The organism is Clostridium sp. CM038 (assembly GCF_055081105.1).
Map to the genome: position 1 here is coordinate 408,700 of NZ_CM143651.1, position 57,671 is coordinate 466,370.

The following is a 57,671-nucleotide window of genomic DNA, read 5'->3' on the forward strand; positions in this document are numbered from 1 at the left end:
TTACAAATTTATCTCATGATTTAAGGACTCCGCTTACTTCTGTTATTGGGTTTTTACAGTTGATTGAAAAGAAAAATTATAAAAATGATAATGAGTTGCATCATTATTGCGAAGTTTCATTAAGTAAAGCAAAGGAATTAAAGAGTTCAGTGGAACAACTTTTTGAGTTTACAAAGATATGTAATGGAGATGTAAATTTAAATAAATCTAATATATATTTACACCAATTAATAGAACAAGTTACCATTGGTTTTATACCGGCTTTTGAAAATAGTGGTATGGAATATAGAATATCTTCAAAAGATGCAGGTTTAATAATAGATGGAGATGCTATTTTATTAGTTAGAGCCTTTGAAAATATAATATCTAATGCAATTAAGTATGGTAGTAAGGGGAAATATTTAGATATAAATATAGGGAAAGAAAATAATATGGCTGTAGTTAGCTTTGTAAATTATGGAGATATAATAGAAGAAGAGAATTTGAAGAATTTATTCCAAAGGTTATACAGGGTAGAAAAAGCTTGTAATAAAAAAGATGGAACTGGACTTGGGCTTGCAATTGTAAAGACAATAGTAGAATTACATAATGGTAATATAGAGGTTGCAAGCTCTAAGGAAAAAACAGAATTTAAAACAAAATTACCACTTGATCAATAGGAACAGAAAATAGTAACTAATTCCTTTTTTAACCTAGTTCTTGTTTCACTATATATTATTTTTTTATAGGAAGTTATGCCTTAAATTTAAAGGATTAAACAATAAAATTAAATGCATAATTTTAATATGGTTAGTCTCTATGTTAGGTTTATCTCCATTAACTTTATTAATGATAAAGTATTGTAATTTAATGATAAATGGATACTACGCAGCAGTTAATCACCTTAGGGGAGCCTTGGACTTTTTCCAAGGCTCTTATTTTTTTAAAAATATTATATGAGGTAACGAACCTAATATAATAACTTCTTTAAGATAGGTTAATATTAATTCCTTGACCGTTGTTTCTAAAGCATCGATATCCTTTTTTACGGGCCTCTAAGTGTTCTTTATGAGTAAACATTGTAATATATTTAAATATAGAAAGAATCTGCTGGTTTAGAGGGGGATAAAATGAATACATTAAAACATCTATCTAAAGTTTTTGAGTCATCGGAGGAAATTATTTTTGACGATTCCTCCAAGATTGTTTTAATGAGTGATTGCCATAGAGGAGATGGAAACTGGTCAGATGATTTTTCGAAGAATCAAAATATTTATTTTGCGGCCTTAACTCATTACTATGACGAACACTATACTTACATAGAGATTGGTGATGGAGATGAACTTTGGGAGAATAAAAGACTTTCTGACATTAAGAGGGTACATAGCGATGTTTTCTGGTTGCTATCTAAATTTTATAATGAAGATAGGCTTAATTTTATTTTTGGAAACCATGATATAGTAAAAAGAAACGATAAATTTGTAAAAAATAATTTATATAAATACTTTGATGAACTCAAGAAAAGGTATATTCCTTTATTCGATAATATTAGGATCCATGAGGGGATAGTATTGAGGCATAAAGTTACTAATGACAAAATCTTTCTAATACACGGGCATCAAGTGGACTGTCTAAATGATAAAATGTGGAGATTGACCAGATTTTTAGTAAGGTATTTATGGAGACCTCTTAACTTCTTTGGAGTAAATGATCCAACTAGAACAGCACAGAATTACCATAAGAAACAAGTAGTAGAAAAAAAGCTTATTGAATGGGTAATAAAAGAAAAACAGATGATGGTCGCAGGACATACACATAGGCCTATGTTTCCTGAAGTAGGTGATCCTCCATATTTCAATGATGGAAGCTGTGTTCATCCTCGATGCATAACAGCAATGGAAATTGATTTTGGTAATATCAAACTTGTAAAGTGGTATGTTAACACAAAGAAGGACGGAACTTTATTCGTAGACAGCGAAGTACTTGCAGGACCAAGAAAATTAAAGGATTACTTTGATACTTAAATAGTATAAAAATATGACGTGACATTATGGGTCTATAATTTATGTTAAGAAAATATCCATTATCAAGCCCATTTAGATGAAAAATTAGGTGGGGGTTCTAGCCTTAGGTGTAATTTTAACAGCAAGTTTACTTGCAACACCAATAAAAAATGTATATGCTGATTCATATAAGAGTGTTACTATAGGGTATGATTTGACGAATCAAGAGAAAGAAAACATGCTAAAGTATTTTGATGTAGATAGGAATAGTGCGAGTGTTGTTGAAGTTACAGCTAGTGAGGAGAAGAAATATCTGGGAGATACAGTATCTAGAGCTCAATTAGGTAATAAGGCGATATCATGTTCTTATATTGAGCCAACAAGTACTGGTACCCCCTACTGAGACACAAGAGTTCACTGGTTATTAGAGATGTCTTCTGTATTTAAGGAAGGCACATTTATATAGTGGATTTAACCTATCATGATTCGGATCCACCAGTAAACCTTCGACTAATTAATAAATTAGTTGGGGGTTTTCTTATGATTTAATTATATATAGAATCTAGCATCAGATTTGATTTTAGTAGGAAGACTTTTGTGTTTGTAAAAAATAAGCTAATTATTAAGTTAAAAAAATAAATTACATATAATTATATGAATAGAATCAAAATAACAAGACAATAGTTTATTAATTTAACATATTGGTATATAATAGTTTGAATTGGAGGTATTAGATATGGAAAATGAAAATAATGAAATATATGATATTTTTTTGAACTTCACTTATAGTCAATTAAAAAATTTATTTAAGAAGGCAAAGAGTAAAGAAGAGCAGGATTTTTATATTATGTTATCTAATATGGTTCTACAAAAGGAACAAGAAAAGGTCATAGGTAAATAATTATGCCAACGTACACAATATTTGCAGGCGAGGATACCATTGAAAGAAGGTACCATTCCTCATTAAAGAATTTAAAATATGCCAAGTTGGATAAATAATATATTAAGTAAGTAGCTAGAAAAACTTAGTGCGTTTACTAGCTACTTATTTAACGTAATAGGAGTTTTTAAACCTCTTTATAATCAACAGATTTTGCAGACAATGTCTGCAAAATTGTTTGCTATGTTTTGCCTTTGGTTACTGGAAAGAAAATATAATTAATTAATATTAAGTAGTTAAGAAAAAAGAATGCTGATATAATGTTTTTTAGAATAGTTATAAAGGGGTTATTAAATGAAATATTATTTAGCACCAATGGAAGGAATTACGGGATACATATATAGAAATTCTTATGAAAAATTTTTTAATAATATTGATAAATACTTTACACCTTTTATTGTTACAAATAAAAGTAGAAGTCTTAAGTCTAAAGAATTAAGAGATGTTTTGCCTGAAAATAATAAAGGGATGAATATAGTTCCGCAAATACTTACTAACGATTCAGAAGGGTTTATTATTACTTCTAGAAAATTACAACAATTAGGTTATAAGGAGGTTAATTTAAATTTAGGATGTCCTGCTGGAACGGTTGTTTCAAAAAATAGAGGCTCGGGATTTCTAGCCAAAAGGGAAGAACTTGATATGTTTTTAGATGAAATATTTAAAATAGATGATATGAAGATTTCTATAAAAACTAGAATAGGAAAAGATAGTTCAGAGGAATTTTATGAGCTAATAAAAATTTACAATAAATATCCTTTAGAAGAATTAATTATCCATCCGAGAATACAAAAAGATTTTTATGGAAATAAACCTAATTTACAGGTATTTAAAGATGCATTATCTTTAAGCACCAATCCAGTATGTTATAATGGGGATATTTTCACTATTGATGATCATAATAAGCTAATGAAAGCTTTTCCAGAGGTAAAAGCAGTAATGCTAGGAAGAGGGATACTAGCTAATCCAAGGTTAATAAATGAGATTAAAAATAATACTAATACTAATATAGATAAACAAGTACTAAAAGATTTTCATGATGAAATTTTAAATAAATATATAGAATTATTTGATGAAGATAGAAATGCAATATTTAGAATGAAAGAGCTATGGGGGTATATGATTTATATGTTTTCAGATAATAAAAAATATGCTAAGAAAATAAAGAAGTCACAAAATTTAAGTGATTATAATGAAGCTGTCTTAAGTTTATTTACGGAGCAGGAAATCATAGAAGGGGCTGGATTATTTAATAATCAATATTAAATATGGATGTCTTCTATTAAATAAGTATGATTAAGAAGAGCAAGAGGATATAATAAAATAATTTTATATTATTGGTGGGTTTTAAAGGTTAAGCATCGCCTCCATCAGTAAAACCCTCGACTAATTAATTTTAGTCGGGGGTTTTCTTATAGTCCACTATAAATTTTGTATTTAAATTCTTTTCACTGCAAAATGCACTTGGTGTTATACATCAGGTGTTTTATATTTTTTTGAAAAATTATTCTATGTATATTTAATGGTAATTAAGTACATCATTATCTATAGGAACTACATTATGTTAAATTTATTTCCTGTAAAAATTATCTGATAGTAATAGTAATAATTTAATTAATGTTGCAGCTTGAGGAAGATGAACAGTTACGAAGGTGATGATTTAAGCTGAAAATGGGTTAAATGGTTGGAGAGTAAATAAATGTTTAAATACATTATAAAATAAATGATTAATGAAAGGACATAATATGAGAGAAATAATATTGCACTGTTTTCAATGGAAAATCTCAGATATAACTAGAATTTTAGATAAAGTAAAAGAGTGTGGCTATACATCCATACAGGTTACTCCCGTGCAACCTTGCAAAAAAGGAGATGAATGGTGGACATACTATCAACCGCTATCATTTAAAATAGGTAATAGAAGTGGAACAAAGGAGGATTTAACAGAATTATGTTATAAAGCTAATAAAATAGGAATTAAAATCATCGTTGACGTAGTGTTACGACATTTAGCGGGTGATGAGAGTGGAAAGCTAATACCAAGTCAAACCGTAGATCAAAACCTACTAGATAACCCCAAATTTTGGACTAACGCAAAAAATACAGTGGATTATGGCAATAGAAATGCAATTGTTAATGGTGCTTTTGGATTACCAATGCTCAATTACAATGATGTAGAATTACAAAAAATTTATATAAATTTTTTAAAAGAACTAAGGAATTGTGGAGTGGGTGGGTTCAGAATCGACATGGGTAAGCATTTTGCATTAGAAAGTGAAGGAAGTTACTTTTGGACAAGGGTATTTGGTGAATTTAAAGATATGTTCAACTATGCTGAATGTATTGAATCCAGTAAAGAACTATTAAACAAGTATACACCTTTTATCAATGTGTTAACTGATGGTGATGCAACCGACCAGAGCAAGATGGTTATTTATGTAATGTCCCATGACACCGAGGAAAGCTGGGGATTTACTAAAAGCATGGATGATAATGTGATAACATCAAAATGGGGTTTACTATTAAAAAATCATAAAGAAAGTAATGTATTATTTTATATTAGGGCATATTCAGATTTATGGAAAATGGAAAATATTAAAAATATTAATTTGGCAAGATAAATGACTGCTATGGTTATTTTTGAAATTAGACTTGCTTTTAAAAAACTTGTATGTAAAAAATGATTAATAGAAAAAAGGGACTTTAAGGAGAGGGCGGAGGAAGGTTTGTCAATATGAGGAGACTATGATAGTATATAAGCATATAAGGAACTCCCTATATTTTTTTTTGTGAATTTTAACTTTGTAATTTCTATTCTTATGAAGTTGTAAAAAGAAAATTGACAATAATTCTTATATATTAGAGTTAACAATAACGAATGGAGGAAATGAAATTATGGCTGATTTGCCAAATTGCCCAAAATGTAATTCAGAATACACTTACGAAGATAGAAGTATTTTTGTTTGCCCTGAATGTGCTCATGAATGGACTTTAGAATTAGAAACAGAAAGTAGTGAAGAGAAAAGGATTATCAAAGATGCAAATGGAAATGTATTAAACGATGGTGATTCTGTAACAATAATCAAAGACCTTAAAGTAAAAGGAAGTCCATTAGCCATAAAAAAAGGTACAAAAGTAAAAAATATACGGTTGGTTGATGGAGATCATAATATTGATTGCAAAATTGATGGGTTTGGAGCTATGGAATTAAAATCTGAATTTGTTAAAAAGGTATAAATCAAGGTTTAATGTAATAGAACCGAAGTAGTGAACTTCACCCCATTGAATGATTATAACTAAAAAAGTTGTAAAATTCATCTGATGGGGTGTTTTTATATATAAATACTAAAAGGAGAATAAGTTTAATAAAATGATTCCATCCTTATTATACTTTCTATTTTGTTGACGTTTTCTAGTTCTTTTATTTTTTCTAATGAAATTCTTATGTTTTTTTCTGAACTTTTATGTGTAATAAATCCTAGTGGTCCATGATCATCGTGCCTTACATCTCCAGTAACGGACATAATGCTGACATTGTTTTTCCCAAATATTTTCGCTGTATCTCCTAAAACTTCTACTGTATCTTTAACATTAAGTCTAATATAGAATTCTGATTCATTTTCTTCTGATTTTTTCACTTCTTTAAAATCAGTCTTGTCACTTAGGTCTAATAAGTCATAAGGATTTACATTATTTCTTAATATGGATATTATATCACCTACAACTGCACTTCCAGTTGGAAAAGCTCCAGCGCCTTTTCCATATAGCATTAACTCTCCAACTGCATTTCCTTTTATCATAATAGCATTAAATGCATCGGCTACATTTGCCATTGGGTGGCTCGAAGGTATTAGGGTTGGATGTACTCTTAGCTCTAATTTGTTATTTACTTCTTTAGCTATTGCTAAAAGTTTTATTGAATAACCAAGTTTTTTAGCATATTCTATATCTATGTCACTAATTCTTCTTATTCCTTCTCTATAAATACAATCATGATCTACCTTAGTTCCAAATGCTAGAGAAGACATTATCGCAAGCTTATATACAGCGTCAAAGCCATCAACATCAGAGGTTGGGTCCGCTTCAGCATAACCCTTTTCTTGCGCCTCTTTTAGCGCTTCATCAAAGCTAATCCCATCCATTGTCATTTTGCTTAATATGTAATTAGTTGTTCCATTTATAATTCCAATTATCTGCTCAATCCTATTGGCTGTAAGGCTCTCATTAATCTCGCGTATTATTGGAATTCCACCAGCCACACTTGCTTCATAATAAAACAATACGTTTTCTTTCTCCGCTGTTTTAAATAACTCTTCGCCCCAGTTCGCGATAACTAATTTATTAGCAGTTACAATATGTTTTTTAGATTTCATTGCGCGTATCATATACTCTTTAGATTTATCGCATCCACCAATAAGTTCAACCACAATTTTTATACTTTCATCATTTATAATATCATCAATGTTATCTGTTAATAGGCCATTAGGTGCTTTGACATCTCTTTTTTTATTTATATCTTTTACAAGTATTTTAGCAACTTCTATTTCATAATTTGAACGTTTCATTATTTCTTTTTTATTTTCCTGAAGTATTTTCCATACACCTGTCCCAACATTTCCAAAACCTAAAATCGCTATTTTTACCTTTTTCATATTAGTTTTCCTTTCTAAACTTTAAAGTTATTCCTCCGTCATCTAAGGTGATGGAGGAATATAGTTAGGAACAAGACCTTATTTTGAAACCAACTGCCAAAGAATTATTAACTTTTTATTGAATAGATTTTTCTAGAGCTTGCGTCAAATCGTATATAATGTCATCGATACCCTCAACACCAATTGAAAGTCTTATCAAATCTGAAGTAACTCCAGCAGATTTTTGCTCCTCTGCGTTAAGCTCTGCATGAGTTGTGCTTGAGGGGTGAATTACTAGAGATTTTGCATCTGCAACATTTGCAAGCAGCGAAAATAATTCTACACTATTAATAAATTTCTTTCCAGATTCAAGGCCACCTTTTATTCCAAAAGTGAATATTGATCCTGCGCCCTTTGGTAGGTATTTTTTAGCTAATTCTTTATATTTGCTCCCTTCAAGTTCAGGATAATTTACCCATGAAACATTTGGATGCTTACTCAAAAATTTAACAACTTGCCTAGCGTTTGCTACATGTCTCTCAACTCTTAATGATAATGACTCCAAACCTTGAAGAAATAAAAATGCACTTTGAGGGCTAAGCGTAGCACCGGTGTTTCTTAAAAGTTGAACTCTAGCTTTCAAAGCAAATGCTGGAGCACCTAAATTAGCATATACTATTCCATTATAACTTTTATCCGGAGTTGTAAAATCAGGGAATTTACCGCTTGCTGCCCAATCAAATTTACCAGCATCAACTATAATTCCACCAATAGTAGTTCCATGTCCTCCAATGAACTTTGTTGCTGAATGAATAATTACATCTGCACCATACTCAATTGGACGACAAAGGAATGGAGTTGCAAAGGTATTGTCAATAATAAGGGGTATTTTATTTTCATGAGCAATATTCGCTACTGCCTCTATATCTAGAACGTTTATTTTTGGGTTTCCCATTGTTTCAGCATAAAGTGCTTTTGTTTTATTCGAGATAGCTTTTCTAAAATTTTCAGGATCATCTGGATCAACAAATGTTACGTTAATTCCAAGTTTTCTAAGAGTAACATTAAATAGTTCATAAGTACCACCATATAGAGTGCTTGCAGCTACTATTTCATCACCTGAATTTGCTACATTAAGTATTGCATAGAATGTTGCAGCTATTCCTGAAGCTGTAGCAAGTCCTGCTACTCCGCCTTCAAGAGCGGCTACTCTTTTTTCAAAAACGTCTGTAGTTGGGTTCATTATTCTTGAATATATATTTCCTTCTTCTTTTAATTGAAATAAATTTGCTGCATGATCTGCATTTTTAAAAACATAAGATGATGTTTGATAAATTGGAACTGCTCTTGATCCTGTAGTAGGATCTGGAACCTGCCCTGCATGTACCTGTAATGTTTCAAAACTTAATTTTCGCTCACTCATATTAATTTCTCCTTTTATAATTATTTTTCAAAAAAAAGCTGCTCTCCTATAAGGAAAGCAGCATGATTAATTTTATTAAACAATAAAATTGTATCATAAAATTTGCTATCGTCCTTATCTTTCAGATTTTACAATCTGATGGAATTGACACCATTGCACTTCTTTTAAAAATGCTGGTTGTCGGGCATCATCGGGCCAGTCCCTCTGCCGCTCTGGATAAGTTATATTTAGTTGTTAGTATTTAGTACATTATTTATTTAGATTTTTGGGGAAGAAAAAAAGCTACTTTCCTATAAGGAAAGTAGCAATAGTTAACTTTAATAAACAATAAAATTGTATCATAAAATTTGCTAACATCCTTATCTTTCAGATTTTACAATCTGCAGGAATTGACACCACTACATTCGAATAAGAATGCTGGTTGTCGGGCTTCATCGGACCAGTTCCTCTGCCACTCTGGATAAGTTGTATTCAGTTATTAGTATTTAGTATATTACTCATAAAAACAATTGTCAATACTTTTTTAAAAGATAAAATTATTTTAATTATGCCCTTTTATAATACTATATGCTGCACTGAACATACCAAATAAAATGCCAACGATAGGGAATATAATCCAATTAATGTGCCATAGATTAAAAACTAATCCACTGACAAGGAAGATACAGATTGCTAATGGCCATACGATAGCAGCAACTGCACCAATAAGTTTATTATCTTCAGTTTTTTCTTTTGAAAAGTCACCAATCTGTAAAAGAATACTAAAACTCTGCTTAATATTTCCAAAATATATAAAGAGGAAAACGGCAATAGCAATCATCACAAGTAAAACAACTACTCCGTAGCTAGATGCATTGTCGCCAAAAGCAGATGATACAAAAAGTGCAACTGGTGATATGACACATATGCACACACCTGTTATTACAGATATCATATGGGTTGATGCAAAAGCATTATTTTTTTGATTTACAATTACTTTTACATGAGGAGGCAAATCAAAACCGCTTTGTAGATACTTGTATTTTTCTAGCTTTATACCGGAATAAATGAATAAAGCTATAGCAGGTACAAGTAGAATAAATAGTGGAATAATACCAAACATATCGCTGAAATTTTTTGAAATACCTTTACCGAGAATGCCATTATCTACGAGAGTGGTAATTAATATTAATATAGCCGTTGCTACAATACATAAAGAAACACCAATACCCAACAATAAGCCAGATCTCTTTTTTTCAGCCATAAAATTATCTGCATCTTCCTGTGTAATGGTTTTAAGTATAACATCATCTTTCATATGTTCGATGCCGAGTTCATCAATTAATTCGTCAATATTGCCAAATTCTGAAATTACAATACCAATGGCCTCATTTTCTGATTTTCCATCATTCTTATTCTCGTTATATTTTTCTTCCATATTCCATAATAAATCGTTTTTTAATTTGACCGTCTGATTTGTTCTTGGTAGGACTTTAAACATATTATCTAAATAATTTTTTATAGTTTCCATTTTAATCCCTCTCCTTAATAAATTTATTAATAACTTCTTTTGTTAAGCTCCATTCTTCACATTTTTCTTTATAGTAGGTTAAACCTACGGGGGTGATTTTATAATATGTGCGTCTTTTACCAAAGGTTTCGTCTTTATAGAAAGATTCGATATATCCATTCTTCTCAAGACGGTTGAATGCTGAATAGAGTGTGGTCTCTTTCATAACATACTTCTCCTCTGATAATTTTCTGATGTTTTTTGATATTTCATACCCGTAGGATTCGCCATCTTGAAGCATAAAAAGAATAATCGTATCATTATATCCTCGAATTACATCGCTGCTTATCAAATTATATCCTCCTTTAATTTTACTGCATCTGTAGTACTTTGTCTGTCGTAGTAATTTAAGAATAACACAATTACTACGACAGGTAAAGCATTTTTTAAAACTTGCATAGATGTCATATTACAGTAAGTTTTGAAGATGGTACCTTATAGATTATTATGATAAACTATATACAGTAATAATTAAATTGTAAGGAATGGTGAGTTATGGACATAATATTTTTATTAAAAGCAATTATAATAGCAATAGTAGAAGGGGTAACTGAATTTATCCCAGTATCGTCTACAGGACATATGATATTGATTGGATGGGCAATTGGGTTTGAGGGAGAATTTGCAAAGATGTTTCAAGTTGTAATCCAACTTGGAGCAATAATGGCAGTTGTTGTTTTGTATTGGGAGAAGATTAGCGAAAGTATAATAGAATTTTTTAAGTTTATATTTAGTAAAGGAAAAAAGGGAAAGAAAGGATTCAGATTTGGTATAAATGTTATTACGGCATCTATTCCAATGGGAATTGCAGTAGTAGTATTATACGACAAAATAAAACTACTGTTTACACCAGAGGCTGTTATAGTAGGATTCATAGTTGGTGGATTATTGTTACTAATAATCGAGAAGAGAGTTAGAAATAGGGATCATAAAGTAGAAAGTATAGATAGCATAACGCCTATACAATCATTTAAGATCGGTTTATTACAACTTTTTTGTGTGTGGCCAGGAATGTCAAGAAGTGCTTCTACAATTATGGGTGGATGGATTGCAGGATTATCAACACCAATAGCAGCAGAATTTTCATTTTTCATAGCGATTCCAGCTATGATAGGGGCGACAGGTAAGGACTTATTTGAATTTGATTATTCTATAATGACGAAAACATTATGGATTTCATTAATAGTAGGATTTGTTGTAGCCTTCATAGTATCTTTGATAGTTATGAAAAAATTTGTGGATTATTTGAAAAAGAAACCAATGAAAGTCTTTGCAATATATAGAATAGTAGTAGGTATTTTACTTGGAATATTAGTATTAACTAAGGTTATTGTTTTAATATAATCATAGAGAGTAAATAGCAAGTGGCATTCTTTCTTTATGAAACGGCAAAGGGAAAAAAATACATATGTATTAAGTGATATGAAGACGGTAGTAAATGTTTAGAACATAAATAAATAGTATTAAAATAGTGAGACCCTACTAGAATCATTGATTCTAGTAGGGTCTCTAATTACAAAGCAATAGTTATTCTGTAAGCTTAATTATTATATCCTTATATTGAGAGTACTTGTTTAAAAGAACATCTCTTTTTAATATTTCAAAATCTTTAAAGTCAAAGCCAGGGGATACCATACAGCCAACAAGAGAGTAACCTGAACTATTCATAGCAGAACCAAAGATATAATTCTTAGGTACTAGGAATTGTGGGGTTTCTCCATTTTTTATATTAAGACCTAGTTGCTTAGTAGTAAGTTCTCCCTCTGGGCTTATCATATATATTGTAAGAGGGGAACCTGCATGATAGTACCACATTTCATCTGATTTCAATCTATGGAAACTTGAAATTTCTCCATCTCTTAATAAAAAATAAATACTAGTCCAAAGTATTCTTTCACCTTCAAAGCTAGTTTTTAAATCATTGGAGCTAATATTTTCACAAGAGTCAAAGCTGCTTTTGTAGAAACCACCTTCAGGATGAGGTTCCATATTTAATGTGTCAATAAAGTATTGTGATGAGTGCATAATTTATCTCCTTTGTAAAAAAATGATTACACTTAATTATAATCAAATAGATCAGTAGTGACAAGGGTAGTTTCATTTAGATTATAACTATAGCAGCGTCAATACAAAAACTGTATTAGAAAATTCCAATACAGCTTTTGTATTTGTTTACTCAATTAATCCCAAAAACCATCATGAACATTTACGACATCTTGCTCAATTTCTTCAAAAGGGCCTTCAACATTAATATTCTTTTGTCCTTTTGCAAAGACATATCTGCAAGATAAATCAAAGGTTGGATTTATATCATTATTACCAGTAAGCTCTAGTAATCTTTTCTCGCTTATACCATATACTACTTCCCCCACATTACCCCAATATATTGCACCAGAACACATTACACATGGCTCGGCAGTTGTATATAAAGTACAATTCCATAAAAAGTCTTTTGTTTATTTGCAAAACATTTTTAACTAGTTAAATAAAATCCCTTTTCTATCTTATTTTTAAAATATAAAATATTTGTAAGGTTTATTTAAGGTTAATGTTATCAAGAGATAAGATTAACCTTATATAATGTACCTATAGCAAGATTCACTTCATAATTATTATCTTACCGAAAAAATAATTACTGAAGAGGAATACAAGGAGGCACAATATGATATATTGGGAACTTAAAAAAATATTAAAATCAAAAACTGGAATAATTGTAGCGGCGATATTTATTTTACTTTGCGGAGTAATGGCTTTTATAAAACCAGAAATGGAAACACAGAACTCACATAGAAATGAGCAATATGAGTTAATTAAAGACACAAGAAAAGCAGAGGTAATTGCACAGGGGAAATTAGATGCAAAAATAGGAACAATAAAAGAAATGGCAAATAGTCAGGAGAAGGATGACTTTAGTAAAGGTATAAAAGAAATATCCAGTAAAAAGTTAAAAAGTATGGAAGATACAAAATATAAGGATGTTAGCTTCTGGAAGGTATACGATTATAGAGCAACCAATACTTTTATGGCATTCTGTATGGTGGTAATTCTAATTATAGTTTGTTGTAATACATATACAGATGAGATTGTTTCTACGGTAGAAAATTTGATTCTTACATCAAAAAATAAAAATAGGGCTTTATATTCAAAACTAGGACTTGGAATATTAATACCAACAGTTTTATATGGAGGGTATCTAGCAATTCAATTCATAGTGACAGCGATTCAATATGGCATGCCCACCAATGGGAAACTACAAGCAATAAGAATAATAGATAATCCTATTTTAGTAAGGGATGCATATACCATAATTCAATTTATAATATTTAAGATAGGAATAATGATATTAATACTAGCTACTTTAGGTGTAATTGCATGTTTATTCTCATTTATAACAACAAGTTCAATAGCATCAACAAGTGGATTTTTGATTTTTATTATTACTCCAAAATTATTAACAGTGGTAAAAATAATTCCGAGTAATGTTAAAATGGTGCTCGCGAATGTTAATTTTATAAATTTATTATTTTATTTTAATCAGTTTGCTGGCATATATTTTGGAAATGTGAAATTCTTTGGGATGAACTTTGACTTAATAAATCTTTGCCTTGGAATACTGGCAGTAACTATAGTGGCAGGAATTACACTCAGCGTAGTATCATTTAAAAAAATATTAGTAAGATAATTAATGGATTTTAAAATTAGAGGAGGAACGATTATGAACAAGCTTGAAATAAGAAATTTAACAAAAAGCTTTGGAAAAAAGAATGCAAATAATAATATAACACTCACTTTAGAAAATGGTGTATATGGACTACTCGGACCAAATGGAGCGGGTAAAACTACACTAATGAAACAAATAGTAACATTAACAAAACCTACCAGTGGAGAAATTATTTATAATGGAAAAAGTATTTATGATAAAGAAGATGAGTACCGAAATATTATTGGATACCTTCCGCAAGAATTTGGTGCATATAAGAATTTCACAGCAAAACAATTTTTGAAATATGTGGCTGCATTAAAGGGAATAGACAAAAATAAAGCCTCTGAAAAAATTGATGAACTACTAAATCTTGTTGGATTATATGAGGTTAGAAACAAGGCAGTTGGCAAATTTTCAGGTGGTATGAAAAGAAGAGTTGGAATTGCACAAGTATTATTAAATGATCCTAAAATAGTTGTACTTGATGAACCAACAGCGGGTCTTGATCCACAAGAAAGAGCAAGATTTAGAAATCTTATAGCTGATATATCTAAGGAAAAAATAATAATACTTTCAACTCATATTATTTCGGATATAGAAGCAGTAGCAAGAGAAACCATAATGATTAAAAATGGTAGCGTTATAATAAAAGGAAGTCATAAAGATTGACCTGGTCAAGCAAAATTGTAACACTTGTGTGTAATTAATTATTTAGAATATCTTTTCTCAAAAGAAGTTAACCCTCCCAGAGAACTATGAGGCCTTTTATGATGATAATATCTAAAAATATAGTCATTTATTAGCTCTTCTAAATGCAGAGCATCCTTAATACTGTAATGCTTAATATGTTCATTCTTAAGTTTTCCAAAGAAAGACTCCATAGGAGCGTTATCATATGGACAACCTGCTTTGCTCATAGATTGTTGCATTTTTTTATTCTCACAAAAAGAAGTGAATGCCTTTGAGGTATAATCGTCTAAAGAAAAGGGATTGCTCCCTTCCCCTCGTCTAAGAACCGTACGTGAGAGTTTCCCGCTCATACGGCTCAAGCATTTCTTCACCTTTTCAGGCGGCATTCAGTGATTGTAGTTTCATTCTTCTTATAACAAAATATTCCTTATGTAAAAAAGGATTTTGAGAGATTTGCAAATTTGGGTGTCGGACTATTTTGATTCGCCTTAAATTAATAAGAGAATAGTCTTCTGTCATAAAAACCCATATTTTGTATCCCTTCTGATGCCAATACTTATTAATTCGCCACCGTTTATTTTTATTTGGGTGTCGATGCTTTGCCCAATAATGTAATAAGTAATAAAGTGTGTTGTTAATGTAAGAAAAAACTTGACTGGCTACCGTGTGTTTATGATAGTTAGTCCAACCTCTTATTACAGAATTGAGTCTACGAATTATATCCGATTGAGTGCATGCTTTCCCTTCTTTAAGAATAATAGTGGAACATTTCCTTATCAAGCTTTTTATTGAACCTTTTGAAGGTTTAACAATAAGTTTTTCTTTGAATTTCCGAAATGTCCAACCTAGAAAGTCAAAACCTTCATTTATATGGGTAATTCTAGTCTTTTCTTCAGATAACACTAGTCCTCGAGTTTCAAGAAACTGACTAACAACTTCTTTAAGTTCTATTGCAACTTCTTTAGTATTTGCAGTTATTATAAAGTCATCAGCATATCGTACTAGATTTACTTTGGTTTTTGCACGATAGTGATTTTCGATATTCCCTTTTGTGTTACGATGGTATTTATCTTGAATCACCTTTTCAAGACCATCAAGTGCCATGTTTGCATAAAGACTTGATATGGCACCTCCTTGCGGAGAACCTGTGTCCGTCGGAAATAACTTACCCTCGTATATAAACCCTGATTTCAGAAACTGTTTCATGATTCTTTTATCCATTGGAATGTTTTCTTGTAACCAACTATGGTTGATGTTATGTCGGGTAAGAGTGGAGCATTACTGCTCCCTACTCCCCTTGGAACCGTACTTATATGTTTCCATATATACGGCTCGAGCATGCTTTCATCCGAGACTTCTGTTCAAATTATTCCTGCAAGTTTCTTATTCAGTATACTTTTGTGGCAGTCAAATATTTGCTTTTTATTTGGTTCTGTTAATGTGCTAGAAAAGTAATTACTATACTCTTCATCACAGCTTTTGTGTACCAGTTGTATATTTTTATATTCATTAGTACCACCAAATATTTTAGGTATTTTATAGTGAGTTACCAGGATTTCTTTTCCATTTGTAATATCTTTTTTACATAAAGGGCATAAGTATTTCTGTTTTTTAGCTAATTTTTGTCTCGATTTAATATTATTTTTATCGAATTCTTTAGTCTTTCTCTTTTGAAAATAATCATTAAGTCTTTCATCAAAAGGAGTAAAGTCATGCTTTATAAGTACATGTCTGACAATCGGCGTCCACTTCATTTTAGTTAACTGTCTGCCTGTAATCGGGTCTGTAAGTATCCATTTATCCTTACTTTGTCCTGCTATATCCGGTTTGAAATATTGACTCTTTTTCCATTTATTACTTTTCTTTGGATGCAACCTATTAAGGAATCGTCTGGTTTTTATCCATAGATAATTATCTATATCGCCAAAGATTTCTTTAGCTACTTGTGTATTCCAATAATTGGCTGTTCCTATAACAACAGGATTAAGCTTTCTAATTAAATCTCCTACATTATTTCCAGTACACTCTTTAAATTTATCTGATATTTTACTTTTTAGAGTTTTAATACTCTTTTGGGATGGTTTAATTAGGAGTTTGGTTTTATTTCCGTTTTTATATGTTCTAATATTAAAGCCTAAAAAGTCAAATCCCTCTGCCACATTTGTTATTTTCGTTTTTTCTTCTGCAAGTTCTAAACCTCTTGCATTTAAGTAACCGGATAATGAATTATATACATTTTCTGCATCTTCTTTTGTATAGCACATAATTACAAAATCATCAGCATAAACAGATAGTGTATATTTCCCTCTATTTTCATACTTAATAACGCCGGTAGCAGTCTGTGTTGTTTTGTACTTGACGCCAAGAGCCTTTCCCATTCCATTAAGTGCAATATTAGCAAGTAACGGTGACGCAATCGAGCCTTGAGGTGTTCCATTATCTGTTTCATTGAAAATATTGTTATCAACATAGCCTGCTTTCAGCCAGTTATAAATGATTTCATTAGCTGGAAATGTTCCTATTTGTTCCATGATGTAGTCATGATTTAACGTTCCAAAACAGTTCTTAAAATCACCCTCAAATATCCATTGTCTCTTTTTCCTCGCCAAGGAAAGATAAATTCTCAGGATGGCGTCTTGACAACTTCTTTGAGGTCTAAATCCATACATAGTGGGTTCAAAACGAACTTCCCATTGAGGTTCTAATGATATTTTAACAATATTTTGATATACTCTATCAATGATTGTGGGAATACCTAAAGGTCGTAACTTGCCATTTTTTTTCTTTATGTAAACTCGATATGCTGGTTTAGGTTTGTGTAAATATATACTCATTTTTTGCATTTTTACATAGAGGTTATATCTTGCTTTTGAATTCAATGCTACAAATCCATCCACACCAGCTGTTTTTTTTCCTTTATTAGATTGAGTAACTCGTTTAATTGATAGTAACAAAGCACCTTGACTGTGAATAAGTAACCTTTGTAAGTCTCTTACTTTTCTTTTTTGTCCAAGTTTTTCGGCATGATATATTCGTTGTTGTAATTTCCCTACATATTTTTCAATGGATTTCCAGTCAAACTGTTGCCATTGATTATTAGTGTTAGATAATGCGGACTTCTGTTTAGAAGCATTCATCGACTGTTACCTCCCTTTTGGACATTACTTTACGCTTTATATCATGTTGCATACCTGTTTAGAAATTCAGCTCTCTTTCGAGTGTGAAAAAAAAATCACTATCCCTCCAGTTATTTCCTTTCCTGTTGTCTTTCGACTTAAGGGCATTTGCTTATTTCAACATCCTTTACCCACTGTGGAAATTAGGCTTTCCTTGCGGAAGGCTTACCATTTTTATGGACCACATTGGGCTTACCAAGTTTGACTTCTGTCAGACACGAATGGGTTAGGTCTTCCTTATATGCCGGTAGATATATGGGTTGATGTCTATATGCACTTCGATACATATTTTCCTATCTACATCAATAGCAAATATATCCCAACTATTGTCAAAGGTTTCGACACTTTATACAGAATTCATTTGCATTAACCATACCATTCTTCCCTTAACCAACTTTGTCTCGGATACTAGACATTGATTAGGTATTTCCTCATGCAACCCACAAAGGAATTACTTCCCTTGCAGTTTCAGATAGGGATATCCTTTCAACTAGGATAGGATATAGGATTAACTATATCCACTGACAATTGCGGAAGAAGTCACTTCTTGTCGCACCAAAGCATCCCTTTATGTCTCCTTCTAATATCCATGTAGGAGAGCATTTTCTTGCTAGTACATTAAATATTTGTTCACATGCATCTTTGGCACTTCTTCCCTGACGAAACCCAAACGAGATGTTATCACCTTTGGTTTCAGCAATCGGTTCGAGTGCTAATGCATATAAAGTCTGCATTGCTCTATCATACATTGTCGGGATTCCTAAAGGTCGCTTCTTATTCTTGCCTTTTTTTGCAATATAAACTCTTTTGAGTGGTTTTGATTTGTAATGTTTACCATTAAGTTTAAGTACCGCTTTCATTTTTGAGGCAGAAGTGGACCATAGTTTTTTATCAACACCTGATGTCTTCTTTCCTTTGTTGGTGGTTACCTTTTTCACTGCATAGGCTTTTGCCGAAAAAGAATGTGCCAGTAAATATTGTAGCTGTTTTGCTTTGTTTTTATCACCTTTCACTGTTGCCTTAGCGATACGGGACTGTAGCCTATTAACATCATTTTGTACTTGTATCCAATCAATGGAATCCCATTTGTCTGCAAGTGTTTTAGTGTCTTTTAGACTCTCGGTTTTATCCGTCGTTGAGTTATTAAAATTCATAAGTTTACCGTCCTTTCCTGCCAAGAAATACCATAGGACAAGTCAGCACCCTTTCAGGTTAGAGCAAAGTTTGAACTCTTATCTGTTTTCATTACAAAAACGGCTTTCGCTTTTTATCCTTTTCTTCTGCCCTCTATATCATTTCTTCACCTTGCGGGTAGATACCTTATGTTTAAGGAATATATAGGGTTTACCAAGTTCCACGTAATATATAATTATGAATGCCTTAAGAGCCACCTTTAAACCGGGAGTGCTTCATCCAATCGCATTGGTTTAACAGTTGGCCTTTGCTTGACTCCGTACCTTTTGGGCAAAGCGTTTCAGCCTATTTCGCTTTCTCCAGCGTAACGATTCCTACAGTGATTCACTTTACGTTCTCCATAGCATTCTTACCCTAGCAGTTGTTCCAGATTAGGCTTCTCGAACTTCCACATCGTCTCATGAGCTTTCTAACCCAGACGTTACCATCCACGCTAGTCATGATAGGGTTACCCCGAATGGATAGGGTAGTCTTTCGACAATATATTACGCGACTTCTTGTCGCACTTGTGAGCCTTGATCACTATGAATTATTAATCCCGTAGGGGGCTTATGATTAGATATGGCTTCACTGAGTGTATCAATAGCTAGCTCCGCCGTTATATTACTAGATGTCTTAGTTGCTACAATACTTCTATCATATAGATCTAAAATAGAACAATTGTACATTATCTTACCGCTGGAAAGATGTATATAGGTGAAATCTGTACACCATTTTAAATTTTTAGCTACAGCTGTAAAATCTCTATTTAGAATATTAGAAAATACTTTATGTGAAGTTACTTTTACATAATTAGGTCTTTTTCTAAATGAAACGGACTTAATATTTAATTCTTTCATATATTTATGCACAGTTAACAAGCTCAAATTAGTTCCTTGTTTTTCTAATGAGCGTTTTACCATTCTATATCCCATTTTCCCATTTTCACTGTGAAAAATTTTCTCTATATGTTTCAAAATTAATTTTTTTTGTTCATTATAGATACTTTTGCTGAATTTCAAATAATTATAATATGCATTGGGTGATAGCTCAAAACGGCGTAATAACCATCTGACACCAAATTCCTTATTGTTGGTAGATATAAACTGGTAGATTAATTGTCTATTTCCTTGGCGAAGAATGCCGCAGCTTTTTTTAAGAAAGCATTTTCCTTTTCTAATTCAATAGTTCTTTTTTTTAGTAATTTATTTTCCTCATAAACACTAGGAGATATTTTTTCTTCTGCTTCTTTGCATTCTTCGCAATAGCTTTTAATCCACACATTAAGGGTTGATCTAGATACACCATATTCTTTAATTAGACTTGGGATAGTTCTACTATTTTCTAGATTTAATTTTACTAGTTTTTCTCTAAAAATTTGATCATACATTTTTTTTGCCATTTGTAACACTACTCTCCTAATTTTATTATACTATTTTATTAGTACTAAGTGTTACAACTTTAGTATATCAGGTCATAATGACCATAATATCTTTTTCCGTTTCTGTAATTGGAACTGAACTTTCTATAAGACAATACTTAGCGAGGAACAATAAAATATTTAATATAATGGGTTCATATAATCAAAATAATATAGATAATATAAATAAAAATATTAGTACAGTATTTAATAAATCTAAAAGAAAAATTACAGATGTAACAATGTATCGTGTGCCAAGTGGTGAAGATGTATGGTACAAGGATTTAAAGGATTTAAAATATTCTTATCCAAAAGATATTCAATATAAACATAAGGATACCTTTAATTATATTGGAAAACAGATTACCACTGAAAAAGGTATTAAATATAATGTTAGGATAGGTCTGGTTCCTAATACTCATATCCCTACGTACATACAAAATTTACGCAGAGTGTCTATTACATGTCTTTGTTGTTTCATAATATCGGTTATTGCTTGGATTTTAGTAAAACTTGATGTTCGTGTTCATTATAGACATTAATAGAGCGATTCCGGTAGGAAGCGCATCTACTAATAAAACAGTCATCAAATCATCTCCTGCGCGGCTACACAGCTTCTAGATGAATTGGCAACTTCAAAATAGAGAAGAGTTTTTACTTTTTTATAAAAATAGATTATGACAAAGTTATACTAATATATAGAAAACGAGTTTAACGACATTTCAGAAAGAAAGTTGGGAGGGCAGCAATAAAGAGTGGTTTATTAATATGTGGGTGTAGTTTGTGGGGATTGGTACAAAAACATAAAATAAAATACTGCAAATCCATTTCTGAATAATACAGTATTTTATAGATTATTATCCGTTTATATAGTTGAAATGAATTCAAACAGTTACTTAATTCGTTTCAAAATCGGATGATCTTCTTTCATCTCAAGCAGATCCCACAGGTTCCCATATAAATCCTTAAATACTGCAACCATTCCATAAGATTGGTCTTTTGGTTCTCTCACAAATTCTATTCCTCTTGAAATCATTTCATTATAATCTCTCCAAAAATCATCAGTGTTTAAAAAAAGAAAAACTCTACCACCTGTCTGGTTACCTACAAATGAATCTTGCTCAGATTTAGATGCTTTTGCAAGTAATATTGTAGTACCGATCGATCCAGGTGGAGATACTACTACCCAACGTTTATCTTGTTCTGGCTGATAGGTATCTTCAATTAATGTAAAATTAAGTTTCTTCGTATAAAAGTCTATCGCCTCATCATAATCCTTCACAACTAGAGCTATGTAGATAATCGATTGAACCATTTTCTCAACTCCTAACTTCTCCTAATATTTTTATAATCATTTTATAATTAAAGTAATTATATCATGTTTACCAACATTTAAGTCATTAGAACTGTTTTTAGTTCCATTCCTACCTGTACCCCGGTAGCTTCATCAATTATATATTTGCAATAAAATTATGGGTGATGCCTCGGAAAAACTTGACTGAAATACATATAATATTTAGTATAGTAAATTAATGGATAAATAATCTTTTCAAGGACAAGTAAGCATTTTAGAAAGTGATGGAGCTGTTCTTAATTTAGGAGAGCTGACTTTTACATATAAAAATCATAAGTTGGATTTAAGTAAAAATGAGTTCAAGATATTACAGATTCTTTTAGAAAACAAAAACAAGGTTGTTTCCCGTGATGAGATTATGAGGAAGCTGTGGGAAAGTGATAGTTTTATTGATGATAATACTACTTTAACGGTTAATGTCACTAGATTTCGAAAAAGGCTAGAGGATATAGGGCTTAAAGATATTCTTAGTGGGATACAATTTAAACTGGATAAGCTACCAAAGGCTAAGACCTTAATAGAAAAAGACTACCAGAGTATTATTACAACTATATATAAGGAAAAATCAGAAGTATTATATAACTCTGATAATAAATTAAGTGAGATGGTTGATTATTATACAATGTGGACACATCAAATATACCGTAGACAAACGCCAACTAATTCTTTAACAATTTCAAAATATACTTAATATAACTATATTTTTCAAACAATTACATAAATAATATATACTTGTATATAAATTTGTATCATTGTATAATTAAAATTGACCTTTTAGGTAGTTTATAATAAAAATTTGAAAATATTATAGAGAGCAACTATAAAATATAAGGTAAAGGATGGAAAACATGACAAAAAAATTAAATCTAATTAAAAGACTAATCCTATTTTTTATAGGAATGAGTATAATACAGATCGGGGTAGCTTTGTTTTTAAAAACTAATATTGGTTCTGATCCGTTTACTTTATTCACTCAAGGATTAGCATTTTTATTAAAGAAAACACCTGGAAGCGCCAATATGATTATTTTATTTGTAGTGGTTTGTATAATACTTTTAGTTGAAAGAACGCGTATTAATATAGGAACAATTATATGCGTGGTGGGGGTAGGCCCCATTATGGATCTTGGAGTAAAGGCTGTTTCATTTTTTCCGATTGAATCTTTAAATATTGGTGTAAAAATACTTTTAGTTGTATTCGGCTGTGTTCTAATTGCAATTGGATTTTCTATACTTTCTGCAAGTAATCTAGGCGTTGCACCAAATGATATTATTCCATTTATAATAAAAGATAAAACTAATTTAGAATATCGTTGGGTTCGTATGAGCTTAGATGCTATCTTTTTAATAACAGGATTTACACTCGGTGGAGTATTTGGTATAGGTACAATAATATCTGCATTGTTAACAGGTCCATGCATACAATTTTGCCTTCCATATGGAGAAAAGTTAGTAAATGCGATTGTTAAAAATCAATCTGAACATAAAGAGGAAGAAAATGTATATGTGGAAGCTTAAATTTAATTATATTAATGGATAGTAAAAGAAAAGTTTTCTATAATGATGGCCGGGTAAAATAACAATAAAAACAACCATCTGGAGCCCAGATGGTTGTTTTTATTGAGATAAAGATTTATAATCAGCATTAGAAATTCCAGTTTTAAAGGCATTCAGGTCCTGAAAAGAACTTACATCTACCCTGTGTAAGGAAAGTAGACCATCATTTTTAGAGGACCAACTAGACGACTTACCATCAATGGTGAAAGCCATTTTGTAACCAACTTCGTTCACAGCCTCAATGGCACTTTTGTTGTACGCACCACCAGGGTAGGCAAAGAAGTTTATTTCTTTATTTAATATTTTTTCTAGATCTTTTTTAGATTGAATTAATGTTTCTAGTTGCTGGTCCTTAGAAAGTGATTTTAACTTATCATGATTTACGGTATGGCTTTCTATATCTACTCCGTATTTATCCATTTCTAAAAGCTGTTTGGATGTCATAAATTCATGATCTTTATCAATATGAGAAGTAATAACAAAAATTGCTGCTTTAAAATTATATTCTTTTAGAACAGGGAACATAGCAGTATAATTATTTTCATAGCCATCATCAAAAGTAAGGACTACAGATTTTTCAGGTAGAGGCTTCTGATTCATAAAGTACTTATATAAATCTGTAAGCGTTATAGTCTGGTAACCGTTATATTCTAGGTATTTCATTTGCTCCTTAAACGTTTCAATAGGAAGAGAATTGGAATCACTTTTTCCAGAGGTAATTGAGTGGTACATTAGGACTGGAATACTCTTACCGTAAGGTTTATTAACTGTGGACTCTTTCTTTGTTATGGGTATAGGTTTTGAAATAGATTTTGAACATCCAAGGATAGAGGTTAAAAAAATTAATATAAATATGAAACACAAATTTTTTTTCATATCGACCTCCTAAACGATTTATATTATAAATTATTATTTGTAATGTATAAAAAATTATACTAAATTATTTTAGGAGAGTATAGAGAGCGCTAGAAATAAAATACATAAGAATTTTTTTGCATTTAGTTCTTTTTTTAAATAAGATACATACAATAGTAACTGAAGATAAAAAGGAGTGATGTTAATGTCAAATATTGAAAATAACTGTGGTTGTGAAAAAAAGCATGAGGATAACTGTTGTAAAAAAGAAAAACAATTCCACGACCATGAATTCTTAGGAAGTACTAGATTAGCAGAATTAGATAGTGAGGATGCTCATAATCACAGATTTGCTGGAGTGTCAAGTCCTGCAATACCAGTTCAAGGTGGGCATGTGCATAAAGTTAAATCAAGAACAGATTTTTTTGACCACTTTCATGAATTTGAAGCAACTTCAGGTTTAGCAATACCTGTTGGCGGTGGTAGGCATGTTCATTTTGTAAAGGCTAGAACTAATGTCGTTGATGACCATTGCCATGAATTAATATTTGCTACACTTATAGAAGCTCCAATATTTGAAGAAGCTTAATAAAAGAACTGAGTTAAGTTAAGGAATTGCTGTAAAAGGCAGTGAATGCTAACATTGTTCCATATAACAAGGCTGCAATCCTTTAAAATAAGTTTAAAGGATTGCAGCCTTATTAATGCTTTGCTATGTTTTTTGAATATAACACGATATCAATTAGCAGAAGTTATAAATTTATAGAGAAAATACTTATAGTTGGGTATAATCTAAATAAAAACTATAATATTTAGTGGCTAAAAGGAGAGGTTTAATTGAATATACTAATTGCTGATGATGAGAAACAAATGGTAAAAATCCTTTCAGCTTATTTTCAATAAGAAGGGTTTAATGCAATTACAGCAAAGGATGGAGAGGAAGCCTTAGATATGTTTCATTTACATAAAATTGATTTAGCAATTTTGGATTGGATGATGCCAAAGGTTAGTGGAGTTGAGGCTTGTAAATATATTAAGGAAAATAGTAATACAAAGGTATTAATTTTAACTGCAAGAACACAAAATGAGGATGAAATTGAAGCATTAGATTGCGGAGCCGATGAATATATAAAAAAGCCTTTTGATCCTAGAATACTTTTAATGAGGGCGAAAAAGCTTATAAATTTTGATGATGAGATAAGTATTAATAATATAAAAATAAACACAGATGAGAAAAGGGTATATAATAATGGAGAAATATTAAAATTAACAAAAATAGAATATGATCTTTTGATTTCTTTTGTTAGAAATAGGGGGATTATTTTATCTAGAGATAAGCTAATAGATTTAGTTGGGGGAATGGATTATGATGGGGATCATAGAACGGTGGATACTCATATAAGAAGACTTCGAGCGAAAATAGGTGAGGATAGTATAAAAACCTATAGAAAAATTGGTTATAGTATGGAGGCGGATGAGAATCAAAATAAGTAAAAAGTTCACATTGTCTATAGCGTCAGTCACAATTTTTGTAACTATAATTTCTATGGTGATAAATGTATTTTTTATTGAAAGATTTTATATGTTTAAAAAGACGAGGGCATTAGACCAGATTTCTGAGCAAATAAACAGAAAAAAAACAGATTATATTTTTAAAAATATAGAGGAAATGGAAAAGAAAAATGATGTCACTATAGTTTATTCGGAGGCAAGTAGCGATATTAATAATATTAATGAGGATTTAATAACTAAATTTAGTTCGAATAAAATAAAGCTAAATAAATTTTGGCTTACGGAAGATACTCTAAGTAAGTTAAATAGTAAAAGTGTAAACAAGATATATGACCAAGGAGTAACAAAATATAAGGTACTAACAAAGTTTATAAAGATTGATAAGTATATATTTGCTATAGCGATGCCGCTACCATACATGGGAGAAACTATAGATATTATAAATAAGTTTAATATATATTTAAATATATTTTCTTTGATTTTAATTATAATTTTAGTTGGATTTTTTTCTAGAAAAATAATAAAACCATTAGAACTTATAAAAGAATTATCTAAGGATATTGCTAATTTAAACTTCAGGAAAGAAGAAATTAAAACAAATGATGAGATAGAAGAGCTTTCTATAAGTATAAATAGTATGAGCGAAAGCCTAGAGATGGCACATAAGGAAATTAATTTTCAAAATGAAAAGTTAAAGACTTTAATTTCAGATATGGCTCATGAGGTTAAAACTCCATTAGCTTTAATAAAGGCGTATGGACAGGGAATTGAGGATGGTTTAGATGATGGAACATATATGGGAATAATTAATGAGCAAATAGACCATATGGATAGTTTAGTAGAAAATCTTTTGTTTTTGTCAAAGCTTGAAAAAAAAGAATTAAAAAAAGTTAACTTTAGTTTGGAGAAAAAGTTTAGTAGTGTTTTAAAAAAATATAAACTACTTATAGATGAGGCTAACATAAATTTTATATCAAATATAAATAAAGATGAGGAATATATTGTTTATGGAGATGAGGAAGGCATTGATATTGTATTAATAATTTAATTACAAATGCTATAAAGCATACTAATAATAATGAGGTAGAAGTAGAAATAGTCAAAGAAGATAATAAAACAATGTTTTCTATAAAAAATGGATTAGAAGAAAGTAGTAAAGAAGATTTAGAAAATGTATGGACACCATTTTATGTGCTTGAAAAATCAAGAAGTAAGGAACTTTCGGGTACGGGATTAGGGTTATCTATAGTGAAAAAAATATTAGAAAAACATAATCTTGACTTTGGATTTAATGTAAAACAGAATAAGATTGAATTTTACATAATATTTTAAATAAAGTTTTTTGTAACATTGGCGTAACACTTCTATAGTATTTTTAGTATAGTCGGAAAACAATAACTATAAATGAGCAAAATTCATAACATATATTGGAATTAAGAAAAATGAGAATACAAATAGACATTTTCACCATCTTAAGGTATTATATTACTGCGAAGAAATATAACTAAAGGATGGATAAAAATTCCTACAGAAAATAATATACCATATGCTAAATCAATTAACAACTTTATTATAGAAATTAGAATAGTACTTTATTTGACATTGACACAATTTAAACATATTTGCGCATTCGTATTTGGGGCCGTAGGCCGTGGTTGCAATGGTAAAGTTAGTCGTATAACTGAAAACTGTTACAGTTCAACGCATAGAACTTCCGTAGGAAATTTTTTATCCAACAGTGCCTGGAATGAAGATTATGTTTTACGTGCATTACAAAAATTTGCAATTAAAAAAATATGGCAGTTATCAAAAGATACCAGTAAGCCTATTTATGTGATTATTGATGATACTATCTGTAAGAAAACAAAGCCTTCGTCACAGGCTAAAAATCCTATGGAGAAATGCCAATTTCATTTTTCTCACTTAGAAGGTAAACAAGTTTATGGTCATCAAGTCGTAGGCATTCTACTACAGTGTGGTGACGTAACAATACCGTATCAGTTAACGCCCTATGATAAAACTAGAATGAATTCAACAAAAAAGTTACTAAAATTGAAATTGTTATAAATGCAATTTCTTCATTACCAATGCCACCTAATAAAGGATTTATTTTAGCAGATAGTTGGTATAGTGCTGAGAAGATTATAAAAGCAGCTAAGTTAAGGGGTTTTGATTATATCGGAGCATTAAAAACTAATAGAATTATATATCCAAAATGTTGCCGCATGAGCCAGAAAATAAATGGTTTTGCTAAAATGATAAACAAAGAAGATTTTCACCTAGTTACAGTGAATACAAATTCTTACTATGTTTATCGGTATGAAGGTAGGATAAATGGATTTAAAAAAGTAGTTATATTAATAAGTTATCCCGAAAATGCAGTATATAATCAAAAGGCTTTAAAGTCTTTTATATCAACGGATACTAGTCTTACAATAGAAGAACTTCTTCATCAGTATACCGAACGTTGGACAATTAAAGTCTTTTTTCGCCAAAACAAAATGGAATTAGGACTAGATAATTATCAAGTGCGTAGCGAAAAAGCAATAAAAAGATTTTGGATTTTGACTCAGTTAACATATTATTATTGTACTTTTGGCGTATCCAAAACTCACTGCAAATTTGGAGAAGGTTTGAAAATAGCGCGTAAAAATTCTGTGAAAAATTTAATCGATTGGGTATATACACAATCTCAAAACGGAGTAAGCAAAGACGCTATTTGTGATGTTCTTAAGCTGTCACAGAGTAAATGTGCCTAGTTGATGTAAAATAATGGAGATGATTTTGCTCATTTATAGAACAATAATTAACAATTTCCATATTTAAGTATTAAAAGTGCTTATTTGAATGAAAAGTTATATTTGAATTAATTACGGACATGACAAAAAGACTTTTTTATACACTATTTTAAAAAAGCCGTAGGCTGGTTATTGAATTGAAATTTAATTTAAATTACGCAGCTATATTTTTAAGAGTTGGGAAAATATCGGCAAGGGCTATTAATCTTTCTGATGCCAAAGCATCTATGAAACAGCAAAATGCACCAAGAAATACCCTTGTTATTCTACACCCAACAGAATAAATAATTGCATCTTCAGCATGAAAATTGTTATTTATTCTATCCCAACATCTTTCAGTAGTTGAACGTCTTTTATAAAGAGATTTCCATTGTTTTGAACCTCTTAATATTGGAGTGAAATACCTTGGGTTGTCTAATGTTTTAGTGTAATAAGATTTATTGCTTTTCATAGGACATTTTTCACAGTTTTCACATTGAACTGGGAATAACCATTTATGTCTATATTGTTTACTAATAATTCCCCAATTACGAAGCTGATGTCCACAAACAGTTCCGTGTGGAATAGCATTCTTATCAAGTTTAACAAATTCACTATTTGATGAAGGTTTTGAAGAACGTGAATTTAAATCAATAATAGGATTTATTCCATAATGCATGCATAAAAGATAAAAAGCATTAGCATCATAAGCAGAATCTAAGGCTACAGAATGAAATTTAATTTCAGGATATAAATCCACAAGTTCTTTAAGTGCATAAACGCCAGTAACAGCATCATGGCGTGCCGCGCTAACAAATTTAATATGGATAGGTAGGCTGTAAAAGCTATCACAGGCAGTAAATCCGTGATAGGTATAACCATAGTAATAATGTTCATTAAAGCTATCCCAACCCCATCTAGCACTGGGGTCGGTAAACTTTCGATAACAGTCACAATGTTCTCCTGGTTTAAGTTTGCAATCACAAACTTTTTTACCGTAAGGCGAAGCCTGTGTTGGCATACAGGTTCCGTCGCCAGCAATATTTAGTTTAGAAGGATCGCCCAAAATACCCATTGATAAAGAAGGAATAACAAATAATTCTTTAAGTATGTTGTTCATTTTGGATTCGATTCTGTCAAGGAGCTTTGAATTATCATATTTTAAGATTCTTTTAACTAAACGGTCAACTACACCAGACTTGGAGTTATTCATCTTTTGGTTTTTCTTTTGTTTTTTACGTGGTTTACGTTTAATTTTACGCAGTTTGGATTTATTAAGGATCTTATCCTTATGAATCAGCCTATCCATAAAATCATAAAAAGTACCTACACCAGGAATTCGGTCAACATGTATGCCTTCGGCTTTAGATTCTGAATAGCAAGCGGGTATAAAGCCAGATAAAATTGAATAGAAAGGGTCTGAACGTAATGTTTTTACCCAAGATGATATACTAGTTTCTTTACAATAAGCCATGATAATAAGTGACCTGAGTAATGCTACCGCATCTTTGGGCGGAGCCCCTTGATTAGATTTAGAGTAAGTACTTTCTATTAGAGGGACAATTCCGGTTAGGTCGGTAGACCAGATTTTAGTTATTTGTGAACTACGCTCAAACAAAGTGATTTGTTGATTGGTTTGAATATAGAATTTTTCTAAAAATGTTTCAAGAAAATATTGATATTGAGAATGAGAAACCTTAACAGTTAACATAAAAACACTCCTCGCAAATGAAATAATGTAAAAAAATATACATATTTAATTTTGCGAATTTTTACTAGCTGTCAAGTCTTATTTCACAATGTTTAAGTAAAAAAGATTAAAAGTAATACGAATAGCTTAAATTTTCTAGGTTATTCGTACAATATGAGGCACCACGAATTTTTGAGCAAAATGAATCAAGAGTTAGCAGTACCTTAAGAGTTTCCGAGAGTGCACGTATTTTACTTATGAGGTGATTTAGTTGAAAAAAAGAATATCATTAGTTTTAGTAGCTATAACTGTAACAACATTATTTTCAGGTTGTAATAATAAAGCTATTTCAAGTAATAATAAAGTTAATCCAATTAATAACAAAATGAATGCTAAGGTTGAAAATTTAAATTTTAAGTTTAAAGTAGAACCTGTTACCTTTAAGGTAACGGTAGAATCTAATGGAATCACGGAAACAGTATCTGAGCCTTTAGAAAAAACGGAGGTATCAAACTTAAAGGATAATGGAAATAAAATATCTTGGAGTTATAAAAAGAAAAATATTGATGTAGAAATTCAAAAGAAAGATAAGTATTTAGATGTATCTATAAAATCTAGTAATAAGGATGGTGAAAATGAATTTTCATGGCCGAAAGTAACAGGAGAAGGATATATGCTTCCATTAAATGAGGGTAAGTATATTCCAAAGGATGATAAAGTCTGGAAAGACTATTTAAATGATAATGAAATGAAAACTTTAGAGTCTTTTTCTATGCAGTTTTTTGCAGCAAGCAAAAAGAATTATTCGTTATTATATATAATTAAAAATCCTTATAATAATGAAGTTAAATTTGATACTAAAGAAAATATTAAATTTACTTTTAATCATGAATATCCTTCAATAAATAAAAACAAAGATTATGGATTTAGAATTTATTTAACTAAGAATAATCCAGTAGATGTGGCTAAAACTTATAAAAATTTTATTGTGAAGCAAGGTAACTTTAAATCTCTAGAGGATAAGGCTAAGGATAATAAAAATATTGAAAAACTTTATGGAGCGCCACATGTTTATTTTTGGGATAGGTCGGCAATATCTGAGGAAAATATTAAATGGGATAAGATAAAAGGAAGCTTTCCAAAAGATCTAAAACTTTGGATGCAGGAGTTATTAAAAACAAAGGTTGAGGATGGTGGAGAGCTCGCTACTGCTTTTAATGATTTAGATTCTTCAGATTATGTTGATAAATATACAAAAAATAGAATTATAAAAGGTTTTAATTCTGTAATAGAGTTAAAGGAGTTTTATAATCCTAAGGTGTTTTCGAATTTAGATAAAAAAAGTAAAGAGTTAATAGATAAGGGAATAAATAAATTAAACCCAGTAGAATTAATAGATTTAAATAAAGGTTTATTAAAATCATCTTTGGGAGATGTAGCAGATCCTATTGAAAAATGGGCAGATGCTAATACTGTTAATGTACTTTACGATATGAAAAAGTCCGGTATTGATAAAATGTGGGTTGGATTAGACGACTTTCAAGAAGGCTTTTTAAAGCCAGAATTAGTTGAAAAAGCAAATGAATTGGGATATTTAATAGGTACTTATGATTCTTATCATTCAATTCATAAGCCAGGACAAGAAAAGTGGTCAACAGCGAAATTTTCTGATACATCACTTTATGAAAATGCTACTGTAACCAATAAAGAGGGCAAAAAGATAGAGGGGTTCCAAGGGTCTGGAAGAAAGTTAAATCCAACACTTGCTATGCCAAGTGTAAAAGATAGAGTTTCATCTATTTTAAAGACTGGTTTAAAGTATAATTCGTGGTTTTTAGATACAGATGCAACAGGAGAAGTGGTGGATGATTATTCTAAAGAGCATCCTACAACAGAAGCAGGAGATATAAAGGCAAGAATAGAAAGAATGGAATACCTTCAAAAACAGTTTAATATGGTAGTTGGAAGTGAAGGAGGAAATGATTTTGCAAGCAAATCTATAGCATTTGCTCATGGCATAGAAACACCATCTTTTTCATGGATGGATAAGGATATGAGTAAAAATAAGGATAGTAAATATTATGTGGGAGGATATTATTCAAGTAATGGAGGAGCGCCAGAGTTATTTTCAAAGCAGATACCTATAAAGGATAAGTATAAGAAGTTATTTATGGATACCGCATATACAATTCCACTATACAAGTTAGTTTATAATGATTCAGTTATTACTTCTCATTGGTGGGGCTGGGGTACATTAAAAATAAAAGATGAAGTAGAAAATAGAATGCTATATGAGGTTTTATATAATGTACCACCACTTTATCATATTGATAAAAATGAATGGAATAAGAATAAAGCCGTTATTGTAAAACATACAAAGGTATGGTCTGATTTTAGTAAAAAGGCAATTACTAAGGAAATGACAGATTTTAAGATTTTATCAAAGGATAGATTAGTCCAAATGACTAAATATGGAGAGGACTTAAAGGTAATAGCTAACTTTTCTAATAAGGAAGTTAATGTTGAAGGGGAAAAAATTGCCGCAAAATCTCTTATTATATTTGATGGAAACAATAAAATTAAATATACCCCATAAAGGACTAAGCTCTAGCTTATAAATTATATTTATAAGCTAGTTTTTTTGAATAAACAATAAAGATATGTAACCTTAATGTAACATAGAAGGGTTATATTAAGGTTAGAATAGTTTAAAACTAAGGATAAAGGATATGATAAAAAATGAAAGTGAAAAGAAAAATTACTATTTGGATAATATTATTTGTAAGCTTGTTAGGAGTATACATAACTTATATAGAAAGAAATTTATTAATTGTAAAAAGGCATAATGTTACAATTAATAAAAATGGGGATGAAAAGCTAAAGGTAGTGCAAATTACGGATATACATCTTGGAGAATTTTACAACTTAAATAAGCTAGAGAAGGTTGTCCAAAAAATTAATGGATTAGATGCCGATATAGTGGTATTTACAGGTGATCTAATAGATAATGCTTCAACATATAATGAGATTGACAATATAGCAGAGGTTCTTAAACAAATAAAATGTAAAATAGGTAAATATGCTATATATGGTAATCACGACTATGGTGGAGGGGCTGTTAGATACTATGAGGAGATAATGAATAAAGGTGGATTTAAGGTTTTGAAAAATGATGGGACAAGCATTGTGTTTAAGGATAAGCATATAAAAATTTTTGGAGCAGATGATGGGTTAATGGGAAATCATAGTGTAGATAAAACAATGAACGGAATTAACAATAAGTCTGTAAATTTATTATTGTTACATGAACCAGATTTAGTAGACAAATATAGTGATTATCCAGTTGATTTAGTTCTTAGTGGACATAGCCATGGTGGACAAGTATACATTCCTTTTTATGGTCCACTAAAGAAAAATGTATTATCAGAAAAATATACCAAGGGCCTTTATAAATTAGACAACCCTAGAGGAACAAAAATATATGTTAATAGTGGACTGGGAAATACAAAGGTGCCATTTAGATTGTTTAATATGCCACAAATTTCTCTTTTTAACTTGAAAATTTAATTTTAAAAATAGACTTAAATTAAATATCTATATTAATGATTTATAAAGCGTGGGAAGTATTAAACTATGCAGCAATATTTCGTATTTCAGGCTTTCTTTAGAATATTTTTGTTGAGCTTGAATATTATGAGTATTGAGTAGTAATTTTATATTCCGTAAATACAAAATATTAGAGGGTGTGTATTATGGATAAAAAGAGAAGCTTTATTGTGGTTGAGGGAATAGTACAAGGTGTAGGCTTTCGTCCATTTGTATATAATTTAGCAAAGGATTTTGAGTTAAAAGGGTGGGTGAATAATAACTCTGAAGGAGTTTATATAGATGTTGAGGGATGCTTGGAAGATATAAATAAATTAATGAAATGTCTCGAAAATAGTCCCCCACCTCTTGCTCGAATAGAAAAAATAACTATAAAAGATGATAAAGTACTAAATTATTCTAATTTCGAAATTAAAAAAAGTGAAAAGGGTGTAGATAGAATTACTTTTATATCGCCAGATATAGATACTTGTAGTGAGTGCACAGAAGATATACTAGATTCTAATAATAGGAGACGAGGGTATGCTTTTACTAATTGTACAAATTGTGGCCCCAGATTTTCTATAATCAAAGAGTTACCTTACGATAGAAATAAAACTACAATGAAAGAATTTAAAATGTGCAGGGAATGTAATAGTGAATATTTAGATCCTACAAATAGGAGATTTCACGCACAACCAAATGCCTGCAGGTCGTGTGGCCCAGAGCTTTGGATAGAGGATTTTAAAGGTAACAGATTAGATATACAAGATCCTATAAGTTTTGCTCAAAACATGCTTAAGGAAGGGAAAATATTTGCCATAAAAGGGCTAGGGGGTTTTCACCTTGCTTGTGATGGATTGAATAAAATTGCAGTGAATAACTTAAGGGAGAGAAAAAAAAGACCATTTAAGCCTCTTGCGCTTATGATAAAAGATATAGAAATAGTAAAAAAGTATTGCAGAGTAAGTGAGTTAGAAGAGAAAATGCTAACTGGAATAAAAAAACCAATTGTTATTTTGAATCAAAAGGAAAGCTGTGATTTACCTCAAAATATTGCACCTAATCAAAAAACAATGGGAGTAATGCTACCGTATACACCAATTCATATTTTATTGTTTTCAGAAAAACTTAAGGTGCTTATTATGACTAGTGCAAATGTTAATGGTCTACCTATAGAGTATAAAGACAGTTCTGCAAGATATGGTCTATCGGGTATTGTGGATTATTTTCTCATACATAATCGTGAAATACATGTCCCAGTTGATGATTCTGTATTAAAGGTTGTAGAGAAACAGCAGAGAATCATAAGGAGGGCTCGAGGATTTGTACCTGAACCATTTAAATGGACTAATATGAGAAATATATTAGCTTGTGGTCCCAACATGAAGAATACTTTTTGCATCAGTAAAGGCGGTTTTTTGTTTTTAAGCCAATTTAATGGCGACTTAGAAAATTTAGAAACCTATGAACACTATAAAAAAAATGTAGAGCATTTTAAAAAAATATTTTCTTTTTCTCCCCAATTTATAGTACACGATATGCATCCAGGATATATGTCAACTAAGTATGCTTTAGAATATGATTTGCCTAAGATTCCCGTGCAGCATCATCATGCGCACATAGTTAGTTGCATGTTTGAAAATAATTTAGAGAAAAGAGTTATTGGAGTTTGTTTTGATGGAACTGGGTATGGTACTGATGGAAAAATGTGGGGTGGAGAATTTCTGGTTTGTGACCGCCTTCAATTTGCAAGAGCTGCCCATCTTGATTATATAAAAATGCCGGGAGGAGAAAAAGCTATTAAAGAACCCTGGAGAATGGCAGTTTCTTCTCTTTATAAGTTTTTAAGTAGACAAAGAAGTAAAAAAGAGGTTAATGATATGATTTTTGAATTATATGGTATTAAGGCTATTAATCTAATTAATATTTTAAATTCAAACATTAATTGTATCGAGACATCAAGCATGGGTAGACTTTTTGATGTTATGGCAAATATAATTGGAATTACAGATATAGTTACCTATGAAGGACAGGCTGCTATTGAACTTGAAGCTATATCAGAAATGGATATTGAAGAATCATATACGTATAAAGTAATAGAACAGGATATGTATATTATAGAACCCTACGGAATGATTATTGAGGCAATAAAAGACAAAACAAAAGGCGTATCAGCTAAAATTATTGCTTCAAAATTTCAAAATACTATTGTTAATTTAACTGTAAGTATATGTGTACGAATTAGAGAAGACTCCGGCATAAATGAAGTTGTACTGAGTGGAGGGGTTTTTCAAAATTCTTTTTTACTTAAAAAAATATTTTTTAATCTAAAAAAGGATAATTTTCAAGTCTATACTCATAAGGACTTACCTTCTAATGATGGAGGGGTAGCAATTGGGCAGATAATTATAGCCAATGAAATAATTGAAAATAATTTAATGAAAAATTAAAAAAATGAGCATGCAAAAACATTTTAATCAAATATTTCACATATATATTAATGAAGAAGGAATTACAAATTAATTAGGAGATAAATATGCATGAAGTTTCTATAATTCAAAATGTTATTAAAATAGTAACAGATAAAGCAATTGAAAATAAATTAACTAAAGTTAACAAGGTATCGTTAAAAATAGGGGAGTTATCTGGTGTTATGCCAGAATGCTTAAACTTTGCATTCGAAATCTGTATAATGGATACAATGCTTGAAGGCTCAATTTTAGAAATAGAAAAAGTTAATGCAGTAGCCGAATGTAAGGATTGCAAACAGAAATTCCTAATTGACCATTTTAATAAACTTTGTCCATGCTGTAATAAATTTTGCTCTAGTATTATTAGTGGATATGAGCTTTATGTAAATACTATAGAAGGGGATTAAATATGAGTGAAATTAAGATAATTACTAATATACTTCAAAAAAATGATGAGATAACCTCGATAAATAAAAGATTACTAGGCGAAAGAGGGATCTATGTAATAAATCTAATGAGTTCACCTGGTTCAGGTAAGACGTCCTTACTTGAGAAAATAATAGCTAAGCTTAAAAACGATATAAATATTGCTGTAATTGAGGGGGATATTTATACTACTAAGGATGCTAAGAGAATAGAGGCTCAGGGTGTTCCAGTGGTTCAAATTAACACTTGTGGGGCGTGCCACCTTGACGGCGAAATGATAAAAAATGCATTAAATGCATTAAATCTTGATAAGATTGATTTGCTTGTAATAGAAAATGTAGGCAATCTAGTTTGCCCTGCAGAATTTGAAATTGGTGAAGATATAAAAATTTGTGTTTTGAGTACCACAGAAGGAAATGACAAACCTTTGAAATATCCACTAATGTTTGAAAAAAGTGGTGCAATCATTTTGAACAAACTAGATTTAATAGAATTTACTGATTTTGATAAAGAAGAGTTCTACAGAGATATAAAATCTTTAAATGCTAATGTGGATACATTTGAAACATCTTGTGTTAAAAATCAGGGTATAGATGAAATATGTTCATGGTTAATGAGGAAAATACAAAACAAAAAAATAAAGGTTAAATAAATAGAAAATACTTTTCAGTTAAAGAATAAGGAGGAACGAGGATGTGCCTAGCAGTTCCAGGAAAGGTTTTAAAAATAGACGAAAATAAAGGTGTTGTAGAGATTGGAAATATGAAAAGAGAAGTATTTATGCATCTTTTGCCAGATGTATCTGTGGGCGAATATGTACTTGTACATGCAGGTTGTGCAATACAAAAGGTAGACGAAGAAGAAGCAAAAATAACCTTGGATATTTTTAAGGAGCTTCTTGAAAATGAAGTTTGTTGATGAATTTAGAAACAATGAATACTCAAAAAAACTCGTAGAAAGGCTAAATAACATTTCGAGTAAAAAGATAAACATTATGGAGGTTTGTGGTACCCATACTATGGCTATATTCAGATATGGTATTAGGGACGTACTTCCTCCAAATGTAAATCTGATATCAGGCCCAGGTTGTCCTGTGTGCGTTACACCTCAGAGCTATATAGACACCGCACTGACACTTTCAGGTGAAAAGGATGTAATTATTGCAACTTTTGGAGATATGATGAGAGTACCCGGCAAAAAAGGTTCACTAAGTAAGAAAAAGGCAGAAGGTGCAGATGTAAGAATAGTATACTCACCAATGGATTGCCTTAATATGGCTTCACAAAACCCTTCTAAAAAGGTAGTATTTTTGTCAGTGGGATTTGAAACTACTGCGCCGATGACTGCGGTTACCGCTATAGAGGCTAAAAAAAATAACCTGAGCAATTTATTTTTCTTTACCTCCCACAAAATCGTTCCGCCTGTTATGGCGGCTTTAGTTCAAGATAAAGAATTAAAAATAGACGGATTTTTATTGCCAGGGCATGTTTGTGCAATTATCGGTACGAAACCATATGGATTTTTAAGCATGGATTATAATATTCCTGGAGTGGTTACGGGGTTTGAGCCTTTAGATATACTTCAAGGTTTGAATACACTAGTAAGCTTAATTAGCAAAAAGGATTATAGAATTGTGAATGAATATAAAAGAATAGTTAAAACTGAGGGTAATCCAAATGCTAAAGAATATTTAAATAAAGCTTTTAAAATTGTGGATAGTAGGTGGAGAGGAATTGGGGTAATACCCCAAAGTGGTCTGGAGTTTAATAGTAAGTACGAAGCTTTTGACGCACTTAAGCATTTCAAAATCAATTATGAAGAATACGATGGCAGTCCTGGCTGCAAATGTGGAGAAATACTTAAGGGCAAAATTAAACCAATGGATTGTCCGCTTTTCAAAAAACTCTGCAGCCCAGAAAATCCAGTTGGCTCCTGCATGGTTTCATCAGAAGGTACATGTGCAGCATATTATAGATACCACAAAGATATTAAATAACGGGAGGTCTTTCTAATGAGGGGCAATATAACCCTAAGTCACGGAAGTGGTGGGGTGCAATCAAATAAATTGATTAATGAAGTGTTTTTCAAATATTTTAATAATGATATTTTAGATCAGATGAATGATGCAGCTCAAGTAGATATAGATTTTGCAAGACTTGCTTTTACTACGGATTCTTTTGTAGTAAATCCAATATTTTTTAATGGGGGTAATATTGGTAAATTAGCAATTTGCGGTACTGTAAATGACCTAGCCGTAAGTGGAGCAAAGCCACTTTATCTAACAAGCGCTTTTATTATTGAAGAGGGTTTTTCTATTGGAAAATTAGAAGAAATTGTGAAGTCTATGGCAGAAGAAGCTAATAAAGCAGGTGTAAAAATTGTAGCTGGAGACACAAAAGTTGTAGAAAAAGGCAGTGTGGATGGGATTTTTATTAACACTTCTGGTATTGGAAGGATTTATGAAAATGTTAATATTAACTGTGCTAATGCAAGAGCGGGAGACTACGTCATAATAAATGGCACATTAGGAGACCATGGAATGACAATAATGTGTGAAAGAAATAAACTTGGTTTAGAAGGAAATTTAAAAAGTGATTGTGCCTGCCTTAATTCCTTAGTAGACACAATGCTTGAAGCATATGACGGAATCCATGTTGTTCGTGATGCTACAAGAGGTGGAGTCGCAGCAGTGCTTAATGAAATTAGTGAATTTAGCAATGTAACCATAGCTCTTGAAGAAAATAAATTGCCACTTAAAGACGAAGTAAAAGGTGCCACTGAGATGCTTGGATTGGATCCGTTATATATTGCTAATGAAGGAAAACTTTGTGCTTTTGTACCAGAATATTATGCTGAAAAGGTACTTAATGCGATGAGAAAGCATCCATTAGGTTCTGAAGCCGCAATTATCGGAAAAGTTACGCAGGAATTAGGGCAAAAAGTTTATTTAAATACAGTAGTAGGGGGAAAAAGAATAGTTGATATGCCATCTGGAATTCAGCTTCCAAGAATATGTTAAAGTTTACACAAGAAAGGTCAGGGATTATGTATCTCTGTCTTATTTATTTTGAGTATAATTATTTAGTGATTAATACCGCATAATGAAAAGATTATTTCAATATATATTAATGAAGGATAAATGGGAGGGAGTATTTTGCATGAAAGAAAACTTATAAAGAGTGCCATAGGTGAAATTCATAAAGGTGAAGCGAAAAAAATTAATTTTGTATGGATGGAGGCTAATGGTTGTATGGGGAATATAATTTCTTTTCTAAATGCAGACCAGCCAGATGTTCTTTATTTCCTACAAGAAATGGTTGATTTGAAATTTAGCCCTAGCCTTATGCAAGAAGAAGGCCAAGTTGCCTATGAAAAGTTCTTAGAGGTTTTAAATACAGATTTCATATTAGGGGTAGAAGGGGCACTAACTAATATGGATGAGGGATTCTATAATATATTTGCAACCTATAAGGGTAGGCGGATACCTACAGCAGAAGCTATTAATTTAGCAGCGCGGAAAGCAAAAGCAATAATAGCTATTGGAACTTGTGCTTCATTTGGAGGGATATCTGCAGCTAGACCTAATCCAACAGGGTGTAAAAGTCTAGGGGATTTCCTTGGACGTGAGGTAATAAATATTCCAGGCTGTCCAGCAAACCCTCTGTGGGTTATGGGAACTATAGCTAGTATTATTCTTTATAAAAAGATTGAAATAGATGAGAAAGGGCGACCAGTAATGTTTTTTAAAGAAAACAACCACACTAATTGCCCAAGACGCTCATATTTTGATAACAAAGTATATGCAGGGAAGCTAGGAGAAAAAGAGTGCATGATAAAGGTTGGATGTAAAGGGCCTATTACAAAAGCTTATTGTCCACTTGGATTATGGAATTCGAGAATCAATTGGCCAGTGGATGCTAATACGCCATGCATAGGTTGCGCTAGTGAATTTTTTCCGGATGGCACAGAACCTTTTATTAAGTATTGAGGGATGCTTAACAATTGAGGTAGATAACAATTGTTAGTTCAAATTTATTCCAGAGTGAGGTGATTGCGGTGACTACCAAAATAACTATAGACCCTATAACTAGAATTATGGGGCCTTTAAGCATAGAAGTAGAAATAAAAAAAAATAAAATAGTAGATGCTAAAAGCGGTGGGATTCAGTTTAGAGGCTTTGAAAAGATGTTAATAGGACGTCCCCCATTAGATGCAGTATATTTTACTGAAAGAATATGTGGTATATGTTCTACATCTCATGGGTTAGTAGCAAGTCTGGCATTAGAAGATGCGCTAAAGGTAACGCCAAATGAGAATGGAGTAAGAATCAGAAACTTTGCACATGGGGCGGAGTATCTTCAAAATATCATGAGGCAAATTTGTATTTTTGTATTCCCGGATTATGTGAATATAACAATGGCTCCAGGAAATTCAGACTATGATTTTAGACTTTCCGGCAAATACACAGAAAAAATCAATAAAGATTATGTGAAGGCGCTAGAGTGTAGCCGCCTTGCTCATGAAATTGTAGCTCTTATAGGGGGGAAAGCACCACATAATCATGGTGTATTTGTGGGTGGAACCACTGCAAACATGGATGCTTCTAAAATTATAAGACTGAAATCCATACTACAAACTATCAGTGAATTTATGTGTGAAAACATGGTTGATGATATAAATATTATAGCTCATTATTATCCGGAGTATTTTAAGATTGGTGGTGGGACAAGAAATCTTTTAAGCTATGGCTTATTTCATGATTTGCATAATAAAGAAATGCAGTATGTACAGCCTTCAAGTTATATTGACGGTGATATGGCTATGTTAGATGTAAAAGCAATAACAGAGAGTTCAGCATTTTCTTGGTATAAAGGTTCGATATCTAGTGAAGTTCCATCCAATTACCCATCTGAAACAGATATTAAAAAGCAGGGAGCCTATACATTTATCAAAGCGCCTAGGTATAAAGGTAAAGTTGTACAGGTTGGACCACTTGCCCGTATGATTTTATCAGGTTCCTATAAAAATAGTATATCCACAATGGATAGGCTTATGGCTAGAGTATTAGAGGGGAAGAAACTTTGTGAAAAAATGTTTATAATACTTGAGGAAGTAGAGCCTATACCAGCAGTACAGGAAAAATATATTATTCCAGAGAGTGCACAGGGAATAGGACTTTGTGATGCTGTTAGGGGAGCTCTCGGGCATTGGACTACTATAGAAAAAGGAATTATAAAAAATTGCGATATAGTTACTCCTACTGCTTGGAATCTTTCACCAATGGACGAGATTAGGCAGCATGGAGCTCTTGAGAGCGCTCTCATTGGCAGCGAAATTCAAAATCCTAAAAATCCTGTGGAGATAGGTCGTATAGTGCGCTCCTTTGATCCTTGCATATCTTGTGCCACCCATGTTAATACAGAATATGGTGAGCCTTATTATATAAATGTTACTTAAATACAATTGGAATACTGACTAGTTATTTTAAAAAAATATGTAAAAAGATATGAATTATATTTGTATACGATAGAAGGAGAATAGTGAAATGAGTGAAATAAATATTAGTATTAATATGGTTAATACTAATGAAGAAATCCATATGGAAAATAAAAACCTTTTCGATGAAGAGGGCATATTTGTTATAAATCTAATGAGCGCTCCAGGGTCTGGTAAAACATCTATACTTGAGAAGTTAATTCCAAAGCTTAAAGAAAACTTAAATATGGCGGTCATTGAAGGAGACTTATATACAACTAAAGATGCAGAGCGAATTGAAGCCCAGGGCGTTCCAGTAGTACAGATTAATACTGCGGGGCCCTGTTATTTAGATGGAGGAATGGTAAGAGAAGCATCATTGAACTTTGATTTAAGAGAGATAGATCTTATTATTATAGAGAATGTGGGGAGCATAGCATCTCCAGCTGAATTTGAAATTGGTGAGGATATAAAACTTTGCGTACTCAGCGTTACGGAAGGTAATGACAAGCCTTTAAAATATCCACTGATGTTTGAAAAAAGCACCGCGATAATTTTAAATAAAGTTGATTTAATTGGATTTACGGATTTTAAGGAAGGAGAGTTTTATAAAGATATTAAACTAATAAATGCTAAGGCAAAGATTTTTCAAACATCCTGCACCAAAAACCAGGGAATGGATGAACTAAGCGAATGGATTTTGAAACAAGCAAAGAAAAAAATAAGTAGGTACAAATAAAAAATTTAGGTTCTGGTTATATTAGGATTTTTTTTATGAGAGGTTGAGTTAATGTGGGTAAAAAGGTCATGGCTATAGGTAATAGGTTGATGATGGATGATGCAGTAGCAGTGCTTATTTTAGAAAAAATTAAAAACAACCTAGAGGATAAAGGTATTGAAACTATTATAGGAGAAACAGATGTAGAATTTTGTTTTTCAAAATTAAACCAGCGAGATATATTTTATATTATAGATTCAACATATTATGGAAGTTCACCAGGCACAGTAACTTTTAAAAGTTTGAATGATATAAAAAAAATTAGAGGGCAGAGTAGGTCTATTCACTCTTTAGGGTTATTGGACCTAGTAAATATGTACAAGATGGATATTAAGGGTTATTTTATAGGAATAGAAATTGACAATATAGATATAAATATTGGGTTAAGCCATATTTTACAGGCGCAAGTAGAATATATATCTAAGGAGATATTGAGCTTTATTATATAATCCTAATAAAGTAATTTCAGCTAATTTAAACATAATAATTCTTGAAATGATTGTTGAAGATATATTACAGTTTCACCGGTGATTCCAATTTTTACAATAATTAAAGAAAGAAATTAAAATAGTGAAATAGTTTGGTACACGAATAACTTTCGTGTATCTTTTTTTATTAAGTGGTTAAAAATAAATACTTAGTGAAATTTGAAATTTCTATTGCTTTTTATTTTATATATGTTATTGTATTATTATAACGTAATATTAAGATATAATAATATATAAATATAAATTTTCTAGGGAGGCTTAAACTATGTTTAATTCAAAGGTTAAAAATGTCAGTGCAGAAGAGGCATATAAGCTTATAAGTGGTGATAAAGAACTTATTATTTTAGATGTTAGAACTAAAGAGGAATATGATAATGGTCACATTCAAGGAGCAAAACTTGTTCCAGTTCAGATTCTTCCTATGAAACTTGCTGAATTTGATAAGTATAAAGATAAGCCGGTACTAGTTTATTGTGCATCTGGTGGAAGAAGCCCAAGAGCAGTGGATATTTTGGAAAGCAATGATTTTGAAAATATTTACCATCTAGGTCGTGGAATATCTTCTTGGAGATACGGTCTAACTAGATGATGCTCGGATAATATCCACATGATGTTAAGTATAAAATTAAAGATGAAATAATAATAAAGTTAGTAAACCAATTAAAAGAATAAGAGGGGGATATTTGTGATAAAAAAAATATTAATTGTAGGTGGCGTAGCTGGTGGAGCTTCAGCCGCCGCAAGGTTACGACGACTAGATGAAAATGCAGAAATAATTATGTTTGAGAGAGATGAATACATTTCTTTTGCAAATTGTGGGCTACCTTATTATATTGGTGAGGTAATAAAAGAAAGAGATAAGCTTTTAGTACAAACACCTGAGAGTATGAAAGCTAGATTTAACATAGATGTAAGAAATAACAGTGAGGTAACGTCCATTAACACGGGCAAAAAGGTTGTAACAGTTAATAGTAAGGCTAAAGGCACTTATGAAGAAAGTTATGATTATTTAGTGTTATCACCAGGAGCAAAAGCAATTAAACCTAATATAGAAGGTATAAACAATAAAAGAATATTTACTTTAAGAAATATACCAGATACTGATAACATTAAAACATATGTGGATAAAAAAGGTATTAATAGTGCGGTAGTTATTGGTGGAGGATATGTTGGTGTGGAAATGGCTGAAAACTTAAAAGAAAGAGGTCTTAAGGTTACTCTAGTAGAAGCAGCACCTCATATAATGGCTCCTTTTGACACGGATATTGTTGTAACCGTCGAAAAAGAAATTTCAGATAACGGTGTAGAAATAATTTTGAATGATGGAGTTAAAGCCTTTAAAGATACTGAAGATGGTGTTGAAATAGCTTTAAATAGTGGTGCAAAATTAAGCGCTGATATGATTATATTGGCAATAGGCGTATTCCCTGATACTGGATTTGCGAAAGAAGCTGGTATTAAAGTAGGCCCTAAGGGTCATATATTAGTAAATAATAAAATGGAAACTAGTGCAGAGGGAGTATTTGCAGTAGGTGATGCTATTGAAGTTGTAGATTTTATAAACAAAACAAATACTGCAATACCACTAGCTGGTCCTGCAAATAAGCAAGGTAGAATAGCAGCCGATAATATAGCTGGTTTAAAAACTACATATAAGGGAACTCAGGGTACTTCAATTATAAAGGTATTTGGTTTAACAGCCGCAAGTACAGGCAATAATGAAAGAACTTTAACAAGACTTAATATCCCTTATAAAGTTATATTTGTACACCCTGCAAGTCATGCTTCCTATTATCCAGCAGCCCTTTCAATGACATTAAAACTTATTTTTAATGATGAAGGTAAAATACTCGGAGCTCAAGGTGTAGGTTACGATGGAGTGGACAAGAGAATAGATGTACTTGCTACAGTTATTAGACTTGGTGGAACAGTAACTGATTTAACTGAATTAGAACTTTCATATGCACCACCTTTCTCATCTGCTAAGGATCCAGTAAATATGGCCGGTTTTGTCGCTGAAAATGTGTTAGCAGGAAGAGTGGATGTATTAACCACAGATCAGTTTATAGACTACGATAAAGAAAATGTTACGGTATTAGATGTTCGTACCGAAATGGAATTTAATAATGGACATATTGAAGGCGCTATAAATATTCCTGTAGATAGTTTAAGAGAAAGAATTGGTGAACTTGACACAAACAAAGAAATTATTGAGTATTGTCAGGTAGGATTAAGAGGATACGTAGCTGCAAGAATTTTAGCTCAAAAAGAATTTAAGGTTAAAAATTTAACTGGGGGATATAAATCAGCTTCAAGTTTAGATTTTAAACCAAATAAAGCTAAAATTAAGAATATACCCAAAAATCAGAGTTTAGATTTAGATACTCAAGTTATAAAGGATGAAGTGGCTATAAGCGTTGATAATTATGATAAAACTCTCGATGCTTGTGGACTATGTTGTCCTGGACCGTTAATTCAAGTTAAAGCTAGCATTGACGATTTAAATGAAGATCAAATATTAAAAGTAACAGCAACTGACCCTGGATTTTATGAGGACATTAAATCTTGGTGTAATAAAACAAATAATGAATTAATAGATTTAAGAAAAGAAAAAGGTATGGTTTACGCATTTATAAAAAAAAACAATAATAATCTTACAAAAGTAAATAAATCATTTTCCTCAGATATAGTGGAAAAAAATAATAAAACAATGGTAGTTTTTAGTGGTGATTTAGATAAAGCTATTGCAGCATTTATTATCGCAAATGGAGCAGTTGCAATGGGGAGTAAAGTTACCATTTTATTTACCTTCTGGGGTCTTAACATCATACGGAAACCTGAAAAAGTATCTGTAAAAAAAGGTTTAATAGATTCAATGTTTGGAGTTATGATGCCAAGAGGAAGTAAGAAACTTAAACTTTCACAAATGAACATGATGGGAATTGGAGCTAAAATGATTCGATCAGTAATGAAGAATAAAAATATAAGTTCTCTTGAGGACTTAATAAAATCAGCGATTGATAGTGGAGTGGAAGTGGTAGCCTGCTCAATGTCCATGGATGTTATGGGAATTACAAAGGAAGAACTTATTGATGGAGTGAAAATTGGTGGAGTTGGTTATTACCTAGGCCAAACTGAAGATTCAAATGTAAATCTATTTATTTAATAATATATAAAAAGTGTCTATCATATAAGATACATTTTATTTTTATGATCATACTTTTTTTAATTATACTAATTGTAATTTCAACCTATAAATATTCGTATTTTAATTGTATCTTCAACATGTTAAGAAAAAAAATATATATTAAATATTGTTGTTTGACATTAATGGCAAAAGGATGTAAAATTTATTAGCATATGCCACCAATTAAGAATATTTAAGAACTTAAAAAAGTATATGAAATAAGGAGAATATTAATGGCAAGACCAGTTAAGGATAGAAGGGTGGAAAATTTACCGCAATATACATACTTTGTACCTGCAGGTAGAAGGAAATGTGAAATTGAAGAAATAATTATAAAGGTTGAAGAGTTTGAAGCCATGAGGCTTAAAGATGTTGAAGAACTAAATCAGGAAGAATGTGCAAAGAGAATGCTAGTTTCAAGACAAACTTTTCAAAATATAATTGATAGCGCACGAAAAAAGATTGCTATAGCTTTAATAGAGGGAAAAGCAATAAATATAAGTGGTGGAAACTATACGAGGAATATATGTCAATTCAAATGTGCATCCTGCGGTTATACCTATGAAATAAAGTATGAAGAAGATAGAAAAATTTGTCCATCATGTGCTTCGCAGCAAGTTACTTGTAATAAAAGAAGCAGTTTTTGTCATGGACAATGTAATAAACAGACAACAGATGATAAATAGTTTTATAAGTTTTTACTTAAAACAAATCTATGTTTATTGGCATTTGACAACAATAAATAATAGTATTATAATATAAATGGCATATGACAAATAAAAAGCGAGGTGATAATGCATGGCTGATTGTAAAAGTTGCCCATCAAATGGTGAGTGTGATAATAAAGATACATGTAGCATAGAAAACAATCCATTAAACAAAGTTAAAAACATTATCGGCGTCATGAGTGGTAAAGGCGGCGTGGGTAAATCAACAATATCTGCGCTTATTGCGCATGAACTTAATAAAAAAGGTTATAAGGTCGGTCTTATGGATTCGGATATTACAGGCCCAAGTATACCAAGGTTGTTAGGTATTAAAGATGTTAAACCTGTAATGAGTGAAGCGGGTATTATACCAGTTAGAACAGTTGAGGGTATTGATGTTATTTCAATGAACTTTCTTGTGGAGAATGAAGAGGATCCAGTTATTTGGAGGGGGCCCGCAATTTCTGGGGTTGTTAAGCAGTTTTGGACTGACGTTATATGGGGAGAGCTTGATTATTTAATTATAGATATGCCTCCTGGCACAGGAGATGTTGCTTTGACGGTAATGCAATCAATACCAATTACAGGTATAGTAATGATTTCAACGCCACAGGATTTAGTGTCTATGATTGTTGGGAAAGCAATCAATATGGCCCGTAAACTTAATATAAATATATTAGGATTAATAGAAAATATGAGTTATATTATTTGTCCAGGATGCAGTGAGAAAATAAAAATCTTTGAATCAGATAACATAGATGAATTCTTAAATAAAAATGACCTAGATTTGCTTGGCGAAATTCCGATGTGTAGAGAAATTGTTAATATTTCTAACAAGGGAGAATACAACCTAAATCCTGAATTATCAGAAATAGCTGAAAATATTATTAATAAAATTATTAATAATATAAAAAAATAGAAATGGAGGTGAACGATATGAAAATAGCAATACCTAGTAATGGCAGTATGGTAAATCAACATTTTGGAATGAGCAAAAGTTTCGTAATTGCGACAGTAGAGGACAAAAAGATAGTAAACATTGAAGAAATATCTGCAGTAGAGCTTGCACATCAGCATCAAGGCTTGGCAGACCTACTTACAAAGCACGGAGCTACAGTAGTTATTACTGGAGGAATTGGTGGGGGAGCAATTAGCGGTCTACAGCAGAATGGCCTTGAAGTGATAAAAGGAGCATCTGGAGAATATAAAAAGGTTATTGAGGAATATATTAATGGAACGTTAGAAGATAAAAATGTAGTATGTAATCATCACGGTGAACATCATCACCAATAAAGAAAAAGGAGCACAATTGTGCTCCAGGTTGTTTACAAACCCAGTATAATTTTTTTATTATACTGGGCCTTTTACATGCAATTATGCGATAGCATTTTGAGTTATGGATAAATTTAAAATAACAACTATCTTCTTAGTTAGAAAATCAAAAAACAGTAAAGATAGCAGGCTAGCTATCTTTTTCATATTCTGCACTGCTGCTGTAAGCAGACACTGCTCTTGCACATTTTCTAATCCACGCATATGGCAATAGCGAAGCCCATGCAGTTGTTTTGAATCTGCGAAGCTTCGCTCTATAGTTTCTTTTCTTCTTCTATATATATTTCTGCCTTTATCTGTTCTGGTGAACTTTACAACATCTTCTTTATACGTTTCCCAAACATGTCTTCTAATAGTTTTAAACTTGCTTTTTGCAGAAAAGCATTGAGCTCTATTTGGACATATCTCGCAATATTTTGCATTACCAACATATTCTTTATATCCTTCTCTTGTTGTCGTTTTATAATGTAAAGCCCTTAAGTCAGGGCATACGTAAATGTCCTGCTCTTTAACATATTGGAATTTATTTTTTGTGTACATTCCTTTTGTATGTGGAGACCTACGGTATCCCATTACAGATTTTAATTCCCTCTCATATAGTTCTTTACATATAAGATTTGTAGCATAACCAGCATCTGCACCAACATATTTTGTATTAAAATTAAACTTTTTTATTTGCACATCTAATCTATCGATATAAGGATCAACATCATTTATGTTTCCAGGAGTAACATACACATCAGTAATTATATTATGTCTGCTATCGACAGTTCTGTGATCTAAATATGAGAAGCCTTCCGGCTTGCCATCTCTCATCATATATCCACTGTCGGGGTCGGTTGTGCTAACTTTAGTTTCTTTTATTTTGGTAACAGGTTCTTTTTCCTTTAAAGGTTTTTTACCATGGTTTATTCTATCTTCTTCCACTGCTTTATTAAGTTCAGCTACATATTCTTTCGGCGTTTTTTCAACTTCAATTTTCACAAGCTTTCGCTTATTAGCATTTGCTTTTAGGTGTGTAGAATCTGTGTAAAGTATTTTACCGGTTACCATCTTAAGATTTATAGCCTTAAATACTACTTCGTCAAATATTTTTTGAAACACATCTGTACCTTTAAACCGTCTACGTCTATTTTGGCTAATTGTTGAATGATCTGGAATAGGATCAGTAAGACTTAGTCCTAGAAACCATCTATAAGCCACATTTACTTCAATGTCCTTTACAAGTTGTCGTTCAGATTTTATTCCAAATAAGTACCCAATAAACAGCATTTTAAAAAGTATAATAGGATCTACGCCAGGTCTTCCATTATCTAAGCAGTAATATTTTTTAGTCAGTTCTCTTATAAAAGAGAAATCCATGTATTTATCTATATTTCTCAGAATATGGTCTTTAGGAACTAAATCTTCTAAATACACCATTTCTAGTTTTTGTTGTGTGAAGTTCTTTTCATTAATCATAATAATGCCCTCCGAATTATAAAGTTTGTATCCTATATATATTCGACATTGATGTCCTAAAATCCTTTTTGAATATGAAAAAAACACTCCAATTTTAAATTAGAGTGTTTTACATTTTATGTTTGTCAACGGTCTGGAGCACAATTGTGCTCCTATTGTTATTTACTAAAAAATGCAGAAGTCATTTTAAAAAGTCTAATTAAATTCTGCTATTATATTATTAATATGAAATATTGGACTAAGTGTATATTAGGCCAATTTTATTTTTTTGGAATATTACTATACATCGTTTGAAGTATTAATAAGATTATTTATTGAATTAATATTATTTTGATATTCGGTTATGATAGTGTTTAATAGTTCAAAGTTGTTAGGAGCATCACTACCAGCAAGTAATTCATTAACAAATTTTATTCCCATGTATTCTCCTTGGACTGCTTCTTTAAGATAACTAGCAGTATCAGTAGTACCAATATGTTTTATATTTGATATAGTTTCTGCTACGACACCTTGGATTCCTATACCATTTGATGGATTACCACCAAGATCCTGTATTTTAGTAGAAATTTGGGTGGTATGTTGCTTATGAATTTGTTGTATTTTTTGTAGTTCACTTTTGGTATTAGCATCATTAGCATGCTCAATTAGGTCATCAAAACTGTTAACAGCCATGTATTCGCCTTCCAGAATAGAATTCAAATTTTTAATGTTTTCACTATTCATATTATCAACTCCTTAACATTTATTTTGCCCAAATAGATCATGCTTATTAAAAAAAATAGAAATAAGAATATATTATATAAAAAGTTAGATATAGTATTTTATTACGTTTACAGACGAATAGTGTTACGTTTACATGGAAATAGTATTAAATCTAAGAACAAGTTAGATAATTGTGTCTAATTGCTCTAAAATACGGAAAACGCAACTAAATGCTCGTAAAACAGCGATTGAAGTGGATTGGTCCATATAGTATAATAAATCTTGTAATGGATTAGTCCATTAATCCAATATGCTTTAGGAGGAATTTTTATTAATATCGAAATAAACAAAAAAAATGGAATACCACTTTATATTCAAGTTAAAAAACAAATTATGGATGAAATAAAAAAAGGAACTCTTAAGGTTGGAAGAAAAATGCCTACAGAAAGAGAATTGTCTGCGAGATTAAAAGTAAGTAGAAACACTGTAAGCACTGCATATAACGACTTGGAACAAGATGGGGCGTTAAAATCCTATCAAGGAAAGGGAACTTTCGTAGTTGAAGAATCTATATCTTGGGAAAATCTCGATATTGAAAATAAAATAATGAAATTCATTGATTTAGGATTAGAGGAAGCTCTAGAAATTGGAATGAAACCAGAAGAATTTCTAGATTTAGTAAATCAAAGGGTAAATGAAAAAAAACAAATAATGGATAAAGTAATAGCAATATATATAGAGTGCAACATAGAACAAGCTAAGATGTTTAGTAAGCAACTTAGTAAAAATAGTAATATGGATGTAATGTTCTTAATGGTAAATGATTTACGAAAGATGGACAAGCTAACTAAAGATAAGATTGAAAGTGCTGAGTTTATAATAACCACATTTAATCACATTAATGAAGTTACAAATTTAACTGAGGGGCTTAATAAGGAAATTTTAGGTGTTGCAATTACTCCAAATTTAGAACCAATAGTTAAAATAGCTAGATATGGTGAGAATACAAAATTTGGATTTGTATGTATCTCTGAAGAATTTATTTTTAAAATAAAAGGAGCTTTAGAAAAGGCAGGATTAGCTGATGCCAATATAAAATTCTCAAATACTACTGATGACAATGAACTTAAAGATATAATCCGAGAATCAGATGTGATGATAGTATCACCAGGCAGATATAAAGATGTTAAAAGTAAAAATCCCAACAATAAGGAAATAATTGAATTTCTATATAGTCTAGATGAGGGTTCAGTAAAAGCGCTTAAGTCAAAGATTATTGAAATAAAGTTCAAAAAATAATGTGTTAAAAAATTATTTAGGAGGCTTTTAAAAAATGGAAAAAAAGACTTTAATTTTAGGAGTAATAGGTTCAGATTGTCACGCGGTTGGTAATAAGATTTTAGATTATGCTTTAACGGAAGCTGGTTTTAATGTTATAAACATAGGAGTGCTTTCGCCACAAGAAGATTTTATAAATGCAGCTGTTGAAACTAATGCAGATGCCATAATAGTATCTTCTCTTTATGGACAAGGAGAAATCGATTGCAGAGGCATGAGGGAACAATGTGATGAAGCAGGATTAAAGGGTATATTACTTACTGTAGGCGGAAATATAGTTGTAGGAAAACAAAATTGGGAAGATGTGCACAGTAGATTTAGTGCAATGGGATTTGATAGAATATATCCACCAGGAACAACACTCGAAACAACAATACATGATTTAAAAGAAGATTTGAAAATATTATAAAATCAATAGGAGTGATATAAGTGGATGCATATTTGCTTGTAGATTTTGGAAGTACATATACGAAATTAACTGTTGTAGATATAGCAAAAGAAGAAATAATTGCTACGGCTAAGGACATAACGACAATTGAAGACAATATAATGATCGGTTATGAAAAAGCCTATGCAAAAATAGAACCAATATTAAAAGACAAAAATGTTAATCTTATTAATAAATTAGCATGCTCCTCAGCCGCGGGAGGCCTTAAAATGATAGCCATTGGACTAGTACCAGATCTAACTGCAGAAGCTGCTAAAAGAGCAGCACTTGGAGCTGGAGCTAGAGTATTAAAAGTATATAGCTATGAATTAACATTGACTGAAATTGAAGAAATTAAAAATTCAGACTTAGATATAATACTTCTTGCAGGTGGAACTAATGGTGGCAATAAGGAATGCATTATACACAATGCAAAAATGTTAGCTGACAATGGAGTTAAATTACCAATAGTAGTAGCTGGGAATAAAGTAGCAAGTGATGAAATAAGACAAATACTCACTGACGCTAAAATGTATTTTAGCATTACTAAAAATGTAATGCCAACTTTGAGTAAACTAAATGTAGAGCCGGCTAGAGAAGAAATTAGAAAAGTCTTTATGGAAAAAATTATTGACGCTAAAGGGCTAAGTAATGCAGAAGATTTAGTGAAGGGTATTTTAATGCCAACACCAGCGGCCGTTTTAAAGGCAGCTACGATACTTAGTGAAGGCAGTGATGAAGAAAAAGGTCTAGGAGATTTAATAATTATCGACATTGGTGGAGCAACAACGGATGTACATTCTATAGCAGAGGGAGAACCTACAAAGTCTGGCGTTTCAATAAGAGGCCTAGAAGAACCTTTTGCAAAAAGAACTGTTGAAGGTGACCTTGGTATGAGATACTCTGCAGTTTCTTTGAGGGAAGCGGCCGGTAGCAGAAAAATCAGAAAGTACTTAGGGGACACAGAAAGAAAAATTGATATTGAAGCAAATTGTAAATATAGAATAGAGCATATAAAAATGGTTCCTACAACTAAGGAAGAAATAGAATTTGATGAGGCTATGGCGAAAGTAGCCACAGATATATCTATGGAAAGACATGTAGGTACTGTGGAACACACAAACACTCCTATGGGAGCTATGTACACTCAAACAGGAAAAGATCTTATGGAAGTAAAGTATATGATAGGTACAGGTGGAGCATTAATACATAGTGATAATCCACAAGAAATTTTAAAAGCGGGAGCCTTTAGTGCAGAGAATCCAACGTATTTAAAGCCGCGGGATGCAATGTATTTGATTGATAAAACTTATATATTATCTGCAATGGGATTATTGTCTCAAGATTACCCAGACAAAGCTGTTAGAATCATGAAAAAGTATTTAGTAAAAGTATAATTAATTAGGAGGTAATTTCAGTGGAATTAAGAAATAAAAAATGGACGGATGAAGAGTTCTTTGAGGTTAGAAAAGAAGTAGTAAGTCAATGGCCAACAGGTAAAGAGGTAGATTTAAAAGAAGCTGTAGAATATAACAAGAGAATCCCAGAGCATAAAGACTTTGCAAAAAAATTAATAAAAGCTAAAGAAGAAGGAGTAACACTCGCGCAACCAAGAGCAGGTGTTGCGTTAATTGATAAGCATATCGAATTATTAAAACACTTAGAGGAACAAGGCGGAGCAGATTTACTACCAACTACAATAGATAGTTATACAAGACTGAATAGATATGATGAATGTGAAATTGGAATACAAGAAAGTTTAAAGGCGGGAAGATCTTTACTAAACGGATTCCCAGGAGTTAATCATGGAGTTAAAGGTGGTAGAAAAGTTTTTGAAGCTGTAAATTCTCCATTGCAAGCAAGACACGGAACTCCAGATGGAAGATTATTAGCTGAAATCACTCATGCTTCAGGTTGGACTTCAAATGAAGGAGGCGGTATTTCTTACAATATTCCATATGCTAAAAATGTAACTTTAGCAAAATCAGTTTTAGATTGGCAATATTGTGATAGACTTGTTGGGTTTTATGAAGAACAAGGAGTCTCATTTAATAGAGAGCCTTTTGGACCATTAACAGGAACTTTAGTGCCACCTAGTACGTCAAATGCAATTGCAATAATTGAAGCTTTACTTGCTGCAGAGCAAGGAGTTAAAAACATTACAGTTGGATATGGTCAGTGCGGAAATTTAATACAGGATGTTGCAGCTATAAGAGCATTAGAAGAGCAATGCGACGAATACTTAAAAGCTAATGGATATAAAGATATATATTTAACCACGGTATTACATCAATGGATGGGAGGCTTCCCTGAAGATGAAGCGAAAGCTTTTGGAGTTATAGCTACGGGAGCTGCAACGGCAGCACTTGCAGGAGCAACAAAAGTAATAGTTAAAACTCCTCATGAGGCTATAGGAATTCCTACTAAAGAAGCTAATGCTATGGGAATAAGATGTACAAAGATGGCTTTAAACTTATTAAAAGGCCAAAGGATGCCTATGTCTAAAGAGTTGCAAACAGAGATAGAAGTAATAAAGGCTGAAACAAAGTGTATGTTAGATAAGATGTATGAAATCGGAAAAGGCGATTTAGCTATAGCGACAGTTAAAGGATTTGAAATGGGAATTATTGATGTACCATTTGCACCAAGTAAATATAATGCTGGTAAAATGATGCCTGCAAGAGATAATAATGGAGCGATAAGATACCTGAAATTTGGGAATCTACCATTTACACAAGAATTGAAAAATTTCAATATGAAAAAACTTGAAGATAGAGCAAAATTTGAAAACAGGGATATAAGCTTTCAAATGACTATAGATGATATATTTGCAGTAGGAAAAGGTGTACTTATAGGAAGACCACAGAATAAATAAATGTATAGATGAATCAAAGTTACAAAAAAAAAATTATAGAAGGACAGGTGTATATTATGAAAATTATTGATGTAGTGTGTTCAACAGGAAGAACAGGATTTTATTTTGACGACCAAAGAGCTATAAAAAAAGGTGCAGACCATGATGGATTTACATATGTAGGTGCGCCAGTAACAGAAGGATTTACATCAATTAGACAAGCTGGAGAGTCAATATCAGTAATGATTATACTTGAAGATGGTCAAGTAGCTTACGGAGACTGTGCAGCAGTACAATATTCAGGAGCCGGTGGAAGAGATCCATTATTCCTTGCAAAAGATTTTATACCAATTATAGAAAAAGAAATAGCACCAAAATTAATAGGTAGAGAATTAGAAAGCTTTAAATCACTCGCAGAAGAGTTTGATCACATGTTAGTTAATGGTAAAAGGCTTCATACAGCAATGAGATACGGAATAACTCAAGCTATTCTAGATGCTGTCGCAAAAGCTAAAAAAGTAACTATGGCAGAGATTGTACGCGACGAATACAAAACTGGAGTAGATATCAAGAGAATTGATATTTTCACACAATCAGGTGATGATAGATATGCAAGTGCAGATAAAATGATAATAAAAGGTGCAGACGTAATGCCTCACGCACTTATAAATAACGTAGAAGAGAAATTAGGGCTTAAGGGTGAAAAATTACTCGCTTATGTTGAATGGTTAAAAAATAGAGTATTAAAAATAAGAACTAGCGAGAGTTATAATCCAATATTCCACATAGATGTATATGGAACAATAGGACTAGCTTTTAATAATGATATAAAAGCTATGGCAGATTATATAGCAACACTCGAAGAAGCTGCAAAACCATTCAAGTTAAGGATAGAAGGACCTATGGATGTTGAGCATAGAGAAAGACAAGTTGAATCGTTAGCTGGATTAACAGCAGAACTTGATAATAGAAAAATTAATGTGGAACTAGTTGCAGACGAATGGTGTAACACATATGAAGACGTAGTGTTATTTGCTGATAAGAAAGCGGGCCACATGCTTCAAATAAAAACTCCAGACTTAGGTGGAGTTAACAACATAATTGAATCAATACTATACTGCAAAAAGCAGGGCCGTGGAGCATACTGTGGTGGAACATGTAACGAAACTAACAGATCTGCAGAAGTTTGCACAAACATAGCTATTGCTTGTGGAGCAGATCAATGCTTAGCAAAACCAGGTATGGGTGTAGATGAAGGTTACATGATAGTTAACAATGAAATGAATAGAGTTGTAGCTTTAGTTAATAGAAAAAAATAAGAAGAATAATGAATGAGGGGTAATTGGAAAAGGCGGTTTATTTAAACTGCCTTTTCCAATATTAGATGTTGAATTAAAAAGGAGAATAACAATGAAAGAAATAAATGTAGCTGAAATAACAAAAACCGTAAGAAATTTATGTATAGATGCTAATTACTATCTTTCTGATGATATGAGAAACAAATTAACAAAGGCTAGAGAAGAGGAAACTTGGGATATAGCTAAAGGTGTTTTAGATAAGATTTTAATAAATGTAGATATAGCTAAAAATGAAAAAATGCCAATGTGTCAAGATACAGGGATGACTTGTGTGTTCATAGAAATTGGTCAAGATGTTCATATAGTAGGAGGCAGCCTTTACGAATCTATTAATAAAGGCGTAGCCGCAGGATATGAAGATGGATTTTTAAGAAAGTCAGTAGTTAAAGACCCAATAGACAGAGTAAATACAAAAGATAACACTCCAGCAGTTATATATTATGATATAGTTCCAGGAGATAAGTTTAAAATAACTGTAGCTCCAAAGGGCTTTGGCTCAGAAAATATGAGCCAGATTAAAATGCTAAAACCTTCAGATGGTCTTAAAGGGGTTAAGGAATTTATTCTAAAAGTAGTAAAAGAAGCTGGTCCTAACCCATGTCCACCAATAGTTGTAGGTATAGGATTAGGTGGGACTTTTGATAAGGC

At 31.5% G+C, this 57,671-nt stretch carries 55 protein-coding genes, 3 pseudogenes and 2 riboswitches (2 of these 60 only partly in view); of the genes and pseudogenes, 41 read left to right on the forward strand and 17 right to left on the reverse strand.

Annotated features, from left to right (window positions below):
* The 7 genes from ACWJKS_RS01810 to ACWJKS_RS01840 form a co-directional block, all read left to right on the forward strand.
* Nucleotides 1-659: the 3' portion of a sensor histidine kinase gene (locus tag ACWJKS_RS01810; RefSeq protein WP_462960309.1), read on the forward strand. The gene continues 439 nt to the left of window position 1, outside the view; only the last 659 of its 1,098 coding nucleotides appear in the window; its start codon lies off the left edge, out of view; the stop codon is at nucleotides 657-659.
* Nucleotides 660-1,109: 450 nt separating this feature from the next.
* A complete protein-coding gene (locus ACWJKS_RS01815) occupies nucleotides 1,110-2,003 on the forward strand; it encodes a metallophosphoesterase (protein WP_462960310.1) in 894 nt (297 codons plus the stop codon).
* Between the two features lie 88 nt (nucleotides 2,004-2,091).
* Complete coding sequence (locus ACWJKS_RS01820; RefSeq protein ID WP_462960311.1) at nucleotides 2,092-2,385, forward strand: DUF1002 domain-containing protein; 294 nt, start codon at nucleotides 2,092-2,094, stop codon at nucleotides 2,383-2,385.
* A 333-nt stretch (nucleotides 2,386-2,718) separates the two neighbouring features.
* Nucleotides 2,719-2,883, forward strand: a complete 165-nt coding sequence (locus ACWJKS_RS01825) for a hypothetical protein (protein ID WP_216302266.1) — start codon at nucleotides 2,719-2,721, stop codon at nucleotides 2,881-2,883.
* A 333-nt stretch (nucleotides 2,884-3,216) separates the two neighbouring features.
* Nucleotides 3,217-4,188, forward strand: coding sequence for a tRNA dihydrouridine synthase (locus tag ACWJKS_RS01830; protein ID WP_462960312.1), 972 nt, complete (start codon nucleotides 3,217-3,219; stop codon nucleotides 4,186-4,188).
* Nucleotides 4,189-4,667: 479 nt separating this feature from the next.
* Nucleotides 4,668-5,543, forward strand: a complete 876-nt coding sequence (locus tag ACWJKS_RS01835) for an alpha-amylase family glycosyl hydrolase (protein WP_462960313.1) — start codon at nucleotides 4,668-4,670, stop codon at nucleotides 5,541-5,543.
* 274 nt (nucleotides 5,544-5,817) lie between these two features.
* Nucleotides 5,818-6,159 (forward strand): zinc ribbon domain-containing protein YjdM, encoded by a 342-nt coding sequence (locus ACWJKS_RS01840; protein WP_165413571.1) that lies wholly within the window; start codon nucleotides 5,818-5,820, stop codon nucleotides 6,157-6,159.
* A 125-nt stretch (nucleotides 6,160-6,284) separates the two neighbouring features.
* Here ACWJKS_RS01840 and ACWJKS_RS01845 read toward each other — a convergent pair whose 3' ends face one another.
* From ACWJKS_RS01845 to ACWJKS_RS01860, 4 genes are all read right to left on the reverse strand, one after another.
* Nucleotides 6,285-7,574, reverse strand: a complete 1,290-nt coding sequence (locus ACWJKS_RS01845; RefSeq protein WP_462960314.1) for a homoserine dehydrogenase — start codon at nucleotides 7,572-7,574, stop codon at nucleotides 6,285-6,287.
* A 115-nt stretch (nucleotides 7,575-7,689) separates the two neighbouring features.
* Entirely contained in the window at nucleotides 7,690-8,976 is a 1,287-nt protein-coding gene (locus ACWJKS_RS01850) for an O-acetylhomoserine aminocarboxypropyltransferase/cysteine synthase family protein (RefSeq protein WP_462960315.1), read from the reverse strand.
* 111 nt (nucleotides 8,977-9,087) lie between these two features.
* A riboswitch (SAM riboswitch) is annotated at nucleotides 9,088-9,199 on the reverse strand.
* A 133-nt stretch (nucleotides 9,200-9,332) separates the two neighbouring features.
* Nucleotides 9,333-9,443, reverse strand: a riboswitch (SAM riboswitch).
* A gap of 74 nt (nucleotides 9,444-9,517) precedes the next feature.
* The gene (locus ACWJKS_RS01855; RefSeq protein ID WP_216302261.1) at nucleotides 9,518-10,486 is read right to left on the reverse strand and encodes a permease prefix domain 1-containing protein; all 969 of its coding nucleotides are present in this window, start codon (nucleotides 10,484-10,486) and stop codon (nucleotides 9,518-9,520) included.
* Nucleotide 10,487: 1 nt separating this feature from the next.
* Nucleotides 10,488-10,817 carry a PadR family transcriptional regulator gene (locus ACWJKS_RS01860; RefSeq protein WP_165413575.1) on the reverse strand — a complete coding sequence of 110 codons (330 nt, stop codon included), beginning with the start codon at nucleotides 10,815-10,817 and terminating at the stop codon, nucleotides 10,488-10,490.
* Between the two features lie 203 nt (nucleotides 10,818-11,020).
* Between ACWJKS_RS01860 and ACWJKS_RS01865 the strand changes: the two genes are divergently transcribed.
* The gene (locus ACWJKS_RS01865; RefSeq protein ID WP_462960316.1) at nucleotides 11,021-11,869 is read left to right on the forward strand and encodes an undecaprenyl-diphosphate phosphatase; all 849 of its coding nucleotides are present in this window, start codon (nucleotides 11,021-11,023) and stop codon (nucleotides 11,867-11,869) included.
* 183 nt (nucleotides 11,870-12,052) lie between these two features.
* Here ACWJKS_RS01865 and ACWJKS_RS01870 read toward each other — a convergent pair whose 3' ends face one another.
* Both ACWJKS_RS01870 and ACWJKS_RS01875 read right to left on the reverse strand, forming a co-directional pair.
* Nucleotides 12,053-12,550 (reverse strand): cupin domain-containing protein, encoded by a 498-nt coding sequence (locus tag ACWJKS_RS01870; RefSeq protein WP_462960317.1) that lies wholly within the window; start codon nucleotides 12,548-12,550, stop codon nucleotides 12,053-12,055.
* 155 nt (nucleotides 12,551-12,705) lie between these two features.
* Nucleotides 12,706-12,954, reverse strand: a pseudogene (locus tag ACWJKS_RS01875) (nucleoside deaminase); the annotation flags it as partial.
* A 233-nt stretch (nucleotides 12,955-13,187) separates the two neighbouring features.
* Here ACWJKS_RS01875 and ACWJKS_RS01880 point away from each other — a divergent pair.
* Together ACWJKS_RS01880 and ACWJKS_RS01885 are read left to right on the forward strand one after the other, a co-directional pair.
* Complete coding sequence (locus ACWJKS_RS01880) at nucleotides 13,188-14,207, forward strand: hypothetical protein (protein WP_216302255.1); 1,020 nt, start codon at nucleotides 13,188-13,190, stop codon at nucleotides 14,205-14,207.
* Nucleotides 14,208-14,240: 33 nt separating this feature from the next.
* A pseudogene (locus ACWJKS_RS01885) lies at nucleotides 14,241-14,894 on the forward strand (ABC transporter ATP-binding protein); the annotation flags it as partial.
* A 41-nt stretch (nucleotides 14,895-14,935) separates the two neighbouring features.
* Here ACWJKS_RS01885 and ACWJKS_RS01890 read toward each other — a convergent pair.
* The 6 genes from ACWJKS_RS01890 to ACWJKS_RS01915 form a co-directional block, all read right to left on the reverse strand.
* The gene (locus ACWJKS_RS01890; protein ID WP_462961034.1) at nucleotides 14,936-15,268 is read right to left on the reverse strand and encodes an integrase core domain-containing protein; all 333 of its coding nucleotides are present in this window, start codon (nucleotides 15,266-15,268) and stop codon (nucleotides 14,936-14,938) included.
* Between the two features lie 25 nt (nucleotides 15,269-15,293).
* Complete coding sequence (locus tag ACWJKS_RS01895) at nucleotides 15,294-16,139, reverse strand: group II intron maturase-specific domain-containing protein (protein ID WP_462960318.1); 846 nt, start codon at nucleotides 16,137-16,139, stop codon at nucleotides 15,294-15,296.
* Between the two features lie 140 nt (nucleotides 16,140-16,279).
* The gene (gene ltrA / locus ACWJKS_RS01900) at nucleotides 16,280-18,055 is read right to left on the reverse strand and encodes a group II intron reverse transcriptase/maturase (RefSeq protein WP_462953321.1); all 1,776 of its coding nucleotides are present in this window, start codon (nucleotides 18,053-18,055) and stop codon (nucleotides 16,280-16,282) included.
* A 551-nt stretch (nucleotides 18,056-18,606) separates the two neighbouring features.
* Nucleotides 18,607-19,248: a reverse transcriptase N-terminal domain-containing protein gene (locus tag ACWJKS_RS01905; protein ID WP_462960319.1), complete on the reverse strand. Its 642-nt coding sequence runs from the start codon at nucleotides 19,246-19,248 to the stop codon at nucleotides 18,607-18,609.
* 525 nt (nucleotides 19,249-19,773) lie between these two features.
* On the reverse strand, nucleotides 19,774-20,448 hold the full coding sequence (locus ACWJKS_RS01910) for an IS3 family transposase (protein WP_462961035.1): 675 nt from the start codon (nucleotides 20,446-20,448) through the stop codon (nucleotides 19,774-19,776).
* Nucleotides 20,382-20,669: a transposase gene (locus tag ACWJKS_RS01915; protein ID WP_263492333.1), complete on the reverse strand. Its 288-nt coding sequence runs from the start codon at nucleotides 20,667-20,669 to the stop codon at nucleotides 20,382-20,384. Before ACWJKS_RS01915 ends, ACWJKS_RS01910 begins: the two co-directional genes overlap by 67 nt.
* 77 nt (nucleotides 20,670-20,746) lie before the next feature.
* On the opposite strand from ACWJKS_RS01915, the gene ACWJKS_RS01920 reads away from it, so the two are divergent.
* Nucleotides 20,747-21,229 carry a hypothetical protein gene (locus tag ACWJKS_RS01920; RefSeq protein WP_462960320.1) on the forward strand — a complete coding sequence of 161 codons (483 nt, stop codon included), beginning with the start codon at nucleotides 20,747-20,749 and terminating at the stop codon, nucleotides 21,227-21,229.
* Between the two features lie 350 nt (nucleotides 21,230-21,579).
* Here ACWJKS_RS01920 and ACWJKS_RS01925 read toward each other — a convergent pair whose 3' ends face one another.
* Nucleotides 21,580-22,002 (reverse strand): VOC family protein, encoded by a 423-nt coding sequence (locus tag ACWJKS_RS01925; RefSeq protein ID WP_165414319.1) that lies wholly within the window; start codon nucleotides 22,000-22,002, stop codon nucleotides 21,580-21,582.
* A gap of 229 nt (nucleotides 22,003-22,231) precedes the next feature.
* Between ACWJKS_RS01925 and ACWJKS_RS01930 the strand changes: the two are divergent.
* A pseudogene (locus ACWJKS_RS01930) lies at nucleotides 22,232-22,510 on the forward strand (winged helix-turn-helix domain-containing protein); the annotation flags it as partial.
* Between the two features lie 379 nt (nucleotides 22,511-22,889).
* Nucleotides 22,890-23,558 (forward strand): YczE/YyaS/YitT family protein, encoded by a 669-nt coding sequence (locus ACWJKS_RS01935; RefSeq protein WP_165414317.1) that lies wholly within the window; start codon nucleotides 22,890-22,892, stop codon nucleotides 23,556-23,558.
* Between the two features lie 99 nt (nucleotides 23,559-23,657).
* Here the strand turns inward: ACWJKS_RS01935 and ACWJKS_RS01940 are convergent, their stop codons facing one another.
* Nucleotides 23,658-24,473, reverse strand: coding sequence for a polysaccharide deacetylase family protein (locus tag ACWJKS_RS01940; RefSeq protein WP_462960321.1), 816 nt, complete (start codon nucleotides 24,471-24,473; stop codon nucleotides 23,658-23,660).
* Nucleotides 24,474-24,657: 184 nt separating this feature from the next.
* Here ACWJKS_RS01940 and ACWJKS_RS01945 point away from each other — a divergent pair, with 184 nt between their 5' ends.
* The 5 genes from ACWJKS_RS01945 to ACWJKS_RS01965 all read left to right on the forward strand — a co-directional run bounded on the left by ACWJKS_RS01945 (nucleotide 24,658) and on the right by ACWJKS_RS01965 (nucleotide 28,723).
* A complete protein-coding gene (locus ACWJKS_RS01945; protein ID WP_165414315.1) occupies nucleotides 24,658-25,041 on the forward strand; it encodes a YmaF family protein in 384 nt (127 codons plus the stop codon).
* Nucleotides 25,042-25,370: 329 nt separating this feature from the next.
* On the forward strand, nucleotides 25,371-25,946 hold the full coding sequence (locus tag ACWJKS_RS01950; protein ID WP_462961036.1) for a response regulator transcription factor: 576 nt from the start codon (nucleotides 25,371-25,373) through the stop codon (nucleotides 25,944-25,946).
* The gene (locus tag ACWJKS_RS01955) at nucleotides 25,927-27,012 is read left to right on the forward strand and encodes a histidine kinase dimerization/phospho-acceptor domain-containing protein (RefSeq protein ID WP_462960322.1); all 1,086 of its coding nucleotides are present in this window, start codon (nucleotides 25,927-25,929) and stop codon (nucleotides 27,010-27,012) included. Before ACWJKS_RS01950 ends, ACWJKS_RS01955 begins: the two co-directional genes overlap by 20 nt.
* A gap of 11 nt (nucleotides 27,013-27,023) precedes the next feature.
* A complete protein-coding gene (locus tag ACWJKS_RS01960; protein WP_462961037.1) occupies nucleotides 27,024-27,296 on the forward strand; it encodes an ATP-binding protein in 273 nt (90 codons plus the stop codon).
* Between the two features lie 719 nt (nucleotides 27,297-28,015).
* Nucleotides 28,016-28,723: a transposase gene (locus tag ACWJKS_RS01965; protein WP_462961038.1), complete on the forward strand. Its 708-nt coding sequence runs from the start codon at nucleotides 28,016-28,018 to the stop codon at nucleotides 28,721-28,723.
* A 193-nt stretch (nucleotides 28,724-28,916) separates the two neighbouring features.
* On the opposite strand, the gene ACWJKS_RS01970 is transcribed toward ACWJKS_RS01965, so the two are convergent.
* Nucleotides 28,917-30,452, reverse strand: a complete 1,536-nt coding sequence (locus ACWJKS_RS01970) for a transposase (protein ID WP_462960323.1) — start codon at nucleotides 30,450-30,452, stop codon at nucleotides 28,917-28,919.
* Nucleotides 30,453-30,702: 250 nt separating this feature from the next.
* On the opposite strand from ACWJKS_RS01970, the gene ACWJKS_RS01975 reads away from it, so the two are divergent.
* The 17 genes from ACWJKS_RS01975 (at nucleotide 30,703) to ACWJKS_RS02055 (ending at nucleotide 48,844) form a co-directional block, all read left to right on the forward strand.
* The gene (locus ACWJKS_RS01975; protein WP_462960324.1) at nucleotides 30,703-33,027 is read left to right on the forward strand and encodes a glycoside hydrolase; all 2,325 of its coding nucleotides are present in this window, start codon (nucleotides 30,703-30,705) and stop codon (nucleotides 33,025-33,027) included.
* 143 nt (nucleotides 33,028-33,170) lie between these two features.
* Nucleotides 33,171-33,998, forward strand: a complete 828-nt coding sequence (locus ACWJKS_RS01980; RefSeq protein WP_462960325.1) for a metallophosphoesterase — start codon at nucleotides 33,171-33,173, stop codon at nucleotides 33,996-33,998.
* Nucleotides 33,999-34,183: 185 nt separating this feature from the next.
* Nucleotides 34,184-36,469, forward strand: a complete 2,286-nt coding sequence (hypF, locus tag ACWJKS_RS01985) for a carbamoyltransferase HypF (protein ID WP_462960326.1) — start codon at nucleotides 34,184-34,186, stop codon at nucleotides 36,467-36,469.
* An 86-nt stretch (nucleotides 36,470-36,555) separates the two neighbouring features.
* Nucleotides 36,556-36,897 carry a hydrogenase maturation nickel metallochaperone HypA gene (gene hypA, locus ACWJKS_RS01990; protein WP_216302233.1) on the forward strand — a complete coding sequence of 114 codons (342 nt, stop codon included), beginning with the start codon at nucleotides 36,556-36,558 and terminating at the stop codon, nucleotides 36,895-36,897.
* Between the two features lie 2 nt (nucleotides 36,898-36,899).
* Nucleotides 36,900-37,568, forward strand: coding sequence for a hydrogenase nickel incorporation protein HypB (gene hypB, locus ACWJKS_RS01995; protein ID WP_216302232.1), 669 nt, complete (start codon nucleotides 36,900-36,902; stop codon nucleotides 37,566-37,568).
* A gap of 41 nt (nucleotides 37,569-37,609) precedes the next feature.
* Nucleotides 37,610-37,834 carry a HypC/HybG/HupF family hydrogenase formation chaperone gene (locus ACWJKS_RS02000; RefSeq protein ID WP_216302231.1) on the forward strand — a complete coding sequence of 75 codons (225 nt, stop codon included), beginning with the start codon at nucleotides 37,610-37,612 and terminating at the stop codon, nucleotides 37,832-37,834.
* Nucleotides 37,821-38,912: a hydrogenase formation protein HypD gene (gene hypD, locus ACWJKS_RS02005; protein WP_216302230.1), complete on the forward strand. Its 1,092-nt coding sequence runs from the start codon at nucleotides 37,821-37,823 to the stop codon at nucleotides 38,910-38,912. The genes ACWJKS_RS02000 and hypD overlap by 14 nt, the downstream gene beginning before the upstream one ends.
* Nucleotides 38,913-38,927: 15 nt before the next feature.
* Complete coding sequence (gene hypE, locus ACWJKS_RS02010; protein WP_462960327.1) at nucleotides 38,928-39,935, forward strand: hydrogenase expression/formation protein HypE; 1,008 nt, start codon at nucleotides 38,928-38,930, stop codon at nucleotides 39,933-39,935.
* A 135-nt stretch (nucleotides 39,936-40,070) separates the two neighbouring features.
* Complete coding sequence (locus ACWJKS_RS02015; RefSeq protein ID WP_462960328.1) at nucleotides 40,071-40,904, forward strand: hydrogenase small subunit; 834 nt, start codon at nucleotides 40,071-40,073, stop codon at nucleotides 40,902-40,904.
* A 68-nt stretch (nucleotides 40,905-40,972) separates the two neighbouring features.
* Nucleotides 40,973-42,373 (forward strand): nickel-dependent hydrogenase large subunit, encoded by a 1,401-nt coding sequence (locus ACWJKS_RS02020; protein ID WP_216302227.1) that lies wholly within the window; start codon nucleotides 40,973-40,975, stop codon nucleotides 42,371-42,373.
* An 88-nt stretch (nucleotides 42,374-42,461) separates the two neighbouring features.
* Complete coding sequence (gene hypB, locus ACWJKS_RS02025) at nucleotides 42,462-43,130, forward strand: hydrogenase nickel incorporation protein HypB (protein WP_216302226.1); 669 nt, start codon at nucleotides 42,462-42,464, stop codon at nucleotides 43,128-43,130.
* Between the two features lie 53 nt (nucleotides 43,131-43,183).
* Entirely contained in the window at nucleotides 43,184-43,618 is a 435-nt protein-coding gene (locus tag ACWJKS_RS02030; protein ID WP_258280581.1) for a hydrogenase maturation protease, read from the forward strand.
* 304 nt (nucleotides 43,619-43,922) lie between these two features.
* Complete coding sequence (locus ACWJKS_RS02035; RefSeq protein WP_216302225.1) at nucleotides 43,923-44,246, forward strand: rhodanese-like domain-containing protein; 324 nt, start codon at nucleotides 43,923-43,925, stop codon at nucleotides 44,244-44,246.
* A gap of 96 nt (nucleotides 44,247-44,342) precedes the next feature.
* Nucleotides 44,343-46,823, forward strand: coding sequence for a CoA-disulfide reductase (locus ACWJKS_RS02040; protein WP_462960329.1), 2,481 nt, complete (start codon nucleotides 44,343-44,345; stop codon nucleotides 46,821-46,823).
* 254 nt (nucleotides 46,824-47,077) lie between these two features.
* Nucleotides 47,078-47,530: a DUF134 domain-containing protein gene (locus tag ACWJKS_RS02045; RefSeq protein WP_165414309.1), complete on the forward strand. Its 453-nt coding sequence runs from the start codon at nucleotides 47,078-47,080 to the stop codon at nucleotides 47,528-47,530.
* Nucleotides 47,531-47,642: 112 nt separating this feature from the next.
* Nucleotides 47,643-48,470: an Mrp/NBP35 family ATP-binding protein gene (locus ACWJKS_RS02050; RefSeq protein WP_216302223.1), complete on the forward strand. Its 828-nt coding sequence runs from the start codon at nucleotides 47,643-47,645 to the stop codon at nucleotides 48,468-48,470.
* Between the two features lie 17 nt (nucleotides 48,471-48,487).
* A complete protein-coding gene (locus ACWJKS_RS02055) occupies nucleotides 48,488-48,844 on the forward strand; it encodes a NifB/NifX family molybdenum-iron cluster-binding protein (RefSeq protein ID WP_165414307.1) in 357 nt (118 codons plus the stop codon).
* 81 nt (nucleotides 48,845-48,925) lie between these two features.
* Here ACWJKS_RS02055 and ACWJKS_RS02060 read toward each other — a convergent pair whose 3' ends face one another.
* Both ACWJKS_RS02060 and ACWJKS_RS02065 read right to left on the reverse strand, forming a co-directional pair.
* The gene (locus ACWJKS_RS02060; protein ID WP_268064117.1) at nucleotides 48,926-50,344 is read right to left on the reverse strand and encodes an IS1182 family transposase; all 1,419 of its coding nucleotides are present in this window, start codon (nucleotides 50,342-50,344) and stop codon (nucleotides 48,926-48,928) included.
* Between the two features lie 279 nt (nucleotides 50,345-50,623).
* Entirely contained in the window at nucleotides 50,624-51,067 is a 444-nt protein-coding gene (locus ACWJKS_RS02065) for a DUF2383 domain-containing protein (protein ID WP_462960330.1), read from the reverse strand.
* Between the two features lie 351 nt (nucleotides 51,068-51,418).
* Here ACWJKS_RS02065 and ACWJKS_RS02070 point away from each other — a divergent pair, with 351 nt between their 5' ends.
* The 6 genes from ACWJKS_RS02070 to ACWJKS_RS02095 form a co-directional block, all read left to right on the forward strand.
* The gene (locus ACWJKS_RS02070; RefSeq protein ID WP_309550960.1) at nucleotides 51,419-52,345 is read left to right on the forward strand and encodes a GntR family transcriptional regulator; all 927 of its coding nucleotides are present in this window, start codon (nucleotides 51,419-51,421) and stop codon (nucleotides 52,343-52,345) included.
* 34 nt (nucleotides 52,346-52,379) lie between these two features.
* On the forward strand, nucleotides 52,380-52,793 hold the full coding sequence (gene glmS / locus ACWJKS_RS02075) for a methylaspartate mutase subunit S (protein ID WP_216302221.1): 414 nt from the start codon (nucleotides 52,380-52,382) through the stop codon (nucleotides 52,791-52,793).
* Between the two features lie 20 nt (nucleotides 52,794-52,813).
* Complete coding sequence (glmL, locus tag ACWJKS_RS02080; protein ID WP_216302220.1) at nucleotides 52,814-54,208, forward strand: methylaspartate mutase accessory protein GlmL; 1,395 nt, start codon at nucleotides 52,814-52,816, stop codon at nucleotides 54,206-54,208.
* 20 nt (nucleotides 54,209-54,228) lie between these two features.
* Entirely contained in the window at nucleotides 54,229-55,686 is a 1,458-nt protein-coding gene (locus tag ACWJKS_RS02085) for a methylaspartate mutase subunit E (protein WP_216302219.1), read from the forward strand.
* 56 nt (nucleotides 55,687-55,742) lie between these two features.
* Nucleotides 55,743-56,984 (forward strand): methylaspartate ammonia-lyase, encoded by a 1,242-nt coding sequence (locus ACWJKS_RS02090; protein WP_216302218.1) that lies wholly within the window; start codon nucleotides 55,743-55,745, stop codon nucleotides 56,982-56,984.
* Nucleotides 56,985-57,075: 91 nt separating this feature from the next.
* Nucleotides 57,076-57,671, forward strand: the 5' portion of a protein-coding gene (locus ACWJKS_RS02095; RefSeq protein WP_216302217.1) for a fumarate hydratase. Its footprint extends 247 nt past the window's final position; only the first 596 of its 843 coding nucleotides appear in the window; its start codon is at nucleotides 57,076-57,078; its stop codon lies off the right edge, out of view.

Bases quoted from the DNA above. Each gene is read 5' to 3' on its own strand.
- ACWJKS_RS01925 (WP_165414319.1), bottom strand. From the start codon at position 22,002: ATGGTTCAATCGATTATCTACATAGCTCTAGTTGTGAAGGATTATGAT.
- ACWJKS_RS01920 (WP_462960320.1), top strand. From the start codon at position 20,747: ATGACCATAATATCTTTTTCCGTTTCTGTAATTGGAACTGAACTTTCT.
- ACWJKS_RS01895 (WP_462960318.1), bottom strand. From the start codon at position 16,139: ATGGATAAAAGAATCATGAAACAGTTTCTGAAATCAGGGTTTATATAC.
- ltrA (WP_462953321.1), bottom strand. From the start codon at position 18,055: ATGAATGCTTCTAAACAGAAGTCCGCATTATCTAACACTAATAATCAA.
- hypD (WP_216302230.1), top strand. From the start codon at position 37,821: ATGAAGTTTGTTGATGAATTTAGAAACAATGAATACTCAAAAAAACTC.
- ACWJKS_RS01870 (WP_462960317.1), bottom strand. From the start codon at position 12,550: ATGCACTCATCACAATACTTTATTGACACATTAAATATGGAACCTCAT.
- glmS (WP_216302221.1), top strand. From the start codon at position 52,380: ATGGAAAAAAAGACTTTAATTTTAGGAGTAATAGGTTCAGATTGTCAC.
- ACWJKS_RS01830 (WP_462960312.1), top strand. From the start codon at position 3,217: ATGAAATATTATTTAGCACCAATGGAAGGAATTACGGGATACATATAT.
- hypA (WP_216302233.1), top strand. From the start codon at position 36,556: ATGCATGAAGTTTCTATAATTCAAAATGTTATTAAAATAGTAACAGAT.
- ACWJKS_RS01840 (WP_165413571.1), top strand. From the start codon at position 5,818: ATGGCTGATTTGCCAAATTGCCCAAAATGTAATTCAGAATACACTTAC.
- ACWJKS_RS01890 (WP_462961034.1), bottom strand. From the start codon at position 15,268: ATGAGCGGGAAACTCTCACGTACGGTTCTTAGACGAGGGGAAGGGAGC.
- ACWJKS_RS01940 (WP_462960321.1), bottom strand. From the start codon at position 24,473: ATGAAAAAAAATTTGTGTTTCATATTTATATTAATTTTTTTAACCTCT.
- ACWJKS_RS01825 (WP_216302266.1), top strand. From the start codon at position 2,719: ATGGAAAATGAAAATAATGAAATATATGATATTTTTTTGAACTTCACT.
- ACWJKS_RS01845 (WP_462960314.1), bottom strand. From the start codon at position 7,574: ATGAAAAAGGTAAAAATAGCGATTTTAGGTTTTGGAAATGTTGGGACA.
- ACWJKS_RS01970 (WP_462960323.1), bottom strand. From the start codon at position 30,452: ATGTTAACTGTTAAGGTTTCTCATTCTCAATATCAATATTTTCTTGAA.
- ACWJKS_RS01905 (WP_462960319.1), bottom strand. From the start codon at position 19,248: ATGAATTTTAATAACTCAACGACGGATAAAACCGAGAGTCTAAAAGAC.
- hypE (WP_462960327.1), top strand. From the start codon at position 38,928: ATGAGGGGCAATATAACCCTAAGTCACGGAAGTGGTGGGGTGCAATCA.
- ACWJKS_RS01945 (WP_165414315.1), top strand. From the start codon at position 24,658: ATGTCAAATATTGAAAATAACTGTGGTTGTGAAAAAAAGCATGAGGAT.
- ACWJKS_RS01955 (WP_462960322.1), top strand. From the start codon at position 25,927: ATGAGAATCAAAATAAGTAAAAAGTTCACATTGTCTATAGCGTCAGTC.
- hypB (WP_216302226.1), top strand. From the start codon at position 42,462: ATGAGTGAAATAAATATTAGTATTAATATGGTTAATACTAATGAAGAA.
- ACWJKS_RS01865 (WP_462960316.1), top strand. From the start codon at position 11,021: ATGGACATAATATTTTTATTAAAAGCAATTATAATAGCAATAGTAGAA.
- ACWJKS_RS01855 (WP_216302261.1), bottom strand. From the start codon at position 10,486: ATGGAAACTATAAAAAATTATTTAGATAATATGTTTAAAGTCCTACCA.
- ACWJKS_RS02000 (WP_216302231.1), top strand. From the start codon at position 37,610: ATGTGCCTAGCAGTTCCAGGAAAGGTTTTAAAAATAGACGAAAATAAA.
- ACWJKS_RS02045 (WP_165414309.1), top strand. From the start codon at position 47,078: ATGGCAAGACCAGTTAAGGATAGAAGGGTGGAAAATTTACCGCAATAT.
- ACWJKS_RS01880 (WP_216302255.1), top strand. From the start codon at position 13,188: ATGATATATTGGGAACTTAAAAAAATATTAAAATCAAAAACTGGAATA.
- ACWJKS_RS01980 (WP_462960325.1), top strand. From the start codon at position 33,171: ATGAAAGTGAAAAGAAAAATTACTATTTGGATAATATTATTTGTAAGC.
- ACWJKS_RS02055 (WP_165414307.1), top strand. From the start codon at position 48,488: ATGAAAATAGCAATACCTAGTAATGGCAGTATGGTAAATCAACATTTT.
- hypB (WP_216302232.1), top strand. From the start codon at position 36,900: ATGAGTGAAATTAAGATAATTACTAATATACTTCAAAAAAATGATGAG.
- ACWJKS_RS01850 (WP_462960315.1), bottom strand. From the start codon at position 8,976: ATGAGTGAGCGAAAATTAAGTTTTGAAACATTACAGGTACATGCAGGG.
- ACWJKS_RS02060 (WP_268064117.1), bottom strand. From the start codon at position 50,344: ATGATTAATGAAAAGAACTTCACACAACAAAAACTAGAAATGGTGTAT.
- ACWJKS_RS01815 (WP_462960310.1), top strand. From the start codon at position 1,110: ATGAATACATTAAAACATCTATCTAAAGTTTTTGAGTCATCGGAGGAA.
- ACWJKS_RS01835 (WP_462960313.1), top strand. From the start codon at position 4,668: ATGAGAGAAATAATATTGCACTGTTTTCAATGGAAAATCTCAGATATA.
- ACWJKS_RS02035 (WP_216302225.1), top strand. From the start codon at position 43,923: ATGTTTAATTCAAAGGTTAAAAATGTCAGTGCAGAAGAGGCATATAAG.
- hypF (WP_462960326.1), top strand. From the start codon at position 34,184: ATGGATAAAAAGAGAAGCTTTATTGTGGTTGAGGGAATAGTACAAGGT.
- ACWJKS_RS02050 (WP_216302223.1), top strand. From the start codon at position 47,643: ATGGCTGATTGTAAAAGTTGCCCATCAAATGGTGAGTGTGATAATAAA.
- ACWJKS_RS01935 (WP_165414317.1), top strand. From the start codon at position 22,890: ATGACAAAAAAATTAAATCTAATTAAAAGACTAATCCTATTTTTTATA.
- ACWJKS_RS02090 (WP_216302218.1), top strand. From the start codon at position 55,743: ATGAAAATTATTGATGTAGTGTGTTCAACAGGAAGAACAGGATTTTAT.
- ACWJKS_RS02065 (WP_462960330.1), bottom strand. From the start codon at position 51,067: ATGAATAGTGAAAACATTAAAAATTTGAATTCTATTCTGGAAGGCGAA.
- ACWJKS_RS01915 (WP_263492333.1), bottom strand. From the start codon at position 20,669: ATGGCAAAAAAAATGTATGATCAAATTTTTAGAGAAAAACTAGTAAAA.